This is a genomic window from Chryseobacterium vaccae (assembly GCF_009602705.1).
GTDB lineage: Bacteria > Bacteroidota > Bacteroidia > Flavobacteriales > Weeksellaceae > Chryseobacterium > Chryseobacterium vaccae.
The window spans coordinates 57,672-115,342 of record NZ_VSWH01000001.1; the positions used below are offsets into that span (position 1 = coordinate 57,672).

47 protein-coding genes and 1 pseudogene (2 of these 48 cut by a window edge) are annotated in these 57,671 nt (G+C 37.9%); 25 read left to right on the forward strand and 23 right to left on the reverse strand.

What is annotated here, in order from left to right; all coding sequences use genetic code 11:
* On the reverse strand, window positions 1–1,210 hold the 5' portion of the coding sequence (locus FW768_RS00240; RefSeq protein WP_153391294.1) for a S8 family peptidase. The gene continues 395 nt to the left of window position 1, outside the view; 1,210 of the gene's 1,605 nt are visible here — the first part of the coding sequence; its start codon is at window positions 1,208–1,210; the stop codon falls past the left edge of the window.
* An 86-nt stretch (window positions 1,211–1,296) separates the two neighbouring features.
* Here FW768_RS00240 and FW768_RS00245 point away from each other — a divergent pair, with 86 nt between their 5' ends.
* The 4 genes from FW768_RS00245 to FW768_RS00260 all read left to right on the forward strand — a co-directional run bounded on the left by FW768_RS00245 (window position 1,297) and on the right by FW768_RS00260 (window position 5,169).
* Complete coding sequence (locus tag FW768_RS00245) at window positions 1,297–2,421, forward strand: DegT/DnrJ/EryC1/StrS family aminotransferase (protein ID WP_153391296.1); 1,125 nt, start codon at window positions 1,297–1,299, stop codon at window positions 2,419–2,421.
* 482 nt (window positions 2,422–2,903) lie between these two features.
* Window positions 2,904–3,926 carry a UDP-glucose 4-epimerase GalE gene (galE, locus tag FW768_RS00250; RefSeq protein WP_153391298.1) on the forward strand — a complete coding sequence of 341 codons (1,023 nt, stop codon included), beginning with the start codon at window positions 2,904–2,906 and terminating at the stop codon, window positions 3,924–3,926.
* 14 nt (window positions 3,927–3,940) lie between these two features.
* Window positions 3,941–4,705, forward strand: coding sequence for a methyltransferase domain-containing protein (locus tag FW768_RS00255; protein ID WP_153391300.1), 765 nt, complete (start codon window positions 3,941–3,943; stop codon window positions 4,703–4,705).
* An 11-nt stretch (window positions 4,706–4,716) separates the two neighbouring features.
* Window positions 4,717–5,169 carry an adenylyltransferase/cytidyltransferase family protein gene (locus FW768_RS00260; protein ID WP_153391302.1) on the forward strand — a complete coding sequence of 151 codons (453 nt, stop codon included), beginning with the start codon at window positions 4,717–4,719 and terminating at the stop codon, window positions 5,167–5,169.
* 38 nt (window positions 5,170–5,207) lie between these two features.
* Here the strand turns inward: FW768_RS00260 and FW768_RS00265 are convergent, their stop codons facing one another.
* The 5 genes from FW768_RS00265 to pnuC all read right to left on the reverse strand — a co-directional run bounded on the left by FW768_RS00265 (window position 5,208) and on the right by pnuC (window position 11,252).
* Complete coding sequence (locus FW768_RS00265; RefSeq protein WP_153391304.1) at window positions 5,208–7,805, reverse strand: TonB-dependent receptor domain-containing protein; 2,598 nt, start codon at window positions 7,803–7,805, stop codon at window positions 5,208–5,210.
* A 169-nt stretch (window positions 7,806–7,974) separates the two neighbouring features.
* Complete coding sequence (gene mltG / locus FW768_RS00270; RefSeq protein WP_153391306.1) at window positions 7,975–9,000, reverse strand: endolytic transglycosylase MltG; 1,026 nt, start codon at window positions 8,998–9,000, stop codon at window positions 7,975–7,977.
* Window positions 9,001–9,033: 33 nt separating this feature from the next.
* Complete coding sequence (dapF, locus tag FW768_RS00275) at window positions 9,034–9,801, reverse strand: diaminopimelate epimerase (protein WP_153391308.1); 768 nt, start codon at window positions 9,799–9,801, stop codon at window positions 9,034–9,036.
* Between the two features lie 93 nt (window positions 9,802–9,894).
* Window positions 9,895–10,578 carry a hypothetical protein gene (locus FW768_RS00280; protein ID WP_153391310.1) on the reverse strand — a complete coding sequence of 228 codons (684 nt, stop codon included), beginning with the start codon at window positions 10,576–10,578 and terminating at the stop codon, window positions 9,895–9,897.
* Window positions 10,575–11,252 (reverse strand): nicotinamide riboside transporter PnuC, encoded by a 678-nt coding sequence (gene pnuC, locus FW768_RS00285; protein ID WP_153391312.1) that lies wholly within the window; start codon window positions 11,250–11,252, stop codon window positions 10,575–10,577. Before pnuC ends, FW768_RS00280 begins: the two co-directional genes overlap by 4 nt.
* A 164-nt stretch (window positions 11,253–11,416) precedes the next feature.
* Between pnuC and FW768_RS00290 the strand changes: the two genes are divergently transcribed.
* The 4 genes from FW768_RS00290 to FW768_RS00305 all read left to right on the forward strand — a co-directional run bounded on the left by FW768_RS00290 (window position 11,417) and on the right by FW768_RS00305 (window position 16,835).
* The gene (locus tag FW768_RS00290; protein WP_153391314.1) at window positions 11,417–12,934 is read left to right on the forward strand and encodes an amino acid permease; all 1,518 of its coding nucleotides are present in this window, start codon (window positions 11,417–11,419) and stop codon (window positions 12,932–12,934) included.
* 42 nt (window positions 12,935–12,976) lie between these two features.
* Window positions 12,977–13,990 (forward strand): WD40/YVTN/BNR-like repeat-containing protein, encoded by a 1,014-nt coding sequence (locus FW768_RS00295; protein WP_153391315.1) that lies wholly within the window; start codon window positions 12,977–12,979, stop codon window positions 13,988–13,990.
* Window positions 13,991–14,262: 272 nt separating this feature from the next.
* The gene (gene hemN / locus FW768_RS00300) at window positions 14,263–15,621 is read left to right on the forward strand and encodes an oxygen-independent coproporphyrinogen III oxidase (protein WP_153391317.1); all 1,359 of its coding nucleotides are present in this window, start codon (window positions 14,263–14,265) and stop codon (window positions 15,619–15,621) included.
* 5 nt (window positions 15,622–15,626) lie between these two features.
* A complete protein-coding gene (locus tag FW768_RS00305; protein WP_153391319.1) occupies window positions 15,627–16,835 on the forward strand; it encodes a hypothetical protein in 1,209 nt (402 codons plus the stop codon).
* 139 nt (window positions 16,836–16,974) lie between these two features.
* On the opposite strand, the gene FW768_RS00310 is transcribed toward FW768_RS00305, so the two are convergent.
* Entirely contained in the window at window positions 16,975–18,345 is a 1,371-nt protein-coding gene (locus FW768_RS00310) for a PQQ-dependent sugar dehydrogenase (protein WP_153391321.1), read from the reverse strand.
* Between the two features lie 218 nt (window positions 18,346–18,563).
* On the opposite strand from FW768_RS00310, the gene secD reads away from it, so the two are divergent.
* Together secD and FW768_RS00320 are read left to right on the forward strand one after the other, a co-directional pair.
* A complete protein-coding gene (gene secD, locus FW768_RS00315) occupies window positions 18,564–21,458 on the forward strand; it encodes a protein translocase subunit SecD (RefSeq protein WP_153391323.1) in 2,895 nt (964 codons plus the stop codon).
* A gap of 281 nt (window positions 21,459–21,739) precedes the next feature.
* Window positions 21,740–22,966 (forward strand): TCR/Tet family MFS transporter, encoded by a 1,227-nt coding sequence (locus FW768_RS00320; RefSeq protein WP_153391324.1) that lies wholly within the window; start codon window positions 21,740–21,742, stop codon window positions 22,964–22,966.
* 132 nt (window positions 22,967–23,098) lie between these two features.
* On the opposite strand, the gene FW768_RS00325 is transcribed toward FW768_RS00320, so the two are convergent.
* Complete coding sequence (locus FW768_RS00325) at window positions 23,099–24,043, reverse strand: hypothetical protein (protein ID WP_153391326.1); 945 nt, start codon at window positions 24,041–24,043, stop codon at window positions 23,099–23,101.
* 345 nt (window positions 24,044–24,388) lie between these two features.
* Here FW768_RS00325 and FW768_RS00330 point away from each other — a divergent pair, with 345 nt between their 5' ends.
* The 4 genes from FW768_RS00330 to FW768_RS00345 all read left to right on the forward strand — a co-directional run bounded on the left by FW768_RS00330 (window position 24,389) and on the right by FW768_RS00345 (window position 26,654).
* A complete protein-coding gene (locus FW768_RS00330) occupies window positions 24,389–24,730 on the forward strand; it encodes a Sec-independent protein translocase subunit TatA/TatB (protein ID WP_153391328.1) in 342 nt (113 codons plus the stop codon).
* 3 nt (window positions 24,731–24,733) lie between these two features.
* A complete protein-coding gene (locus FW768_RS00335; RefSeq protein ID WP_153391330.1) occupies window positions 24,734–25,300 on the forward strand; it encodes a phosphatase PAP2 family protein in 567 nt (188 codons plus the stop codon).
* Window positions 25,297–26,109, forward strand: coding sequence for a tetratricopeptide repeat protein (locus FW768_RS00340; protein WP_153391332.1), 813 nt, complete (start codon window positions 25,297–25,299; stop codon window positions 26,107–26,109). Before FW768_RS00335 ends, FW768_RS00340 begins: the two co-directional genes overlap by 4 nt.
* Before the next feature lie 92 nt (window positions 26,110–26,201).
* A complete protein-coding gene (locus FW768_RS00345; protein WP_153391334.1) occupies window positions 26,202–26,654 on the forward strand; it encodes a tRNA (cytidine(34)-2'-O)-methyltransferase in 453 nt (150 codons plus the stop codon).
* 37 nt (window positions 26,655–26,691) lie between these two features.
* Here FW768_RS00345 and FW768_RS00350 read toward each other — a convergent pair whose 3' ends face one another.
* Entirely contained in the window at window positions 26,692–27,165 is a 474-nt protein-coding gene (locus tag FW768_RS00350; RefSeq protein ID WP_153391336.1) for a 23S rRNA (pseudouridine(1915)-N(3))-methyltransferase RlmH, read from the reverse strand.
* Window positions 27,166–27,913: 748 nt separating this feature from the next.
* Here FW768_RS00350 and FW768_RS00355 point away from each other — a divergent pair.
* A complete protein-coding gene (locus tag FW768_RS00355) occupies window positions 27,914–28,927 on the forward strand; it encodes a YihY/virulence factor BrkB family protein (RefSeq protein WP_153391338.1) in 1,014 nt (337 codons plus the stop codon).
* Here FW768_RS00355 and nhaA read toward each other — a convergent pair.
* The 13 genes and pseudogenes from nhaA to FW768_RS00420 all read right to left on the reverse strand — a co-directional run bounded on the left by nhaA (window position 28,924) and on the right by FW768_RS00420 (window position 45,616).
* Window positions 28,924–30,102 (reverse strand): Na+/H+ antiporter NhaA, encoded by a 1,179-nt coding sequence (gene nhaA / locus FW768_RS00360; protein WP_153391340.1) that lies wholly within the window; start codon window positions 30,100–30,102, stop codon window positions 28,924–28,926. The genes FW768_RS00355 and nhaA overlap by 4 nt on opposite strands.
* Window positions 30,103–30,104: 2 nt before the next feature.
* Complete coding sequence (locus FW768_RS00365) at window positions 30,105–32,315, reverse strand: RelA/SpoT family protein (protein ID WP_153391342.1); 2,211 nt, start codon at window positions 32,313–32,315, stop codon at window positions 30,105–30,107.
* 110 nt (window positions 32,316–32,425) lie between these two features.
* Window positions 32,426–32,791 (reverse strand): hypothetical protein, encoded by a 366-nt coding sequence (locus tag FW768_RS00370; protein WP_153391344.1) that lies wholly within the window; start codon window positions 32,789–32,791, stop codon window positions 32,426–32,428.
* 173 nt (window positions 32,792–32,964) lie between these two features.
* Window positions 32,965–33,930, reverse strand: a complete 966-nt coding sequence (locus FW768_RS00375) for a hypothetical protein (protein ID WP_153391346.1) — start codon at window positions 33,928–33,930, stop codon at window positions 32,965–32,967.
* A gap of 561 nt (window positions 33,931–34,491) precedes the next feature.
* A pseudogene (gene acs, locus FW768_RS00380) lies at window positions 34,492–36,405 on the reverse strand (acetate--CoA ligase); the annotation flags it as partial.
* Between the two features lie 54 nt (window positions 36,406–36,459).
* A complete protein-coding gene (locus FW768_RS00385) occupies window positions 36,460–38,346 on the reverse strand; it encodes an AMP-binding protein (RefSeq protein WP_153391350.1) in 1,887 nt (628 codons plus the stop codon).
* A gap of 60 nt (window positions 38,347–38,406) precedes the next feature.
* Complete coding sequence (locus FW768_RS00390) at window positions 38,407–38,769, reverse strand: response regulator transcription factor (protein WP_153391352.1); 363 nt, start codon at window positions 38,767–38,769, stop codon at window positions 38,407–38,409.
* Window positions 38,770–38,799: 30 nt separating this feature from the next.
* A complete protein-coding gene (locus FW768_RS00395; RefSeq protein ID WP_185152037.1) occupies window positions 38,800–41,481 on the reverse strand; it encodes an ATP-binding protein in 2,682 nt (893 codons plus the stop codon).
* Complete coding sequence (locus FW768_RS00400) at window positions 41,474–41,668, reverse strand: hypothetical protein (protein ID WP_153391356.1); 195 nt, start codon at window positions 41,666–41,668, stop codon at window positions 41,474–41,476. Before FW768_RS00400 ends, FW768_RS00395 begins: the two co-directional genes overlap by 8 nt.
* 76 nt (window positions 41,669–41,744) lie before the next feature.
* Entirely contained in the window at window positions 41,745–41,972 is a 228-nt protein-coding gene (locus tag FW768_RS00405) for a DUF6814 family protein (RefSeq protein ID WP_062697234.1), read from the reverse strand.
* Window positions 41,973–42,015: 43 nt separating this feature from the next.
* Entirely contained in the window at window positions 42,016–43,596 is a 1,581-nt protein-coding gene (locus FW768_RS00410; RefSeq protein ID WP_153391358.1) for an MFS transporter, read from the reverse strand.
* Between the two features lie 53 nt (window positions 43,597–43,649).
* Window positions 43,650–45,029, reverse strand: a complete 1,380-nt coding sequence (locus FW768_RS00415; protein WP_153391360.1) for a porin — start codon at window positions 45,027–45,029, stop codon at window positions 43,650–43,652.
* Between the two features lie 170 nt (window positions 45,030–45,199).
* The gene (locus FW768_RS00420; RefSeq protein ID WP_153391361.1) at window positions 45,200–45,616 is read right to left on the reverse strand and encodes an IS1/IS1595 family N-terminal zinc-binding domain-containing protein; all 417 of its coding nucleotides are present in this window, start codon (window positions 45,614–45,616) and stop codon (window positions 45,200–45,202) included.
* 160 nt (window positions 45,617–45,776) lie between these two features.
* Between FW768_RS00420 and FW768_RS00425 the strand changes: the two genes are divergently transcribed.
* The 8 genes from FW768_RS00425 to argH all read left to right on the forward strand — a co-directional run bounded on the left by FW768_RS00425 (window position 45,777) and on the right by argH (window position 54,691).
* Window positions 45,777–46,451 carry a GNAT family N-acetyltransferase gene (locus tag FW768_RS00425; RefSeq protein WP_153391363.1) on the forward strand — a complete coding sequence of 225 codons (675 nt, stop codon included), beginning with the start codon at window positions 45,777–45,779 and terminating at the stop codon, window positions 46,449–46,451.
* Window positions 46,423–47,616: an argininosuccinate synthase gene (locus FW768_RS00430; RefSeq protein WP_153391365.1), complete on the forward strand. Its 1,194-nt coding sequence runs from the start codon at window positions 46,423–46,425 to the stop codon at window positions 47,614–47,616. Before FW768_RS00425 ends, FW768_RS00430 begins: the two co-directional genes overlap by 29 nt.
* A gap of 171 nt (window positions 47,617–47,787) precedes the next feature.
* Entirely contained in the window at window positions 47,788–48,753 is a 966-nt protein-coding gene (argC, locus tag FW768_RS00435) for an N-acetyl-gamma-glutamyl-phosphate reductase (RefSeq protein ID WP_153391367.1), read from the forward strand.
* Window positions 48,754–48,808: 55 nt separating this feature from the next.
* Window positions 48,809–49,948 (forward strand): aspartate aminotransferase family protein, encoded by a 1,140-nt coding sequence (locus tag FW768_RS00440; protein WP_153391369.1) that lies wholly within the window; start codon window positions 48,809–48,811, stop codon window positions 49,946–49,948.
* 109 nt (window positions 49,949–50,057) lie between these two features.
* On the forward strand, window positions 50,058–51,014 hold the full coding sequence (locus FW768_RS00445) for a Rossmann-fold NAD(P)-binding domain-containing protein (RefSeq protein ID WP_153391371.1): 957 nt from the start codon (window positions 50,058–50,060) through the stop codon (window positions 51,012–51,014).
* A 296-nt stretch (window positions 51,015–51,310) separates the two neighbouring features.
* Window positions 51,311–52,102 (forward strand): acetylglutamate kinase, encoded by a 792-nt coding sequence (gene argB, locus FW768_RS00450; RefSeq protein ID WP_153391373.1) that lies wholly within the window; start codon window positions 51,311–51,313, stop codon window positions 52,100–52,102.
* Window positions 52,077–53,159: a M20 family metallo-hydrolase gene (locus tag FW768_RS00455; protein ID WP_153391374.1), complete on the forward strand. Its 1,083-nt coding sequence runs from the start codon at window positions 52,077–52,079 to the stop codon at window positions 53,157–53,159. The genes argB and FW768_RS00455 overlap by 26 nt, the downstream gene beginning before the upstream one ends.
* Before the next feature lie 227 nt (window positions 53,160–53,386).
* Window positions 53,387–54,691 (forward strand): argininosuccinate lyase, encoded by a 1,305-nt coding sequence (argH, locus tag FW768_RS00460; protein WP_153391376.1) that lies wholly within the window; start codon window positions 53,387–53,389, stop codon window positions 54,689–54,691.
* Window positions 54,692–55,019: 328 nt separating this feature from the next.
* On the opposite strand, the gene FW768_RS00465 is transcribed toward argH, so the two are convergent.
* Window positions 55,020–55,481 (reverse strand): Lrp/AsnC family transcriptional regulator, encoded by a 462-nt coding sequence (locus FW768_RS00465; RefSeq protein ID WP_153391378.1) that lies wholly within the window; start codon window positions 55,479–55,481, stop codon window positions 55,020–55,022.
* Window positions 55,482–55,721: 240 nt separating this feature from the next.
* Here FW768_RS00465 and FW768_RS00470 point away from each other — a divergent pair, with 240 nt between their 5' ends.
* Both FW768_RS00470 and FW768_RS00475 read left to right on the forward strand, forming a co-directional pair.
* Window positions 55,722–56,612: an aspartate carbamoyltransferase catalytic subunit gene (locus FW768_RS00470; RefSeq protein ID WP_153391380.1), complete on the forward strand. Its 891-nt coding sequence runs from the start codon at window positions 55,722–55,724 to the stop codon at window positions 56,610–56,612.
* 118 nt (window positions 56,613–56,730) lie between these two features.
* Window positions 56,731–57,671: the 5' portion of a carbamoyl phosphate synthase small subunit gene (locus FW768_RS00475; protein WP_153391382.1), read on the forward strand. 133 nt of this gene lie beyond the right edge of the window; 941 of the gene's 1,074 nt are visible here — the first part of the coding sequence; it begins with the start codon at window positions 56,731–56,733; its stop codon lies beyond the right edge, outside the window.

Below are 57,671 nucleotides of genomic sequence, written 5' to 3' on the forward strand. Positions count from 1 at the left end.
CGGCAGCAATAGGCGTGGCGATAGAAGTCCCGTTGACGATTGCCGTTGAATTATTATTAACCGTAGTGGTTCCTGTTCCTCTTGCACTTCCATCCGGCTTCACTACACCCAGAGAATTCGGACCATAAGAAGAAAATCCAGAAGAAACTCCCGTTCCGTCTACCGCCCCGATGCTGAATACTTTAGCGTTGTCGGAAGGTGTCGTCAGATAATGCCAGGTCTGCTGCCCTGCATTCCCTGCGGCTACAAGAACAAATATTCCTTTATCTGCGGCTATTTCGGCAGCCCTTGCAATAAAAGAAGTGCTCCCGTTCATGTCTGTATATTGGTAATTATAACGCGGGTCATCAAAAACATTATATCCGAGAGAGGCTGTGATAATATCTACTCCTTTCCGGTCTGCCTGTTCAGCAGCTTCAATCCAGTATATTTCTTCCAGTGGAACTTCGCCTACTGCATTTTCACTTCGGTAAAGATAAAAATCAGCATCGGGAGCAGATCCTACGAAAGTATCCTGAATATAGCCGCCAATGGCTCCCAGAACAACAGAACCGTGATTATGGAGGGAAGTATTATAAATATCAGCGGTTTTGGTTACAAAATCATAACCTTCTTTAATCTGGTTATTGGTCCGGAGACGTTCAAAAGCCGATCCCGTATTTACATAAGGAAAACCGGTATCAATAACGGCAATGGAAATTCCCGTTCCTGTATATCCTGCAAGATGAAGAGGACGTATGTTAACCTGATCGATCTGGTCAGAACCGGAACCATAATCAAAAACAGTAAGCTCCTTCTGTGCTCCGGAAATATCATTCCATTTACTGGCCGATGCTGTTTTAGGAATGGCCGGGCTATTTCTGGCAAAACGTTCTACTGAAGATACATAAGGCTGCCCCTGAAGAAGCGTTATCTGTGATGAGGTAGCATTCACAGCCACTCCGTTCAGCCACTTGGAATAATCCGTAACCGTAAAGCCCAGGTTCTGAAGATTCTGTAGATAAGAAGCTTCAATAGGAGCATCCTGATCATTGAGCGGAATGCCCAGTGCAGTACGCCTGGTAAGGGCTTTTTGAGTAAGCTCCGAAAGAGGATTGGCATAAAATGCAGCTTTGTTAGGCTTATCGGTAAAATGAACAAAAACAAGTTCTGTTTGTGCCGTTGCATAAGAATAACCTGTTAAAAGACAAAAGAGTAAAAGTTTTTTCATGCAGTTATTTTCTATAAAGATAAAACAAAATCAATAAAATTTTTGATAGGATATTAAATTCCTTATTTTTACAGAAATATTTGTTTATGAAAAAAATTCAGATGGTTGACTTGCAAAGTCAGTATTACAAAATAAAGAATGATGTAGATAATGCGGTTTTAAATGTAATGGATTCAGCGGCTTTTATCAACGGGCCTGAGGTAAAGTCTTTCCAGAATGAATTGGAATCTTATTTAGACGTAAAACATGTGATCCCTTGTGCAAACGGGACAGATGCTTTGCAGATTGCATTGATGGCTTTGGACCTGAAAGAAGGAGACGAAGTGATCACTGCAGATTTTACTTTTGCCGCAACAGTAGAAGTTATTCATTTGCTGAAACTGAAATCAGTTTTGGTAGATGTAGATTACGATACATTCACGATTTCAACAGAGGAAATCAAAAAGGCGATCACGCCAAGAACAAAAGCAATCATTCCTGTTCATATTTTCGGGCAGTGCGCGAATATGGAAGAAATTTTAAAGATTGCTGAAGAGCATAACCTTTATGTAATTGAAGACAACGCACAGGCGATCGGTGCACAATATACTTTTTCAGATGGTACTGAAAAGTATGCAGGAACCATGGCGACTGTCGGTACAACTTCATTCTTCCCTTCTAAAAACTTAGGATGCTATGGAGACGGAGGCGCGATCTTTACCAACAACGACGAACTGGCACACCGTTTAAGAGGAATTGTAAACCATGGAATGTATGAAAGATATTACCATGATGAGGTTGGGGTGAACTCAAGATTAGACAGCATTCAGGCAGCTGTTTTAAGAAAGAAACTTCCTCATCTGGATTCTTACAACGAGGCGAGAAGAAGAGCTGCAGATTATTATGACGAAGCCTTTGCAGGACATGAAAATATTCTTACCCCGCAAAGATCAGAAAGCTCTACCCACGTATTCCATCAGTATACGTTGAGAATTCTGAACGGAAAACGTAACGAACTTCAGAAGTTTCTGACTGAAAAAGAAATCCCTGCCATGATCTACTATCCGGTAGCATTAAGAAAGCAGAAAGCGTATTATCAGGAAAGCAATGATGCCGATTTTGTAAATACAGACAAGCTTTTGGATCAGGTGATCTCTTTACCGATGCATACAGAATTAGACGAAGAGCAGCTGAAGTATATTACAGATGCGGTGCTTGAGTTTATGAAATAGTGCAATGAAATGATGAAAAGGAGGTTATTCAGATATAGAGGAGTAACAGCTACTGTAACAGTATTTAATTTTTTAATATTATTATTGTTTGGTTTCGGAACTTTTGATACTTATAACCTTTTCATAAATGAGAAAGATGATGCTTCGTCCATTGCTTATTTTGTATTGTTTTTGGGAGGATTTATTCTTTTATTAGCTTGTGCAACGATCGTAATGGTTTTAATAAAATATTCAAAAAGCGTAATGTTTCTGAACATATATTATGGCTTTCTCATTGTCATCCTTTCAATATCATTGATTTTTCAGAAATTTGGTGATGTGTATAAAAGTGTTTCATCATCAGATCATTTAATACTCCGGAATTATTGGCAGTTTTATATTTCTAATTATATTAATCAATAAATTTAAATATAAGGGTACGCAATATGAAGGTATTGATCTTATAGGACAACATAAAGAATAAAAAAAATTATTACTAAAAAATGGCGGTACTTGTTACAGGCGGACTGGGATATATTGGTTCCCACACAGTAGTAGAACTGATCAATAATGGCTTTGAGGTTGTTATTGTTGATGATCTTTCCAATTCGGAAAGGTTTATTTTAAATAATATTGAAGAAATTACAGGGAAAAAACCTGTTTTCTATCCCTTTGATTTAAGACGCAGAGAGCTTCTTACCCAGGTTTTTGATGCTCATAAAATAGATGGCTGTATCAATTTTGCTGCTTCAAAAGCAGTAGGAGAGAGCCAGCTGAAACCTGTAGATTATTATGAAAATAATTTATTCTCCCTGATTAATATTCTTCAGGAGTTTAAAGAGAGAGGGATTTCAAACTTCATTTTCAGTTCTTCATGTACGGTGTACGGACAGGCTGAAAAAATGCCGATCGATGAAAACACTCCATTAAAACTTCCTGAAAGTGTCTATGGGAAGACCAAGCAGATGGGAGAAGAAATCCTAATTGATTTTGCAAAAGCTTATCACCGAAAAATCTCGTTGCTAAGATATTTCAATCCAATTGGAGCACACCCTTCAGGCATATTAGGCGAGCTGCCTATCGGAGTTCCGAACAATCTGGTCCCTTATGTAACACAGACCGCAGCCGGAATCCGTGAAAAGCTAAGCATCTGGGGTGATGATTATGATACAGAAGACGGTACAGCGGTTCGTGATTATATTTACGTCGTTGATCTTGCAAAGGCTCACGTAAATGCACTTAAAAAGCTGATGCAAAGTGCTAATGATGAAACGTTGATTGATATTTATAATCTGGGAACAGGAAAAGGCTCTTCTGTATTGGAGATTGTGAAGGCTTTTGAAAGAGCAAACAACGTAGAAGTTCCTTACCAAATCTGTCCGAGAAGAGAAGGAGATATTACTATAGCGTATGCCAATGCAGACAAAGCTGAAAAAGATCTTCTCTGGAAGTCCGAAACTTCACTGGAAGAGTCTTTAAGAACAACCTGGGAATGGCAGAAATACCTTCAGTCCAGAAATAACTAAAAAACACCTATATCATGGCTTGGAATCCCGAAATATACGACCAATTCAAAGAAGAGCGTTCAGCCCCTTTTTTTGACCTGCTGAAGCTCGTGAAATCAAAAACAGATCTTTCTGTTATAGATCTGGGATGCGGAACAGGAGAGCTGACTTCTAAACTGTTGGACTATTTGGAAGATTCTAAAGTTGTAGGAATTGATTCTTCTGCAGAAATGCTTGAAAAAGCAGCTCATTATAAAACAAGCCGGCTTCATTTTGAGCAGAGGTCAATTGAAGACCAACTGAGTCTACCCGATACTTTCGATCTTATTATTTCCAATGCAGCCATTCAATGGTGCAGCAACCATAAAGAGCTTTTTCCAAGGATTATCAGTAAAATAAAAGCAGGAGGACAGCTTGCCGTGCAGATTCCTTCCAATCATGAATATATCGTTCATCAGCTGTTGAGAAAGGTAGCTGAAAAAGAACCCTATAAAACGGCTTATAGCTCATGGCAGAGAGAGTATACGGTTTTAAAGATTGAAGATTACGCTAAAATTTTATTCGAGAATAAAGGAAAAGAGATCACAGTTTTCGAAAAGGTGTTTCCTCATGTTCTTGAAAATGCTGATGCTGTATTTACCTGGGCCTCAGGAACAGCAATTATTCCGTATATAGAGAAACTTCCTGATGAGCTGAAAGAAGAATTTAAAAAAGAATATAAAAACGAATTACAACATATTTTCCCTGAATCACCGGTCTTTTATCCTTTTAAAAGAACGTTTATTTCAGGGCAATTTTAATTTAAAACAATATGAAGACACAAAGAATAGGCATTACTTTTTCGTCATTTGACCTGTTGCACGCAGGGCATATTAAAATGCTTGAAGAAGCCAAAACAGTATGTGATTATTTAATCGTAGGTCTCCAGATTGATCCGTCCCACGACAGACCGAATAAAAACAGACCAAGCCAGACGATCGTAGAAAGGTACATTCAGTTAAAAGCAGTGAATGCTGTTGACGAAATTATCCCTTATTACACTGAAGAAGACCTGCTGGATATCCTGAAATCTTTTGTAATTGATGTAAGAATCATTGGTGATGACTACATGGACAGAGACTTTACAGGTAAACAGTATTGTGAGGAAAAAGGAATAGAAATCTTTTACAATAAAAGAGATCACAGATTTTCCACAAGCGACCTGAGAAGAAGAATTTACGAGGCAGAAAAAGAAAAATTTGAACAGACTGAAACTGTAAAATAAAAAAATCCCGAAAATTTAATTTTCGGGATTTTTTATGATTACATAGGACCTCCTTGCTGGTCGTCGCCGGATTCATTGGCGTTGATGTCTTTTTTCTTCTTAGGCTGTTCTATTTTTTCACCTTGTTTGAAACGGTAAGTTAAAGCAATAGAGAACTGTCTCGGCTGCCATTGCATATAGTTTCGGCGGGAATAATCGCTGTTGAAGCTTAGCACCTCTCTGTTTCTGGTATTGAAAATATCCTGAATATTGAAAGAGATGGTTCCGTCGCCTTTCCAGATCGTTTTGGAAGCACCCAGATTCAGCGCATACATATCTTCTGTGTTCTGGTTGGCTGTTTTCTGAGCTCCTCTGTAAAACCCTTGAAGCTGTACACTTAATGTTTTATCAATCTTAAACGTGGTATTAAGACGGGCTCTTGTAGAGAAACCATCACCAGTGAAATTCATCGATCCTGTTTTCGTATTCCCTTCTGGATCTTTTGTATCATAATAGGCAATACCGGTTGTTTTATATCCGAACATGTCTAAACTACCCATAATTTTTAACCATGAGAAAGGATCGTAAGTGAAATTCAGATCTAAACCATAACGGTCATCATTTCCAAGGTTAATCGGCTTGGTATAGAAAACACTCTGGCTTTCATCTGGTCTGTAGACAAGCATTTTAGTATCATCCGTTGCATGTCTGTAGTAAAGGGTAGGGTTAACGGTAAATTTCTTTCTTGTAATGTTATAACCTACTTCATATGAATCTACATACGATGGATTCAGATCAATGTTTCCTTCAAAAACATTCTGACTGTTGCTGTAGTTCGGGAAAGGAACCATAAAGAACGATCTTGGCCTGTCAATTCTACGTGAATAATTCAATAAAATCTGATTGTTCTTTGAAATATCATAACTTAAAAATATACTCGGGAATAGGTTGTTGTAATTTTTAGTTTTATTCAAAGCAGGCTTGGCTGGATTCTGGTTTACATAATCAATCTTTACATTCGAAAGTTCATCTCTTAATCCTAACTGATAAGCAAACTTTTCTCCAACCTTGCTTTTAAACTGTAAATAGAAGGCATTGAACATTTCACGATAATTCGTGTTATTGTTATAATCAAGAATAAACGGATTATTGGAAGTACTGTTTACTGTATTGTCATAATCATTGTTATTCACATCTATTCTGTATCCAGCCTCAAGCTTAGACTGCTCGCCAATAGGAAGCTCATAATCTGCCTTTCCGATAATGGTTTTATTGACAGAATATCTGCGGGTAATATCCTGCTGAACGAAAGCTGCATCTTCCGTTTCAAGAATATTGGAATTGTTAACGCTTCTGTTTCGCTGTACACTTAACGATACGGATAAATTCTGTCCTTTGTCGTCAAATTTATGATCCAATCCTAGATCTCCCTGAAAAGCAAGGTTGGTACTTCTTCCTTCAGAATCTCTTTGTCCGAAAGGGTTAAGCAGGTTCCATGCTCCCTGAGTCTTATTGTACCTGTAAAAGCTGTTGTAGGTATCCAGAAGTTCACTGTTATCACTTTCAAATGTTCTTACAACTCCCGAAAAGTTAAGGGATGTTTTATCTGAAATGTCATATACAAAACCGGCACTTGCGTTATAATTTTTGTTATAGCTTTTATTTCTTGAGTTCTGAAGCTGGTAAGTCGGTACATCTCTTGGCTGCACAAACGGATTAGCTGTTGGATCTACATCAGGAAATACAATATTGTTGTAAGTGGTTTCCGTGTCGTTTTTACTCTTGTTTTCAGAATAACCGCCGCCGCCGTTCAGGAACCACGTCCAGTTATTTTTTCTCCAGCTTAAATTAGTGTTAAGCGCAGTTCTCGGAAGATAACCTAAAGTTCCGATCACGCTTCCGTTGAAACCTATTTTTTTATTCTTTTTAAGAATGATATTTAAAATACCTGAAGTTCCACTGGCTTCAAACTTAGAAGAAGGGTTGGTGATTACTTCAATTCTTTCAATCTGATCAGCAGGAATACTCTGAAGAGCATTAGCACCGTCATCAATTCCTAAAAGGGCAGAAGGCTTACCATTGATCAAAAATTTCACATTGGAACTTCCTCTCATAGAAACGGTACCATCGGTATCTACAGAAACAGAAGGGACGTTGGAAAGTACATCCTGAAGATTCCCTCCTTTACTTACGATATCCTGAGATGGGTCGTAGGTCTTCTTGTCCAGTTCTACTTTATAAGCCTTTGTAGCTGCTGCAGTGATGACAACTCCCTGGATCTCCTGTGTTTTCCCATCCAGTGTAGTCGTAGCTTCCGGCTGTATGGATAAAGCTCCGATATTTCCGGGGCCTGTAATGCTTTTGTTAACTGTGCTTTTCTTGTAATCGATAGCTTCTACTGTAATATCATAATTTCCAGGGACAAGCTCTAGTTTATACTGTCCTTTTTCATCGGTCAGTACTGCATCACTTAACGTTTTGTTAGCTTTGTTGCTGAACGTCACAGAAGCGTAAGGAACCGGCTGATTGTTTTTGTTGACAACCGTTCCTGAAACCCCTGCTTTTTCCTGTGCAAAGGCCATAGCTGCAGCCGAAAGCACAAAAGTAAGCGCTAAAGTTTTTTTGGTGAAAATACTGACAATTTCCGTCTGATTCATAAGTTAGTTTTTGTGTAAAATCGTGAAAGTATATCTCTTAATATTGTGAAATCGTTAATTGGATTTGATTTCATGATATTACGATTTGTTTATTATTTATAGTGTATAAGTATTATTTAAGTCCTAAATGTTAGTTGTTGAGTTGTTAAAATAAAGTTAAAATTATTTTCTATTTGATATTTTTTGAATTCAGCCAGTCCTGATAGGCTTTTGCGTTAACCGCATGTTCTTCAGCACTTGCTGTAAATTTGTGATATCCGAATCTTGCAGGATCTGCACACATAAAAATATAATTATTGCTTTCTGCTTCTAAAACCGCATCTACAGAGTTTTTATCCACTACGCAGATTGGTCCCGGAGGAATTCCTGCATTCGCATAGGTATTATAAGGTGATGGAGTAGATAAGTGCTTATACAGAACTCTTTTAATCGGCTCCTTGAAATTCGTCTGCTTGTTAATCGCATAAATTACAGTTGGATCAGACTGAAGTTTCATCCCTTTTCGGTAACGGTTCAGGTAAAGTCCTGCAATGGTTTTCATTTCGTCTTTTTTACCTCCGGATTCCTTATAAACAATGGATGCCAATGCATAAATCTGATCTCTTGTCAATCCGGACTGTTGCTCTTTGTTTTGTCTTTCGCTGGTCCAGAAATTCTGATATTGCTCATCAAACTTCTTGAAGAATTCTCTTGGGCTTACTGTCCAGAAAAAATTATAGGTATCAATGAAAAAATATTTCTTCAGATCTTCAGCATTTTTATAGCCTTTTTCAACAGCAATTTCATTCAGGTCATTTACAAAATGTAAAGAATCCAGTTCTGTTTTCTTCGTTACCTTTCCGATCATCTGGTACATGTCTCCGAAATCTCCGATTCTGAAACTGTTGGCCGTCTGATTTCCTGCTTTAATCATATTAACAAGGTTGGTATTTCCTGCTCCTTCCTCAAAATGATAGCGGCCGGGTTTAAAATATTTATCCAATCCTTTGTCTTTGGCTACCGTTTCAAAAGCTTCTTTATTTTTTACATACGGAGCAACAGAGTCAAGCACCTGCTTAAAACTTGCTTTATGAGGAATCAGCACATAGCCGTCTTTCACAACGTTGTTTCCATAATAGGTATTATAAAATCTCAAACCAAAATATCCTGCTGCTGCCAATATCAGCAGAACGATAATGAGAACTGTTTTTTTCATTATTATAAAATGTTGATTAAAAGTTTTTTGTTTTTAAATAAGATCTACTTTACCTCTAAAAACCTGCTTTGCGGGACCTTCCAGCCAGATATTTTGGAAAGAACTTCCATTTTTCTCAGCATGTACCTTAAGATTTCCACCCAAAGTTTTAACTTTTACAGAGATTAGATTGTTTTTCTGCAGAAAAGTTAAAGCCGAAGCCGTAACTCCTGTTCCGCAGCTGTAAGTTTCATCCTCAACGCCTCGTTCATAGGTTCTTACGAAGATTTCATTATCCGTAATTTTTTCTACAAAATTCACATTGATCCCTTTTTCTTTATAATTTTCTGAATTCCGGATACTATTTCCTTCTGCAAAAACATTGTAATTAACCAAATCCTCTACATATTTTACATAGTGAGGAGATCCTGTATTCATTACCGTATCTTCACCATCATTGGAAACTGTGTTTACATCAATCATTTTTAATTTAATGATGCCGTTGTGGATTTCAGCTTCATGTTCACCATCTATTGCAATGAACTTGCATTTATCTTCGAAAATGTCAAGAAAAAAAGCAAAGGCAACCAGACATCTTCCGCCGTTTCCACACATCGTACTTTCACCGCCGTCCGAATTATAATAAACCATCTTGAAATCATACTGATCATCATTTTCAAGGAGAATAAGTCCGTCTGCGCCAATTCCGAAACGTCGGTCACATAACTTTTCAATGATATCTTTATTTTTAGGGAATTGCAGATCACGGTTGTCTATCATCACAAAATCATTTCCGGTTCCCTGGTATTTATAAAATTCCATATTCTTTTTAATCTAAATTTAACGAGCAAAATTAATATATTTTAAACGAAAAACGGACAGTGAAAACTGCCCGTTGTGTTATTTATAATCGTTTTATCTAAATCCGCCCGACTGTCTGGTAGTACCTGTACTTGGTGGAGTTGTATTCTGAGAACCTGAACTGTTTCTGAAACCGCCACTGGAATCATTTCTGAACCCTCCATTCTGGTTTTGATTTTGATTCTGATTATTATACTGTTGCGTATTTCTGAATCCTCCGGTATTTCTGGTTCCCTGGTTGTTCTGGGAATTGTTATTATTCTGTGTACCTGAAGAGTTTCTGAATCCCCCGGTATTTCTGGTTCCCTGATTGTTCTGGTAATTATTGTTATTCTGATTACCTGAAGAATTTCTGAACCCTCCGGTGTTACTGTTTCTGATGCCGTTGTTATTACCGCTTCCGGTTGGCTCACCTCTAAACCCGTTATTCGGTCTTTGTGAAGTTACCGCGCCATTATTTCTTCTTTCCACATATACTTTTCTTCTGCTGTTGTTGTAATTGTAGTAATAATAAGGAGCTCCGTTATCATAATAATAGTTGATGTCGTTTCTGTAATAATAGCCGTCATTACCATAATAACCACCATTGCCGTAATATCCGGATGGAGCATAATAATATCCGTTGTTATAATAAGGATCTCCATATCCGTTATTGGCATACCCGTCAGAATAGGCCAGACATGATGATAAACCAACAATAATGGTAAGACTTAGTGCTATTTTAAATAAATTTTTCATGACTTTAATTGTACTTTTTCTTTTAAATTTTTTTTCCAGTTAAGGTATCCTAAGATAGCCATTATTGTAAATACCAAATATTGAACCGAAGTGATACCAAGCTCCTTAAAAATCATCATAGGGATGCAAATAAAATCTCCGATGATCCAGAAAAACCAGTTTTCAATGCGCTGTTTAGCCATAAACCACATTCCCACCAAAAATATAGAAGTTGTGATTACATCCAGCCAGTTGGCCCAGTCAAGATGATATAATCCCAGGCTGGTTCCTTCCATAGAAAAATGATTGTCAATATAAGGTTTGTAATAATAAACAAGAGTTACCAATGCCAGGCTGACGACAAAAAGAATTCCTGCAAACATTCTTTCCTTTTGTGTTGCCCAGGAAACTTCCACGTGAACGTGATCTTCGGAGTTTTTAGACCATAAAATCCAGCCGTAAATACTCATGGCGGTATAATAGACATTAATCATACAGTCTCCCAGCAATCCGAAGTTAAAAAGAATATATACGTAAATCAGTGTAGAAATAATACCGGTAGGGTATACCCAGATGTTTTTTTTGATGGAGAAATAGACGCTCAGAATACCGAAAACGGTTCCTGAAGCTTCCAGTATGATTTGTAAAGTATCATAATTTTCATAGGGCTTTACAAAGAGATCATATAAATTCATGCGGTCAAAAATAAACAAAAATTAACACTTCCTGAAATAATTTAAATAAAGTGCTAATCAGTTTTTTAAGCGGTTTTTTATAAAATAAATCATTAAAGTTTATCAATAAACGTTAAGGTTTGTAAAATTTTTATATTTTCGTAAATCCTTAATAAATAAAAAACATGTCTAAAATTTGGGTTAAGAAGCCGCTAAGTGCCTATGAGGCAGATATGCAGAAAAGTGAGCTGAAGAAAGTCCTTGGAAAATGGAGTTTAACAGCAATTGGAGTAGGTGCCATCATCGGCGGTGGAATTTTTGTTCTTACCGGAACCGGAGCTTATTACCACGCAGGGCCGGCATTGGCTATTTCTTTTATTATAGCAGGTATAGCCTGTGTTTTCGCCGCATTATGTTATGCAGAATTTGCGTCTATTATTCCTGTTGAAGGTTCTGCCTATGCGTATGCGTATGGAACGGTAGGAGAAATCTTTGCCTGGGCTATGGGATGGTGTCTCATCCTGGAATATGCCATGGCAAGTATGGCGGTCTCCGTGAGCTGGTCAGGATATTTCACCAAATTTTTGAAAATATTCGGGATACATTTACCCGCTTATCTTACTTCTGATCCTGCCAGTTATACAGGAGACGGGTTTTCAATGAATCTTCCTGCATTCATTCTTGTTTTACTGATTACCGCGTTACTGGTAAAAGGGACAAAAGAAGCAGCAGGAGCCAATAATCTGATTGTATTATTGAAAACAGCAGCTGTTATTTTCGTAATCATTGCCGGAGTTTATATCATCTTTTCAAACACAGATCTTTATACTGCAGCTGATGGAGTGAAGAACTGGAAGCCATTTATTCCCGATCAGATAAAAATCAAAAACTCTGAAGGAGATATGGTCTCAGCCTATGGTATTCAGGGAATTATTTCCGGAGCAGCGGCTATCTTTTTTGCGTATATTGGCTTTGATGCCGTTTCTACACAGGCAGGAGAGGCGATTAATCCTAAAAAAGATGTTCCTTTCGCTATTATCACTTCATTATTAATCTGTACAGCTTTATATATCTGTGTATCTCTTGTATTAACAGGAATGATGCATTATACAGACTTTAACCCTGAAGGAAAGTTTCCGGATGCGATTAAAGCACCAGTGGCTTACGCTTTTGAAATAGCAGGAAAACACTGGGCAAGTAATATCGTAACCATTGCAGCTACCGTAGGACTGATTTCTGTAGTAATGGTAATGATGATGGGACAGTCCAGAATCTTCATTGGAATGGCAAAAGACGGATTGATTCCTAGATTCTTTGGAGAGCTTCACCCAAAAACAAAAACTCCTTACAAAGGAATCATTCTGTTAGGAACTATAGTGGCGCTTATTGCAGCATTTACTCCAATTTCTACATTGGCTGATATGACAAGCTTTGGAACCCTGTTTGCGTTTACATTGGTTTGTATCGCTGTTTGGGTAATGAGAAAGAAAGAACCTAATTTAATCAGACCTTTTAAAGTACCGGCTTATCAGATCGTAGTGATTTTAGGAGTGGTTATTAACTTATTTCTGATTTCGCGTCTAAGTGCTCATGCATTGGAGCTTTCCGCCGCATGGCTGTTGTTAGGAGGGTTGATTTATTTCCTTTATGGAAAATCAAACAGTAAACTTAACAATCCTGAAAAGTATAAAAACATCGATTAATTATTCACATAAACCGCTTCGGCGGTTTTTTTATTTATGCTTATGAAAAAGATTTTTTCCATTGTATTGTCGTGTTGGGGAATATGTTCATTTGCCCAGCAGATTGAAAGTTTTAAAACAATTTTTGAAGACAAAATCAGTATAAGAGCACTTGAACTGTATGATCACAAAATCTGGTACAGCGGAACGGATTCAAAATTCGGGTATATAGATCTCAGGGATCATAAAAATCAGAAGCAGATTAAGCTTTCTGATAAAAACCTTCAGTTCAGAACACTGGCACAGGACAAAGATTCGTTTTATGCAATCAATATTGTAAGCCCGGCTTACTTCTTTAAAATTGATAAAAAAGATCTTAAATCACAGATTATCTTTACGGATACCACAAAAACGGCATTCTATGATGCTTTACATTTTGTAAATCCTCAACTGGCTTTTACTTTCAGTGATTCAGAGCCGGATAATATGCTGAAACTTGCTGAATACAGAAACGGAAAGTGGAGCATGTTCAAAAATAATGTGAAACTGAACGCTGGAGAGGCTGCCTTTGCTGCCAGTAACACCAATATCGCTTCATCCAAAAATTTCCTATGGATTGCAACAGGAGGGAAGGCTTCAAGGATTTTAAGAATAAATCTGAAAAATCAGAATGCAGAAGTTTTTGAAATCCCTTTTGTACAGGGAGAATCTGCACAGGGAATGTATTCAATCGATTTTTTTGAAGATCAGTTTGGAGTTGCTGTAGGAGGAGATTATACCAAGCAGACTGAAAATGTTAATAATATAGCGACAAGCCATGATGCCGGAAAAACCTGGAAGATTCAGGCTTCGGGGAAGAATGCAGGATATACGACCTGTGTGAAAATTAAGCCCGGATCAAAAGGAAAAGAAATCATCTCTGTTGGAGACCAGCATATCAGTTATTCATCAGACTTCGGGAAAACATGGAAGAAGATTTCCGATGAAAAAGGACTGTTTGTATGCAGCTGGGTAGATAATAATTCCATCATATTTGCCGGGAATGGCAGGATTATGCTGATGAAGTTGAAATTTTAAGCAGGGATTTAACCTGAATTCACGATGATTCTTTCTAAAGAAATTATAAATAGTAATCATAGAAAATAACTTCCTCTTTTCAGAATGATTAACCGGTTTGGTGGAATGTTTGTTATTAGCCTGCCAGAAGGGTTTTATGAGAGTATTTAGATTCATTATAAAATAGAACCTAATATAATTCATAGGTTAAAATTCATCAGTAATGGTTAATTTTGCAGGATGGAATCTGATGAAGCTGAATTTCATCTTCCAATAAAATTTTAATTTTCAAGATGAACTCTTTAATAGATAAATATAATATTCCCGGACCTCGTTACACTTCTTACCCTACCGTTCCGTATTGGGATGAAACGACATTTTCACCTGAAAAATGGAAAGAAAGTGTCATCAGGTCTTTTCATGAGAGCAATGCAGAGGAGGGAATTTCTATTTATATCCATTTACCTTTTTGTGAGGCATTGTGTACCTTCTGTGCCTGCCACAAACGTATTACCAAACAGCATAGCGTTGAAACACCCTATCTGGAAAGTGTTTTAAAAGAGTGGAAACTGTATCTTGATCTTTTTAAAGAAAGGCCAAAACTAAAAGAATTGCACCTGGGTGGGGGGACACCTACATTTTTTTCTCCTGCGAATCTGAAAATATTGCTTGAAGGAATTTTTGAAACCGTAGATATTGCCGAACATCCTGAGTTTTCTTTTGAAGGACATCCGAATAATACAACCAGAGAACATCTTCAGACCTTATATGATCTCGGATTTAGGAGGGTAAGCTTCGGGGTACAGGATTATGATCCTAAAGTACAGAAAGCGATTAATAGAATCCAGCCTTTCGAAAACGTGAAAAATGTTACGGAATGGGCTAAAGAGATCGGTTACAGAGGAATCAGCCATGATCTTGTTTTCGGACTTCCCCATCAGACCTGGGAGGCTATGGAGCATACGATCCGAAAAACAATGGAACTGAAGCCGGACCGATTGGCTTTTTATTCTTATGCTCACGTTCCATGGGTGAAAGGAGTAGGGCAGAGAGGTTTTGATGAAAATGACCTTCCAAGTGGAGAAGAAAAACGCCGTCTGTATGAAGATGGTAAAAAACTTCTTCAGGATCTGGGCTATATTGAAGTGGGAATGGACCATTTCTCCCTTGAACATGATGACCTGTACCAGTCACTGATCCATAAAAAACTTCACCGGAATTTTATGGGCTATACCTCAAGCAATACCCAGCTGATGGTAGGATTAGGAATGTCTGCCATCTCCGATTCATGGTATGCATTTGCTCAGAATGTAAAAACGGTGGAAGAATATCAGAAAACCGTGGAAGAAGGTGAAATTCCTGTGGTAAAAGGCCATATCCTTAATGAAGAAGATCTTACGGTAAGAAGGCATATCCTTAACCTGATGTGCCAGCTTGAAACTTCTTTTAATGTCGGAAACTCTTTCCCGGAATTGGATAATGCCCTGGAAATGCTGAAGGAAATGGAGAATGATGAATTGGTGGAAATCAGTAACAATCAGATAAAAATTACAGAAAAAGGAAGAGCTTTTACAAGAAATGTAGCGATGGTTTTCGATCTTAGAATGATGCGAAATAAGCCGGAGACCAGAATTTTCTCTATGACCATCTAAAATTAATGAGCAGAAATCAGAAGTTTCTTATTGTTTTTTTATATCTGTTTGCGTTGTCTTTCAGTTTTTTTAAGACGGTAAGACTTCCGAATAAATGGGCAATAGCACACTGGCTGATGGATTACCGTTTCGGATTCATCAAGAGAGGTCTGATAGGAGAGCTGTTTGGTTTCTTTTTCGAGAAGAATGAATTCAACATTCTGATTATCTCATCCGTGATATTGTTCTTGTTATATGCCTCACTATTGAGTATTGCGGTCAGAAATACCTGGAAAAATTATAGTATTGAGAAAGTTCTTTTCTATGTGATATTCTTTTTATCACAGTATATGATACTTTCGGCGCATCTTATCGGTTATTTTGATCACCTTATTTTTCTGATGACCTTACTATCAGTGTATTTGATTGGTCATAAAAAGATGATCCTGGCTTCATTGATTACAGTATTCTGTATTGTTGCCCATGAAGTTTCTTTTGTTCTGATGGTCCCGGTCTGTCTTTTTGCATTGCTGGTGAATGAAGTTCAGGATAACAAACTGACGTTCAATTCAGGTCTGTTAAAAAAGATCGGACTTTATTTACTGCTACCTGTTGCTGCAACCGTTTCAGTGTCTCTTTATCAGGAACTGTACGGGCAGGATAACCGTCAGCTTATCTTTAACTATCTGAAGAATACAGAATTAATTAAAAAAGGGGTTGCTAATTCTGTGGCAGCTGCTTATACCGAAGGTTTTGGAAGTTATCTGAAAAGTGAAGCTCCCTATTTTCTGAAGAGGGTTTTTCTTTCCATAGGAACCGTCAAATATGGAGTGCCTTTGCTTTTTATGGCGTATATGGTGTATAAGAAGTTCAGCAGAATAAACATTTATATCCTTTTACTCCTTGCCGTGGTATCGGTATCACCGTTAGTTTTGCATTCAATTGCCTGGGATACATTCAGGATATGGAGCTTTCCGTTTATTATCCTTTTTACAGGCTTCTGGATTTTATGTGGAAAATTTCAACCGGTACATGAGCATGGCAATAAATTATCTTTATTTGAAATTGTCTTTTTCTTAATCTCAATAGCTCTGGTATCCATGTTTCCCAATTTTCTTTTTGAAAATGAAACGGAAAGGTTTTCAACTCCTGTGAGAATCCTGATACTTATTCCTATTTTTTCAATGGTGTGGTATCTGTATAAAAAAGCCCCGGAAAAATATAACCGGGACTGAAATTTTACAGCTTTAAAAAATAATCAGGTAGGGGATTTTTATCTGTTGATTATGGAATTCCTGAATAATAATGCAGGAATTTATATTTCAGACTTCTTGGAACTTCCATCTCCCAGCCTCCATCTTCCCACCTAATCAATCATTCAACAATAAGTTTCTGGCTGTAAGATTTGATATCTCCGGATTTTAAGATCAGATAATAAGCCCCTGAGGGAACCCCTGTGATGTTAATACTGCCGTCGTTTTCAATTTTGGCATTCTCCAGAACTATTCTTCCTTCGGTGCTGATGAGATCTGCTGAACGTCTTTTTTCGTTGAAACCATCAACGAAAACTTTTTCAGAAGCAGGATTGGGATAAATTTTTACAGGGTTGTAATTATCAGTTTCTTCAATGGCTAAAGTTCCTGTTGTGATTTTAAAGATTTTTCCGCTGGTAACGGCCGCTACATAAAGTTCTTTCTGAAAATCCTGTCCGAAGGTGGAAAAATTATTCCCAGAACTTGCTGCGGTCCACACAATGGAGTTGTCAGTGCTCATGATACCAATCTGAGTAGAGCAGTAGTCTGCAAAGAAATATTTTCCCTGAAGTGAAGGATACTGGCTTCCTCTGTAAACATAGCCTCCGGTAATGGAACACCTTCCTCCCGAGTGATTATAAACAGCAACAGGAAAGGTCATCGTTGCCATTCCCGGACAGCCAGCTGTATTATAAGCATTATTGCCCTCGTAGCATCGCCAGCCGTAGTTCACACCTGCCTGTGTGATCGGAACCCTGTTGATTTCTTCTATAGCGCCTTGGCCTACATCGGCAATCATTACATTTCCGGAAGTGAGGTCAAAAGACCATTTCCATGCATTTCTGAGACCGTATGCCCAGATTTCATCAGCCCCGTCTACACCAGCTCCGGCAAATGGATTTCCTGCAGGAATATTATAAGGGCCGGTAGAATTCACATCAATTCTCAACATTTTTCCTAAGAGAGAGTTTTTGTTTTGGGAATTGTTGTTGGGATCTCCGCCGCTTCCTCCATCTCCGGTAACAATCCAGAGATTTCCGTCAGGGGCAAAATGAATGCTCCCGCCATTATGATTGTCGAAAGGTTTGGGAATATTCAGAAGGATCTTTTCAGAAGCGGGATCGGCAACATCAGGGTTGGTAGGGTTTACGGAATATCGGGCGACAATTATATTTCCAGCGGTATTGTTATAATAGACAAAAAAATATCCGTTTGATGAATATTGTGGATGAAAAGCAAGCCCCAGAAGACCTCTTTCCCCGCTAAAGTTAACCTTGGTGCTGATATTAAGGAAATCTGCTGTATTAGCGCTGCCGTTTGGCTGAAGGATCTTAATAATTCCATTCTGTTGTACAACGAAGAGACGGCTGTCTCCGGCGTTGGTAATTTCCACGGGACTGGTAAGCCCGGATGCAAATTCTTCCAAATTAATACTTTGAGAATTAATAATTAAAGAAGAAAAAATACCCATCGTAAAAAGTAGTTTTTTCATAATATTTTGATATTTAGTGTATTGATATAGGAATGAAAATTTTATACCAATTAAAATTTGAAAATTTCATGATGATACGGTGAAAAAATTGTTAAATCTTAAATAGAAATTAAAACACCGATATATCTGAAAATAAACCATTTCTGTTGTTAAAAAATTCATAAAATATCAATAAAATCATTATATTTGCCGACTTAATTTAACGTAGTTATAACAAAATGCAAGGAAAAGGACTTATTACAATTGTTGCTATTGTGCTAGGGCTGATATGCTTAAACGAGCTGTTGCCAACCTGGTACGCCAGCAAAATTGAATCGCAGATTGAAGCTGCGAATGGGAACGAGAAAGAGATCAAACGGATCAAGGAAGATACTCTTAATCTCGGTTATACAAAGCTTTACTATTCAAAAGCAAAGGACAAAGAAATGAAACTTGGTCTTGACCTTAAAGGGGGGATCAACGTTCTATTGGAGATCAACCAGAGAGACCTGGTGAACGATCTTACCAATTATTCTACCAATCCTGTTCTTATTGAAGCTTTGAACAAAACTGACGAGGTTCAGAAAAATTCTACAAAACCTTACATCGACAATTTCTTCGAACAGTTTGAGGTGATCAACAAGGCAAAAGGAACTAACCTTAAACTTGCTGATCCTGAACTTTTTGGAAACACCAATCTGTCTGAGATCAAATACAATACTTCTGATGATCAGGTAAAAAGCATCATTAAAAGAAGAGTTGATCTTTCTGTAGGTACAGCTTTCGAGGTAATCAGAACAAGGATTGATAAGCTTGGTGCTATCCAGCCTAACGTTCAGAGAGTACCTGGTACAGCCAGAATCTCAGTAGAAATGCCGGGTATGAAAGACATCGACAAAGTAAAGAAGATGCTTCAGACTTCAGCAAAACTTCAGTTCTGGGAAGTACAGCAGGTTGCTGAAATCGCTCCTTATTTCCAGAATTTAACAGCTATGGTGAGTGCAAAAGGAGATTCTATGGGAGTTAAAAAGAATGTTAACTTCATGAACCTTCTGCAGCTTGACAAATTAAGAAGCAATGGGGTAGCTAACGTAAAACTATCTGATACAGCTGTTGTAAACAAAATATTAAACAGCAAAGTAGCTCAGTCTTTACGTCCGGCTAACATTAAATATACACAGTTCATATGGGGTTACAAACCTGAAGCTACAAGTCCTGATGATTTGGTATTGTATGCTATCAGAAGTAACATCAATCAAAAAGCTCCGGTAGACGGTGCGGTAGAGACTGCCAGCATCAGTTATGACGAACTTGGAAGAGTAGTGGTAGACATGCAGATGGATTCCAAAGGAGCTAAAGAATGGAAAACTTTAACAGAGAAAAACGTAGGGAAGCCTGTAGCGGTAACTCTTGATAACAGAGTATATACAGCTCCGAATGTTGTAGGGGCTATTCCAAACGGAAGAACTCAGATCTCTGGTAACTTCTCTCAGGAAGAAGCTAAAGAATTGGTAGACGTTTTAGGAGCAGGTAAATTACCGGCTGGTGCAAAAGTGGTTCAAGCTACGCAGGTAGGTCCGTCTTTAGGACAGGAATCTATTAATGCAGGGATGATCTCATTTGCTATTGCATTCCTTATCATTATCGTTTATATCATTTTCTATTACGGTGGTGCCGGAGTATATGCGGTGATTGCAATGATCATCAACTTATTCTATATCTTCGGAATTATGGATTCCGGTGACTTTACGCTTACCCTTCCTGGTATTGCAGGTATCGTTCTTACGATGGCCATGGCGGTAGATACCAACGTAATTATCTATGAAAGAACTAAAGAAGAACTATTTGCAGGAAAGAGCATCTTAGAAGCCTATAAAGATGGTTTCAAACACGCTTTAAATGCGATTATTGATGGTCACACGACTACATTATTGACTGCCGTTGTGTTATTCTTCTTCGGAACAGGACCTATCAAAGGTTTTGCATTAACATTGATGATTGGTATTGTAATGACATTGTTCACATCAGTACTTCTTTCCAGAGTAATGATCTTCAGCAGACTGGATAAAGGAAAAGGTCTTTCTGTTTGGACTGCTCCTACAAAGAACCTGTTCAGAAATACCTGGATCGATTTCATTGGAAAAAGAAAATACGCTTATATTATTTCTGCTGTTTTAACGGTTATTTGTGTTGTTTCAATTGTAACTCACGGATTTAAATTCGGTATCGATTTCACTGGTGGTAGAAACTATGTAGTGAAGTTTGATAAAACAGTTAACGCTAATGATATTGAAGAAAACCTGGTAAAAATCTTCAAAACTGAGGACGGAAAAAATTCTTCCGTAGAAGCTAAAACTTTCGGAAATGATAAGCAGTTAAAGATCTCTACAGATTACCTTATCGAAGATGAATCTTTAAAAGCTGACCAGATTGTTGAACAAAAATTATATGAAGGACTGAAATCAAACCTTCCTGCTGGAATTACCCTGACAGATTTCAAATCTGCAGATAAAGATCATGCCGGAATTATTTCTTCTGAAAAAGTAGGACCTACAGTAGCAGACGATATCAAAACACACGGTATCCTTGCAGTTGTAGCTGCTCTAGCCGGAATCTTCATCTACATTCTTGTACGATTTAGAAAATGGCAGTTCTCTCTTGGGGCGGTGGCAGCATTGTTCCACGATGCGGTAATTATTCTGGGTGCTTACTCGCTTCTTCACAAATATATGCCGTTTAACATGGAGATCAACCAGGATTTCATTGCAGCAATCCTTACCGTATTAGGGTACTCAATTAACGATACCGTGATCATCTTTGACAGAATCAGGGAATATTTAAGAGAGAAGAAATCTTTAACATTGGCAGGATTATTTGATGACTCTATCTCGAGTACGTTAGGTAGAACATTTAACACCTCATTTACAACCATCCTTGTGATCTTGGCGATCTTCATCTTCGGTGGTGATAACCTGAGAGGATTTATGTTCGCAATGCTTATCGGTATCGGATTTGGTACATATTCATCCATCTTCATTGCATCTGCAATCGCTTATGATTTCCTTAAGACAGGAAAAGAAGAAGATGTACATGGAAAGTCAACATCCAACAAAGAAGTACTTGCTTCAAAGTAATATAGACTACAATAAATAAGTAAAGGCCGTTTCGAAAGAAGCGGCCTTTTTTATGGTTGAAAAGTAAACATCAGAAGTGTTAATATCAGATTTTGAATAATATCAGTTCAGAATTTTAAAGCGGTTTTAATTATATGGCATTGTTACCAAGTACAACTGAAAGTAACTTCCAGCTTCTTTCTTCCAGCTTCAAGCCAATTACTCAGGCTGAATATTAAATTTTCAGTTATACAACTAATTTAGAACCATTATTTTTCATGTTTTGATTAATTTTGCAAATTATGGAAAATTCAAAGAAAAAAGCGGCCATTGGCTTTATATTTATAACCTTACTGATTGATATTACAGGATGGGGAATTATTATTCCTGTAGTTCCAAAGCTGATTGAGGAGCTTATTCATGCCAATATCAGTGAAGCTGCAAAATATAGTGGCTGGCTTGGTTTTGCCTATGCTTTTACCCAGTTTGTATTTTCCCCAATTGTGGGTAACCTTAGTGATAAATACGGGCGAAGACCTGTTATTCTGATCTCACTTTTCGGATTTGCTGTAGATTATATTTTCCTGGCACTTGCTCCAACCATCTGGTGGCTGTTTGTGGGACGTGTCATCGCAGGAATTACGGGAGCCAGTATTACCACGGCCAGTGCTTATATTGCAGATGTTTCTACTGATGAGGACAGGGCTAAGAATTTTGGACTGATTGGAGCTGCCTTTGGACTGGGGTTTATTATAGGGCCTGTATTGGGAGGCTTTTTAGGACATTACGGAGCGAGGGTTCCTTTTTATGCAGCAGCAGTTCTCTGCCTTCTGAACTTCCTGTACGGATACTTTATCCTACCTGAAAGTTTGGATAAAGACAAAAGACGAGAATTCGACTGGAAAAGAGCTAATCCAATAGGTTCATTTAAATTTTTAAGAAAACACCCGGAAATTTCAGGATTGATTGTAGCGCTTATTTTAATTTATATCGCAGGGCATGCCGTACAGAGCAACTGGAATTTCTTTACCATGTTCCAGTTCAAATGGGATACCAGAATGGTAGGAATTTCATTAGGAGTAGTAGGCCTTCTGGTTGGTTTGGTTCAGGGGCTTCTTATACGATGGACAACGCCAAGGCTGGGAGAACAGAAAAGTATTTATTACGGGTTGATACTCTATGCTATAGGAATGTTTTTATTTGCCTTTGCCACTCAGGGCTGGATGATGTTTGTGATTCTTGTCCCTTACTGTTTGGGAGGAATTTGCGGGCCCGCACTTCAATCGATGATTTCAAAAAGTGTCTCTTCCCACGAACAAGGGGAACTTCAGGGAGCTTTAACAAGTCTGATGAGTGCAACATCTATTATAGGACCTGTCCTAATGACCAGTCTCTTCCATTATTTTACAAGAGATGATGCACAGATTAAATTCGCGGGAGCACCGTTTCTGTTGGCTTTTGTTTTAATGGCAATAAGTGTGGTTATTACGTATTATGCTTTTAAGAAAAAACCAAAGATTAAGCTGTAAAACGGAGCTGGTTAAAGAGTGTAAATAAAAGATTTTTTAATATAGTGATCTTATTAAAATCCTGATATAAAAACGGGGAAGTTCAATTGAGCATCCCCGTCTTTAATGAAAATATAATAATGAATTGATAAACTATGGATAAAGTGATTTTGTTCCGTTATGAACTAAGTTGCTTCCCAATCCTGAGAATGATACCGAAAAATTACTGGCATTAAAACTTAAAGAACCTGTAGGAGTACATAGTCCAAGAGCAAATCTGCACTGCCCGTATGTCCCAGTTCTTTTTGTTACTTTACTTTCGCTTTTTGCTTTTCCTAAGCTGATATAGCCCCAGTCTGTCACATCAACATTAGAAACAGTTGAGCCGGAATAATAAATGGTGATCTGGTATCCTGTTTCTCCTCTTTTAGAGCCCCAAAGCCAGCTTGCCGTCCACCATTCTTTATACCATTTGGACGCTACTTTCGCCTGATTATCTGATGGGGAAATTTCTGTAGTTCCCCTTTTATCCATGATGATAAGGCCGGCAAATACATTGTCCCAGATGATGCCGGATTCGTTATAAAAGCATAATGAATTGAATGTTTCGCCTTTATAATTCCAGGAAACTTCAATAACTTCAGTTCCTATTTTAATCTGTTCTGCTGCTGTTTCCTTTAATCCTTTCTGAGCTTCAGTCAGATTGTCCCCGGAATACAGACTTCCAATTTTTCCTATCTTCATGGTCTCGGGATAAAGAATATTTCCTTCAGCAGTAAACTGATCCTTATCTGAAATTAAATTCTGAGAAATTTCGAGACCTTTTTGTGTTGAGAGTTTTCCTAAAACAGTTGTTCCGGTGATCTGAAGATCATTGTTTAAGTATTTTTCAAGGCTTTTCTTCGAATCATTCAATTGTACCTGAACATTTTCAGAAATGGTTTGAGATCCCGTACTCATTTCTTTTTTCAGATCTGCTGTGGTTACTTTTACAGCCGGATTTTCCTGTACTATTTCGCTGCTTTCGTTCTGACAGCCTGTAAGGACCATTACCAATACTATGGTAAAAACCCTGAAGGGAATAAGTAGTTTTTTCATAAATTATATATTTGATTTTGTGTGTAATAAAGATAATGAAAAAACTATTTAATTCTCTACATTTTGAATTAATTTTCATTAATATAACTTTAGTTCAGGATAAGAATTTCTAAGATAATTTTGAAGCTGGGAGATGGAAGAAGGAAGTTATGAAAGTCATCAATAATAAGTGTTGATCTGTTTTTATATTTTTAAGATAATGAAATTACATAACGACTGTTGATACTAATAACTTAAACCAACTTCCAGTTTCCTTTTTACATCTTCCAGCTTTTCAAATCTTAAAATTTTTTTAAAATTATGGTTTACCGTAAATAAGTGTATAAACTTTCGTAATTTTACAGCATGGAATTAAGCATTGGAGAAATGGCATTGATCGCGGTGGCGATTGTTGTATTATTCGGCCCGGATAAACTTCCTCAGATAGCACGTGACTTGGGAGCAGGTGTAAGAAAAATGCGTGGTGCAGTGGAAGACATCAAAACTGAGATCATGAAAGAAACAGATAATCCTGTTTCTGAGATTAAGCGTGAAATTGAGAAGGTAAAAGACGCTGCCAAAGATTTCAATCCCATGAAAGATATTGAAAAGGATATTCTTACAGAACCGTCTTCTACATCTAATAATGAACCTCCAAAACCAAAGCCTGCCGATGATGAAACCTACGAAGGGCCGGTAAGCAGATAATGTATGGAGGAGATCATTCAGGAAGATAAAAAGGTTTTCTTATTCCTTAACAATTTGGGAGATCCTTCTTTTGATCAGCTTTGGATGCTGATTTCAAGTACCTGGATCTGGGTACCGCTCTACATTATATTTCTTTATTTTTTATATAAAAACTACAAGCTAAAATCTTTAGTTTTTGTTCTGATATTCATCGCATTGGGCGCTACCGTTTCTGATCAGCTTGCCAGTGTTTTCAAATATGGGGTAGCAAGACTTAGGCCGTGTCATGATCCTTCTCTGGAACATTATATGAGGATTGTGAAATGCGGAGGACAGTACGGGTTTTACTCAGCCCATGCTTCCAATACCTTCTTTTTGGCATCTTATTTAAGTATTTTATTAAAAAAGAAACTCAATTGGTTTCCATATGCTATATTTGTATGGGCTATAGTAGTTTCCTACAGCCGGATTTATTTAGGAGTGCATTTCCCGATAGATATTTTGGTGGGGGCGTTTGTTGGATCTTTATTGGGAGTGATATTTGGTGCACTCGCCAAAAAAGTGATTAACAAACAAACGATATCCGAATGAAAAAATCTTTATTACTTGCTGCACTGATGTGCACCTCATTCTATCTTTACGGACAGGATAAAAAAACAGCTGAGGAATGTTTTAAAAAAGCAGATTATAAATGTGCTGAAGAACAATATTCCAAACTTGCAGAAAAAGAACAGATCCAGAAATTTCAGTCTGAATACTACAACAATCTGGGAACAGCGCAGAGAAGACAGGGGAAAATAACAGCTGCTTTCAGGTCTTATGAATCTGCATTGAAAGCCAATCCGATGTCTGGATCTGTATATGCCAACCTCGCTTCACTGCACAGCCAGAAAGGCAGTAAAGCCAAAGCATTGGAATATATTGCTACAGGACTTAAAATAGAGCCTGAAAATCCTGAGTTTTATCTCACCCGTTCCAAAATCTATGACAGTCAGGGTAAAAAAGATCTTGCACTTAATGATCTTAAACAGATTTTAACCTTTGCTCCTGATAATATTTTTGCAAAAACAGGACTGGCCAATCTTAAAAAAAACAATGGTGATCTTGAAGGTGCTTTGAAAGATTACAACCAGTTGATCTCCGAGAAACCTGAATCCCTTTTGTATAATGGCAGGGCAGATACTTATTTCAAGATGAAAAAGTATAAAGAAAGTCTGGCAGATGCTAATAAAGCCATTTCTATAGATCCGAAATTTGCCCAGTCTTATGTAAGCAAAGCACTTGTCTTATTTGATACTTCAAAACCTAAAGAGGCTTGTGATAATCTGGATAAAGCAGTCAGCCTAGGATATGAAAAAGCTGTTTTGGCAGAGTATTATACTAAATGCGCAAAGAAATAAAGATCATATCCAAACTATTATTAATAACCCTTAAATAGAAGAGACTTTTTAGCCGCTAAAGCTAAATAGAGCAGTCAATAAAAAAAGATTAAATGTTAAATATTGTTCTTGTAGAACCGGAAATTCCTAATAATACAGGGAATATCGGAAGATTATGTGTAGGTACTGAAAGCAGATTACATTTAATTCATCCTTTTGGATTTGTGATTAATGATAAAAACCTGAAGCGCTCCGGCTTGGATTACTGGGTTCATCTTGATGTAACTGAGTATTCAGATATTGAAGAATGGGTAAAAAATGTTCCGGACCTTTCACGGGTTTTCCTCATGAGTTCACACGCAGAAAAATCTTATCTTGAAAATGACTTTCAGGATGGTGACTGGCTGGTTTTTGGAAAGGAAAGCGTTGGGCTAAGCAAAGAAATTCTGGACCGTTTTGACAATCACTTAACGATCCCGATGTCAAAATTAATCAGAAGTTTTAATATTGCCAATTCTGTTGCTTTTGTAGTGGGAGAAGCAAAAAGACAGATTAATTTGAAATGATACTGAGCTTTAACAAATACAATTAAAAAGGATCATTTTAGTCATTGTGATAAGGTTTCCCCTGCAGAATCTGATCTGCACGGTAAATCTGCTCTACAATAAAAAGCCGGATCATCTGATGGGTAAAGGTCATTTTAGACAAAGACATCTTTTCATTAGCTCTGTTGTACATTTCGTCTGAAAAGCCATAGGCACCTCCAATAAGAATATGTACTTTTTTAACGGAAGAATTCATCCAGGTATCAATTTTCTGGGCGAATTCACGGCTCGTAAACTGTTTTCCCTTTTCATCAAGCATAATAACCAGATCGGTCTTATCAATATGATTGAGAAAAAGTTTAGTTTCTTCTTTTTTCAGAAGATCGGGAGACAGGTTTTTGGCATTTTTAACATCAGGAATCTCAGTAATCTCGAAATTCCAGTGTTTGGGAAGGCGGGTAAGATAATAGCTGATCAGAGAAGTGATTTCCTTATCGTCTGTTTTTCCGATACAAAGTAAGCCGATTCGCATATAAAAGGTTTCAAAATGCAAAGATACCATTTTTTAAAACTGAAAAAAAGACGGCTTCTTTTAATCGCGAAAACTCTCCCGGTTCTAAGAATCTTTTAATTTTTGAATCTTTAAATAATCTGAATTTTAAATATAAAAGGTTGAAAGATGGAAGAAGGAGGCTGGAAGTTACTTTTAGTTATAGATACTGTGAAACCCCTGTAAAATCAAATTAGCTAAAAAAGATGGTAATCTATTATTGATGACCTTCATAACCGCCCTCTTCCAGCTCCCAGCTTCTCAGCTCTATAAATCAAAAATTCTTATCCTGAACTGAGGTTAAATGGCATTCACACAATATATTCTCCCTTAGAATCGTTTGAGTGTATCTATTCTTAAAAATAAATACAGATTGGTCAATCCCAACCGGGAATAAAGGACGGAGAAAATGTTTATATTTGTGGGAAGACTTATTGAAAATCTTTAAAATAATATCCGCTTATTCTGTTGAAACCCGGATTTTTATTGATTAAGTCTGTTTTAACTTAACCACAAAGGCACAAAAGCTATTTGCACGGATATTAGATATGATAAAAGTTCTCAAGAGAATAAAAATCAAAGATTTTTAAAGGCTTATGTGAACTTCTATACGCAAAGGTATTTAAACTTAAAAATTACTAAAGTGTTTAAAATAAAACTTTTGTGACTTTTATGGTTTAATAAAAAAGTTTAAACAGCTTTATTGTAAAGTGAACCTTAAAACAAATAGATGAGTATAAAAGTTCCAAGATTTGTCCTGAAGATTCAGGAATTTTTTGACAATATACATATTCCTGTTCTGGGAATATCGTTGTGGCAGATGTTCCAGATTTATATTTCGGGGATTTTTAAAGGAAAGATCGGAAGAAAAGCCGCTGCGATTTCCTGGAGTTTTACCATCAGTTTATTTCCGTTTATTCTCTTCCTACTGTCTGTATTACCCTATATGCCGCATTATGACAAGCTGCAGTTCTATATTTTTGAAGTACTCATGCATAATGTGTTTCCATCCAATATGGAAGGAGATATACGCGGATATATTGAGAAAAATATTATTCCGAATATGAAAGGAATCAGCAACCTTACCATTGTGCTGGCTCTGCTCTTTGCAACGAACGGAACTTTTTCCCTCATCAACGGGTTCAATGAAAATACAGAGGAAAAACTCAGTGATGTAAAAGAATTTATTCTTTCGTTTTTTATCACGATCGGCTTTATTGTTATTGTATTTCTGGCTCTTTTCGGGGTGTATTATGCGGAAGTCGTTATAAAACCTTTCACTCCTGCTTATGATATCTCGTGGCTGGTGAATAACCTTACCAAAATTATAGGATTTGTTTCTTTTCCGCTGTTTTACTTTATCCTGTTGACCTTGTTTTACTGGCTGGGAACCGTTAAAATTGCAAGATTCAGGCAGGCTGTTCCCGGAGCTATTTTAACCACCGTTTTGTTTGTCCTGACCACTTATATCTTTGCCATCTATGTAAAAGATATTGCCCGGTATAACGTACTTTACGGCTCCATCGGAAGTATGATTCTGCTAATGGTCTGGGTAAATGTCAACGTGTATCTGCTTCTGTTCGGGAATGAATTGAATATGGCCCTCAGAAGATTGAGAATAGAAAAACTGCTCTCCGATGAAATTCAGAAAGAAGCTGTTCATTATCATGCTGCTGTTACTGAACCCAACCTGGAAAGTGACGAGGAACACCGCAGAAAACTGGAAGAGAAGAAAGAATATTAATCTTCTATGGCTTCCGGATCTTTTTTAGAACTCATGCTCAGAATCACAAAGCCGGTTACAGCTGCTAAGAAAGATGCAATCAAAATGGCGAATTTGGCTTCATCCTGAATCGCAATATCGTCTTTAAAGGAAAGAAGGGCAATGAAAATCGACATGGTAAATCCAATTCCTGCCAGCAAACCTACTCCAATCATTTGTAACCAGTTACTGTTTTGTGGCAGTGAACTCAGTTTTAATTTGATGGCGATAAGGGAAAAGAGGTTAATTCCAAGTAATTTTCCTAATACGAGTCCACAAATGATTCCCAGACCTAATGTACTTGTAACTCCTTCCACCATTTCTTTTGAGAAAGCAATATTGGTATTGGTTAAAGCAAAGATTGGCATAATCAGGAAGCTTACCGGAAAATGAAGTTTATGCTCAAGTTTTTCCAATGGTGATATTTCTACATTCGAGGCGTTTGTTGGAATAGAAAACGCCAGCAGAACACCCGCTATCGTCGCATGAATTCCTGAATGATGAAGGAAATACCACAGAAAAAGCCCCGGGATGATATAAAAAACAAGACGGGTAACTTTCAGGAAATTAAGAACAAACAGAAGGGCTGCCGTTCCGAAAGATAATAAAAGGTAGGTCCAGTGAATCTGTTCTGTATAAAATATAGCAATCACCAGAATAGCCCCTAAATCATCTACAATGGCTAATGCTGCCAGAAATATTTTAATAGAGTTCGGGATCTTTTTCCCCAACATGGAAATAATGGCCAGAGAGAAAGCAATATCTGTTGCCATAGGGATTCCCCAGCCGCTTCCATATTCTGTTCCGCTGTTGAAAAGACTGTAGATCACTGCAGGAACCAGCATTCCGCCCACCGCTGCAAAAATAGGAAGCGACGCATTTTTAAAGGAGGAAAGTTCACCTTCTACCAGTTCTCTCTTAATTTCAAGCCCTACCAGAAGGAAAAAGACAGCCATAAGTCCGTCATTGATCCAGATGCTGACAGGGTAGGTCAGATGGAAAAGGTGAGTGCCGACTTCCTTATCCAGGAAATGCTGAAAGGCTTCTCCTGCAGATGAATTGGCAATAAGTAGTGAAATGAGCACACAGAAAATAAGGATGATTCCTGATGACTGGTTGCTGCTGAAAAATTTTTTAAAATAGAGAGTTAAATTCATGTCTAAGATTGTAGTCGTCTCACTCTTGAAACTCCGTCGATGTCTTTAAGTTTTTTAAATGTTTCCTCGAGCTGTCCTTTGTTCTTCACCTCAAGGTTAATATTTCCGGTGAAAACACCGTTGTTGGATTCTATAGACATACTCTTCATGTCCATTCCCATACTTCCGCTGATTACGGCGGTAATATCATTAATCATACCCATTCTGTCAAGACCTTCAATTTCGATCTTAACCCTGTTTTTAAAGCTTTCCGCATTCACCCATTTGGCAGGGATCACCCGGTAATCATATTGGGCTCTCAGGTTGATGGCATTCGGGCAGTTATCACTGTGAACCTTGATCCCGTCGGAGATTGTAATAAATCCGAAGATCTTATCTCCCGGAATTACAGTACAACATTTAGCATAGCTATAGTTCAGCTTCTCTTCATCTTTCCCGAAAACGATCATGTCAAGATTCTGTTCTTTCGGTTCTTCGAAATGTAGATTTTTGGACGGTGATTTTCTGAATCTTGAAAGTAAATTATTGAATACATTTTTACTTTCAATATATTTTCTTAAACTGCTTGCATCCAGCTCGTTGCTCTGGAATTTAAGGAACAGTTCCTGAGATGATTTTAAATTGAAAAACTTCTGAAGTTTATTGATCTCTTCATCGTTGAAGTTAATTTTAGCGTGACGAAGTTTTCGTTGAAGTATTTCTTTTCCGTCCTCTACCAACTGGTTTTTCTGGGAATTCAGGTAGCTTTTGATCTTCGACTTAGCCTTCGAAGTGACTACAAATTCCAGCCAGTCAGATTTAGGCTTCTGGTTCTGGGAAGAAAGGATATCTACCTGATCTCCGTTTTGAAGGGTGTATGAAATAGGGACCAGCTTTCCATTGATCTTGGCTCCCAGGCATTTCATTCCAAGGTCGGAATGGACTGCAAATGCAAAATCCAGCGCTGTTGCATTGGTCGGAAGGATTTTGATCTCACCTTTTGGGGTAAATACAAATACTTCCTTCGCATATAAATTAAGTTTAATATTATCTAAAAGTTCAGATGTGGAAAGGTTCTGCTGCTGTTCAAGAACTTCACGGATTTCGGTCACCCATTTTTCGAAATTCCGGTCGTCTGTGCTTTGTTTATAGCCTTCTTTGTATTTATAATGGGCGGCAACACCTTTTTCAGCAATTTCGTCCATTCTTTCAGAACGTATCTGAACCTCGATCCATTTTTTGTCCGGCCCGAGAACTGTTAAATGGAGACTTTCATATCCTGTAGAGCGTGGCTGTGTAATCCAGTCCCGCATCCTTGAAGGATTACTGTGGTAGACATCTGTTACAATAGAGTAAATTTTCCAGGCCAGGAACTTTTCATTTTTCGCATCCGATTTATAGATGATCCTTATGGCATAGTTATCAAAGACTTCCTCAAAAGAAACGCCTTGTTTCAGCATTTTCCTGTAAATGGAGGAAATGGCTTTTGCACGGCCTTTAATCGTAAAGTTTAATCCTTCTTCTTTTAATCTTTCTGAAACTTCCGTTTTAAATTCTTCAATATAGCGTTCACGGCTTTCTTTGGCAAGTTCTAGTTTTTCGGTGATCTCATTGTAAACCTCAGGACTGTTATACTTTAAAGAAAGATCTTCCAGCTCAGATTTTATGTTGTACAATCCAAGGCGGTGTGCCATCGGAGCGTAAATATAAACCGTTTCGGAAGCAATTTTTTTCTGCTTGTCCGGAGCCATACTTTCCAGCGTACGCATATTGTGAAGGCGGTCTGCAATTTTGATCAGGATCACTCTGAAATCCTCAGACAACGTCAGAAGCAGCTTTCTGTAATTTTCAGACTGTACAGAAATATTCTGATGATTCATAATGGAGATCTTCGTGAGCCCGTTCACAATGTTGGCGATCTTTTCTCCAAAAATTTTTTTCAGATCTTCATAGGTGTAGTCTGAATCTTCAATAACGTCATGCAAAAGGGCACAGGCAATGGAAGTAGCTCCAAGACCGATCTCAGTCGCTACAATTTTAGCAACCGCAATAGGATGGTAGATATAAGGTTCCCCGGATTTTCTCCTTTGGTCCTTGTGGGCATCCAGCGCAATATCGAATGCCTTCCGGATGAGCTTATTATTTTCTTCATCCAGTGTTCTGTATGTGTTAGAAATCAGATCCTTATAACGGGCAAGGATCTCTTTGTTTTCCTGTTCTAAATCGTAACTCATTTGTGTTAATGCCTATATTTAAACGAAAATACGAAATTTTTTAAACTTTTCAAACATAAAAAATCCGCAGAACGCTCTGCGGATTACGGTTATTAGGTTTTATGTTTGTGTCAGAATTTCACTTCTGAGTCCATGCCGCTGCTTGATGCCTTTATCTTCACATCAGGGCTGTTATGGATTTCGGCTCTGCTTCTGGCGTCAATGAATCTTTTAATATGATCATAGTTAGCCTGCTCAATACTCATATTCTCGAGCAAATAAGTTTTCATTACTGAATTTTCGCTGAAAACATTTCGGGCATTATCAGTTTGGTTATTATCTTTTACCGCAACACTCGCCAGATATTGAGCGTGTTCAGAACCGCTGTTTAAGTATATGATGTAATCTGAATCTCCAAATCCTGAATTCTCCAGATCGGCTTCAAGCTTTTTGTAATCGCTGTGATGTGCAAATACCCCAGCTAATATATTTGACATAAGCAATAGTTTTTAAATTGTACTTAAAGGTAATAAATATTTTCCGATATTGTTGTTTAAATTTCAATAAAATTTGAAATTTATTGTTTTATCTATAAAATAGTGTTAAAATATTTGATAATGTCTATTGAACAGGTGTTTAAATTGTAGTCTTCCAGATGAAATATTTTCTTTTAATCATTCATATATTCGTATTCCGTCCATCCAAACTGATAGATATAGAGTATAATCTGGTCATAAAAGTTCATCGTTCTCAGTCCTCCGTTTTTGCCATAGTTCCAGATCTCTTTATTCTGGTTCTGGTCGTAGTTGATATCAAGGAAATAGTTTCCAACGTTTTTAACCGGAGTGTTTTCTGAATTGTCAATATTGGTAAAATCCATATCATTCAGAAGCATCAGAAGCTGTTCTTCATCTTCTTTTGACATTTTTTTGAAGTAGGTTTTTTCTGCATCCAGTTTATTGAGTCGGGTATGGTCCAGGTACATTTTTTTCTCTTTAAAATCCAGCGTCATGAGAAATTGTCCGTGAAGCTCTATTTTAACCTCATTAATGGTATGTTTTTGAGGTGTTTTGATATATTCCGTAGTAACATTGTTTTTAACTGTTAAAATATCCGTTTCATAGAATTCTTTATAATCAACATTTCTTGATGGGGTATATTTAACCCTTAAAACATGTATGAACTTTCCGTCCGGAGAAATCTTTGCGGCAATAGGTTCTTCATTCATCTCCTTGTAAGGATTGAATATTCTGTACTTTCCTGATTTTTGACTCAGAGCTATGGCGATATTTCCCATTCCGTCACAACGATTAAGAGGGAAAACATTAATCGCTATTTCCTTGCCTCTATATTCCTTTTTCTGTTGAATATTAACCACATAATCATCTATCCCGTCATGATTAAGGTCTGCAGTATAAAATGGCTTCAGGTTCTCTTTTTCTATTTTCTCTCTGAAGGCTGTTGTATTCAGATAGGATATTTTAGGAGGAAGACTGTCATTGATCATCATCTGCTTATAGCAATAATCAGCTTCAAAGATCTTTGTAATTTTCTTCGCAGTTTGTTTCTCTTTATTGCAGGAAAGTAGGAATGTCAGAGCGGCAGCAGTAGTCAGGGTATATTTCATGGTTGTCAAAAATAATATTTTTAACGAATCGTTTGGATTTTATTTACAAATTCAATTTATTTTTTTAAATATTGTTGAAAAGTTAGTTTAATATCAATGCTTTACAGATTTTAAAGTGTAAAAATTCTCTCGCAGATGAGCAGGTGTTTGCGTAATAAATTCAAACGTTGTTGGTTTTCAAGACCTATACCATTTTTTCAATCAACTAATACGCTGAATTAAAAAAATCTGTGTAATCAGTGGGAAACTGAAATGAATGTTGGAAAACGCTAAAGGACGCAAGGGTTTTGGTCTGTTATGCTGCTTTTAAGGCGCAAGAAAATCGAAGATTTTCAGCAAGCTATACGGTATTGCATTTTATCGGAGATAAAATCTTGCGACCTAATATCCATGAAGCAGGTAAAAAATAGCGCCTTTGCGCAAACTCCAACAAAAAATACATCAATCAAAAGATCTGCTCAATCTGCGAGCGATAAAAAATAAATCAATCATAAAAAAGTAGTCTGTGGGAAATGGTAAAAAACAAAAAAACGGACCGGAGCCCGTTTTCATTCAATATCATTTTAAAAATTAAATTCTTTCGTTTTTAATCTCTTCCACAATCTCAGGATTTAATAAAGTGGTAATATCCCCGAAGTTGCTGAAATCTCCTTCCGCAATTTTTCTCAGGATTCTACGCATAATCTTACCTGAACGCGTTTTCGGAAGTCCGGAAACAAACTGTATTTTATCCAGCTTGGCAATAGGCCCGATCTGATCAGAGATTAACAGGTTGATCTCCTTCTTAAGGTTCTCCTTATCACGGCCTTCTCCGCTTTCTTTTAAGATCACAAAACCGTACAGGGCATTTCCTTTAATATCGTGAGGATACCCTACAATTGCAGATTCTGCAACAGCCGGATGCTCATTGATGCTGTCTTCAATAGGAGCGGTTCCCAGATTATGCCCAGAAACAATGATCACGTCATCTACACGTCCGGTAATTCTATAGTATCCGACTTCATCTCTTAAAGCACCGTCACCTGTGAAATACTTGCCCGGAAATGCGGTAAAATAGGTTTCCTTATATCTTTGGTGATCGCCCCAGATGGTTCTGGCAATTCCCGGCCATGGAAAACGGATGCATAGATTTCCGGTAACCTGATTTCCAGTAATTTCATTGCGTTTGTCATCCATCAGTACCGGCTGAATTCCCGGAAGTGGAAGGGTGGCGTAAGTTGGTTTTGTAGGAGTGACAAATGGGAGAGGAGAGATCATGATTCCTCCGGTTTCCGTCTGCCACCAGGTATCTACTACAGGACACTTTTTCTTTCCGACATGATCGTTGAACCAGTGCCAGGCTTCTTCATTAATAGGCTCTCCAACTGATCCTATAACTTTCAGGGTGCTCAGGTCGTGCTTGTCTACCCATTCTGTGCTTTCTTTGGCTAAAGAACGGATGGCGGTAGGAGCAGTGTAGAACTGGGTGACTTTATGTTTTTCAATAACTTCCCAAAAACGATCCGGTTCCGGGTAAGTAGGTACTCCTTCAAAAATTACAGTGGTAGCACCGTTAAGAAGTGGTCCGTAAAGGATATAGGAGTGTCCCGTGATCCATCCAATGTCTGCCGTACACCAATAGATGTCATTTTCTTTATAATTAAATACATTTTTAAAGGTATAAGCAGTGTACACCATATAGCCGGCACAGGTGTGAAGCATTCCTTTTGGCTTTCCGGTAGACCCAGAGGTGTAAAGGATGAAAAGAGGGTCTTCGGCATCCATGATTACGGTTACAAAATCAGAGGAGGCTTTTTCATACAGGTCGGTGAAGCAGTAATCGCGGCCTTCTTTCATTTTGATTTCGTTGTGGGTTCTTTTCACCACAAGAACAGATTCTACGCTCGGTGTTTTTTCCAGGGCTTCATCTACAATGCTTTTCAGGTCCAGAACTTTATTTCCTCTGTAGCTTCCGTCTGATGTGATCACCATTTTGGCACCGCAGTCATTCACTCTGGATGATACGGCTGAAGCGGAAAATCCTGCAAAAATCACTGAATGTACAGCTCCTAATTTTGCGCAGGCCAACATGGTAATGGCCAATTCCGGGATCATAGGAAGGTAAATGCATACTCTGTCTCCTTTTTCAATTCCCATTTCACGTAAAACATTCGCGGTTTTGTTCACACGGGTGTATAATTCGTTGTAAGAGATATGTTGAGCTTCCTCTTTCGGATCATTAGGCTCCCAGATGATAGCGGTTTTTTCACCTCTTATGGAAAGATGCCTGTCCAGACAGTTCTTGGTAATATTTAATTTTGCATTTTTAAACCATGTGATTTTAGCTTCGTTCATATCGTACTTAACGACCTTACTCCATCTCTGGTACCACACGAAATTCTGGTCTGCAACTTTGTCCCAGAATTTTTTAGGATTTTTGATAGACTTTTTGTACTCTTCAAAATAGTGAGGCAGATCTTCTATTAAGTAATTTCTCATATCCTTTCGTTTTTTGAAATTTGAATTTTATTACTATTAAATGTATGTTTAATTTTTCGTTTAACCCCTATATTCCTTGATTTTTTCCTGAATTTCCTCGATGATTTTTTCATCATCAATCGTTGACGGAATCTGGAATTCTTTTCCGTCCAGCAGGGTTCTGATCAGTTTTCTCAGGATCTTTCCGGAACGGGTTTTGGGTAATCGTTTGACAACCATTGCATTTTTTAAAAATGCTACAGCCCCAATCTTTTCACGGACCATCTGAATGATGTCTTTTTCTACCTGTTCTTCGGAAACCTTTGATCCATTTTTCAAAACAACCGTGGCGAAAGGGATCTGTCCCTTAAGATCGTCATCTATTCCTACTACAGCGCATTCTGCTACATCAGGATGTGATGAAACGATTTCCTCCATTTCTGAGGTTGAAAGACGGTGTCCGGCCACATTAATCACGTCATCGACTCTTCCGGTGATGAAAATATAGCCGTCTTCATCCCGGATCGCTCCGTCACCTGAAAAATAATAACCATTGTACTGTGATAGATAGCTATTCTGAAAGCGTTCATAATCATTCCAGATTCCCAGCATGGCGCCAGGAGGAAGCGGAAGTTTAATCACGAGATAACCTTCATGGTGAGGATCAAGTTCAAATCCGGTATCGTCAAAGATCTTGATGTCATATCCGGGAATCGGCTTTCCGGCAGAAGCTCTTTTGATTTTGTACTGATCATCAAAAGTCATTAAGCCAAGCATTGGCCATCCGGATTCTGTCTGCCACCAGTGATCGATAGCAGGTACACCGATATGTTTTGCAAACCAATCGAGGGTAGCGACATCACATCGTTCTCCGGCTAAAAACTGTTTTTTTAAGCAGGACAGATCGTACTTTTTAACCAGTTCACCTTCCGGGTCTTCCTTTTTAATAGCTCTGATAGCGGTAGGAGCGGTAAACATGGCTGATACTTTATATTCCGAGATAATTCTCCAGAAAGTTCCGGCATCAGGTGTCATGATAGGTTTTCCTTCAAAAATAATGGTAGTATTTCTATTGATAAGAGGTCCGTAAATGCTGAAGCTATGTCCAACTGCCCATCCGAAATCGGAAGCTGCCCAATAGGTTTCTCCGGGTTCCACACCGTAGATGTATTTCATAGAGAATTTCAAGGCAGTGGCATATCCTCCGGTATCTCGGACAATTCCTTTAGGTTTGCCGGTAGTTCCAGAAGTATAAAGAAGATATAAAGGGTGAGTGGATTCTACCGGTACACAGTCTGCGGGAGCTGATTGGTGAACGAGTTCCTCATAATCAATTAATCCTTCAAACATTTCATGCCGGTTATCCACTAATTTTCTGTTGTAAACAATAATGTGATCCACCTTATCCTGCGCCAGTTCAATTGCTTTCTCTACTAAGGGAAGATAAGGGATTCTTTTGGCGATTTCTACTCCTGCGGTAGCGGTAATTAATGCTTTGGGCTTGCAGTCGTCTATTCTTACTACAAGCTCGTGCGGGGCAAATCCTCCGAAAACGACATTGTGAATCACTCCGATTCTTGCACAAGCCAGCATGGCAAATAGCGTCTGCGGAATCATTGGCATATAGATCACGGCAGTATCTCCCTTCTGCAATCCTAAAGAAGCCAGTCCTCCGGCAAATTTGGAGATTTCCTCTTTGGCCTGGCTGAATGTATAGGTTTTCTTCTGGCCGGTTACCGGAGAGTCATATACAATGGCGGTTTGCTCTCCAAAACCGTCTTCAATATGCTGGTCAATACACAGGTGGCACATGTTGAGTTTTCCGTCTGCGAACCACTGCGGGTAATTGTTTTTATCCTGAGAAAGAATCTGTGATGGGAACTCAGTCCATTGGATCTCCCGGGCCTGTTCTTTCCAGAAATTCTCTTTATCGTCTATGCTTTGTTTAAATAAATGATCTGCATTCATGCCAATTCTGTGTTTCGTTTTTTCCTGATTATTCTGAATTTTCGTTTTTGAATCTTATTTTTATTCAAACATTTCTTCGATCTGCTGTATAAGCTTCTTGATAGAATAAGGCTTGGTGACATAAGCATCGGCTCCCATTTCAATGCCTTTCTCAATATCTTTCGGATTATTTTTGGCGCTGAGGAAAAGGACTTTGGTGTTTTTAAGTCTTTCGTCCTGTTTGATGATTTCCAGGGTACTGTATCCATCCAGATTCGGCATCATGATATCGAGGAGGATAACATCCGGGATCATGGTTTTTAAAAAATCCAGAACTTCGGTTCCGTCTCTGGCAATATAAACGTCATATCCGTTCTTTTTAAAACTGTATTCCAGCGACATTAATATTTTGTGCTCATCATCTGCAATGATTATCTTTTTCATAGGAGATTTTTATAGGGGTTCAACTTCATTTTAACTGTCCTGGGGTATTCTTTCAGGTATATTGATGGTGAAAGTAACGCCCAGTCCGCTGTTTTCAGCTTTTATGGTTCCTTTGTGGGCCTGTACTATCTTTTTGGAAATAGCCAATCCAAGTCCGCTTCCGGTAGGTTTAATAATATTTTGGTTTTTAGACTGGTAAAATTTATCAAAAATCATTTCCAGATCTTCTTCGGGAATATGTCTTCCGGTATTAAAAAATTTGATGATCAGTTCATTATCTTTGTCTGATAACTTTGTCTGTATCGTTCCCTGATCATCTGTGAATTTCAGAGCATTTCCTAAAATATTCTGGAAAAGTTGGATCATTCTTGCTTCGTCATACTCAAATATATGCTGATTCAGGAGATTGACCTCACTTAAATGGATATTTTTCTGCTGAATAAGATGGAGCAGGGGATTAACTGCTTTTTTATAGGTTTCAAGAATGTTGTTTTCCTTGATGTTTAATGCAATTTCACCATGTTCAAGTTTATCCAGATAAAGAATGTCGTTGATGATCTCGCTCAGCCTGTCTGATTCTGTTATAATATTATTTAAAAACTCTTTTTTGATCTCCAGCGGAATATCATCATCATCAGCTAAAATCTCCCCTGCAGAACGGATAGCGGTGATCGGTGTTCTCAGTTCATGCGCTACGGAATCCAGAAAATCATCTTTCTGACGGTCTTTGATGATCAGGCTTTCGTTGGCATTTCTGAGGTCATCAGATAGTTTCTGCAATTCTGTAGACTGTTCCGTAAGTTTTTTATTGAGGGTGATATTTTCTTTGGATTCCTCTAAAATATTTAAAACCTCTTTTAACGAAATTTTATCTTCTTTGGTTACTCCTTCAATCAGGATCTTGGCAGAAGCGGTTCCTATTCTTCCGGCTAAAAGGTTTTCTGAAAATTTGATAAACCTTGAATCTGCGGTTTCAGCCTGAGAATCAATATTATATTTTAAATTGAAGATTCTTAATGCCTGTTCAGTTTTATTCTTGCCTAAAAATCTTTCGAGAATATTCTTGATATCAGAAACATAAGCAGTTCCGCGCCAGATAAAGGCATTTTCATGGTTCTGAATATATTTGTCGATGTCTACATACAGTTCTGCAAAATTTCTTTCACGGTAATTTCCTTTAACACTCACGGAAATAATGGTAAACAGAGCGGTATTGACCAGTAAAGACCAGAAGAAAATCTGAGAAATTCTGCTCAGGTAAGGAATGCTGAAAAATCCAAAGGCATCATACATCTCTCTCAAAACACCTTTAAATTCCTGATTGTAAGAAAAATAATACTGCGGAATGATCAATCCGAAGTAACATACGGCAAGTCCGGCAAGCAATCCTATGACAGCCCCTTTGTAGCTTCCTCTTCTCCAGAAAATAGCTCCAAAAAATGCAGGAGCAAGCTGGGCGATCACTACAAAAGAAATCAGACCTACAGAATCCAGTGATGTTCTCAGGATGAAATATTTATAGAAAACAAAAGCCATAATGATTAGTGCGAAAATACTGAACTTCCTGATATTGGTAATATTTCGGGTATTCTGAATCTCATTTTCAGACTTGAATTTTCCAAGCAGCCCGTAAGGAATGATGAGGTTGTTGGAAAGCATAATCGAAAGGGTGATCGCAGAAATAATGATCATGGAGATACACGAACTCAGCCCTCCCAGGAATACAAAAACCGTAATCAGGGTATTGTCAAAATGCTGGGGAATCAGAATAGAGTAGAACTCCGGATTTACTTTCTGGCCGTCAAAAATAAGCCTTCCGCCCCAAGCGATCGGGAATATAAATACAGTGAAGATTAAAAGGTAAAGAGGAAAAAACCAGATAGCGGTTTTAATATGTTTTTCCTGTCTGTTCTCTACAATGGCAGTGTGAAATTGTCTCGGTAAAATACAGATGGCTGTTGCAGAGATCATACACAATACCATCCAGTTCATAGCGTCTTCAATACCGTTGAGGGTGTTTTTTTCTTTGAAATCTTCAAATTGGCTAGCCTTTTGGTAAATGTCAGAAAATCCGTCAAATACAAAATAGATAACAAAAATACCTAAGATAATAATGAAGAAAAGTTTTAAAAAACTCTCCAGGGCAATCGCTGAAATAATTCCTAGCCGTTTTTCCGATGCATCCACATATTTTGTTCCGTAATAAGAAGAAAATAAGGCGATGAGAACGACTACAAATGTTGCGTTGTCTGTAAGAATGTTATTGGACATCGATGTTTCGGTAACCAGGTGAAAGGTTTCTGAAATGGCTTTGATCTGAAGCCCTATGTAAGGAACAATAGCGAGCAGGCAGACTATTGTAATAATAGCACTGAAGCTTCTGCTGTTGCCATATCTCAAAGAAATAAAATCTGCAAGGCTGCTTATTTTGTTGATTCTTGCGATGCGTACGATCCGGGTATTGATGTAGATCCATGCCGGAATGACCATAATAGGACCAATATAAATCGGAAGATAATTAAGTCCGCTGGTAGCCGCAACACCAATGCTTCCGTAGTACGTCCATGCCGTGCAGTACACCGCAAGAGACAGCGCATAAATGTAAGGATTGTTGATCCAAAGCTTGCTCTTCTTCTTCTCTGCCAGGTGGGCAACTAAGAACAAAAGAGCGAGGTAAAACAAAACCACAAAAAATAATGCGAAACTACTCATCATACCTTTTTACAATTACAAAAGAAATAATGATGGAAATCATCCAGACTGTGAACAGGTAAATAAGGATCATCGGATACCCGAAAACCTCCCTCTCACTGTTGAATAGCAGAGAAAAGGGAATGCTGAAAGCAATCATCAGCCCGATGCTTAGGATAACCAGTTTTTGTTCGTGTCTTTTTTTCATAATGATCATGAATAAAGATAATTGATGAACGGATGTCTAATGCTTATCATTCATCAATTATCATTTATTTTTATAATTAAAGTTTCTCGTCAGAATATTCTCCGGTCAGGGCATAATAGCCGAAAACAGCCAGTCCGCCGGAAATAATCGGCATCAGGACGAATAAAATGATGATACCGAATACCAGATCTTCCTGCTTGCCCGAAGTGATCTTGGGAATTCCTAAAACCGTGGTTCCGAAATATCCCACCACCAGTGCAATCGCGATCCAGAGTATGCCTAATATTTTTTTTAGTCCGTTCATTTTAGTAGATTTAAAATTAATAAAAATTTGAGTGATTCAGTACCTAATCGTGAATATTGTTGTTCTTATTTTTAAGATAAAATAATCCGATGATCAGGCAGACGGCGGCAACCCCTATCGGATACCATAACCCTTGAAGATACCACGTCGGATGGCCTGCGTCTTTGCCTACAGTTACCAAATAAGTGGCGACAGCAGGAAGAAGTCCTCCGAATACCCCGTTTCCTATATGGTAAGGCAGTGACATAGAAGTGTAGCGTATTCTTATCGGGAACATCTCTACAAGAAAAGCAGCGATTGGACCGTAAACCATCGTTACAAATATCACCTGGATAAATACAAGGAAGATCAGATACCATTTTGTATTATCGGCCAATGTCAGAGACTGTGATACTTTAGGTTCTTCCGCTTTTCCGTCTTTCATTACAGGACCTGTCGGCGACCAGTGAACCACACTGTCTTTTTTAATTAAAGTTCCATCTGTGTAAAGGGTTTCCTTATGGAAGGTCACGAGACTGTCTGTGGTAATTTTATCGTGAATTTTAGCTGTTCTTTTTTCTGTGATGCCGTTAGCGGCAACCGTTTTACTTTCAAGCTTTACACTGTTGAACATACTGTCGTAAATTGGGCGGTAGGCTAATATGGCCACCAGCATTCCCGTCATCATTACTGCTTTTCTTCCTATTTTATCAGAAAGCCATCCGAAGAAGACAAAGAAGGGGGTTCCCAGGAATAATGCTGTTGCCATCAATGAGTCAACCTGTGCAGATTCCACATTCATTACTTTCTGCAGGAAACTCATCGCATAAAACTGCCCGGTGTACCAGATTACCCCTTGTCCCATAGCAGCTCCAAATAGGGCAAGAAGAACGAATTTGAAATTATACTTGTTTCCGAAACTCTCTTTTAAAGGATTTTTCGATGTTTTTCCTTCGCTTTTAGCCTTCGCAAAAAGCGGAGATTCTTTCATGTTTTTTCTGATGATATAAGAAACCCCAACCATAAGAATTGAAATCCAGAAAGGAACCCTCCATCCCCAGTGATCAAATTCTTCTGCCGAAAGCGAGGTTTTGGTAACCAGAATCACAATCAGGGAAATGAAAAGTCCTGCCGTTGCAGTAGTCTGTATCCAGGAAGTCCAGTAGCCTCTTCTGTGGGGTTGTGCATATTCGGCAACATAAGTCGCGGCACCACCATATTCACCGCCAAGGGCAAGTCCCTGAAGAAGTCTTAAAATTAAAACAAGAACAGGTGCTAAAAACCCGATAGTCTCATAACTTGGAATACACCCGATCAGGAAAGTTGAAAATCCCATGATCAGCAATGTCACCAGGAAAGTATATTTTCGTCCGATAATATCTCCCAATCTTCCGAAGAACAAAGCTCCGAAAGGTCTTACCACAAATCCTGCTGCAAAAGTTGCCAGAGTAGATAAAAATGCTGCGGTAGGATTATCTGCAGGGAAGAATTTTGTTGCCAGAACAATGGCTAAGCTTCCAAAAATATAGAAATCATACCATTCTATCAGAGTGCCGAGAGAAGAGGCTGTAATAACGCTCCAGATGGTGCGGTTTTTTTGCCTTTCGGTCATATTCTCGTAGTTTTCGTGATGGTTTTCGCTCATATTGCTTGATTTTTTGATGTTATTAAATAAATGATATCGGGATAGCTTGAGTGTTACAGGTAAATTTGAAACTGAACAATGAACTCTCCCTTAGAAGAAGGGCTTTCAGTAGGGCTTGTGTAAACCGGTCTTGTAGAATATTGGGTGGTGATTTTTGCATGATGCCCGTCAATAAACCAGTTGGCACCAATATCGAATTGTGAAGATGATTTGTCAAAAGCTTCAAAGCTTTTATGGGTATATGCTGCAAAAGGCTGTATTCTGACTTTAGGTTTTTCTGCCTGATTGGGTAAAAGTAAGCCGGCCTGTGCGTAGATAATAGTACCTGTTCCGATTGTTGGCTGTAAATTTCCGGGTCCTGCAATGGCTTTGTTTCCGATGAAATTCGGATCTGTTGCCGCAATATTCATGATTCCTAGATTTCTGATATAATTCGGGCCGAAATTATAATTGTAATATCCGGCATACGCAGAAACGGCCATTTTGTTTTTGGCTTCTCCCAGCGGAATATCAGCAAATGCATCTACTGCGAAAAGAGTAATGTCATGTTTTTCTATATTTGAATTTACAGAAGTTCTAGTGCCGTCTGCCTGGTGATAAAATCCTGCTCCTACATTGAAGACTTTCTTGGTTCCCAGGTAAGAGCCAACTTTGAAAGGAAGAGTGTTGGATTCTTCATCAAGGAACTGGTATTCAACATAACCTGCCTTTGAAAAGCTTGGATTTCCGTTATTATCTACAGCTGCAGCTTTCGACGGATCAGTTACATTTACCGGTACAAGATCGGTGGCAAAAGGCTTGTTTAAACTGAAACGGTATTCCAGTTTTCCGTATTTTCCCTTAGCAAACATTCCGAGCTGTCTTGCAAACTGATCTGAATTGTCAATCAGAGGCCATGAGAAAATAGGAGAATCTACGGTTAGGAAATTAAGCGTTGAAGCCATGGTCATACGGGAAAGTCCCATGTAGTAATGAAGTCCTGCCCCTAAAGATAAACTGAATTTTCCTGCTTCTCCAGGTAAAATAACAGCATATTCATTCCAGGCATCATGGAAAAACATCTGAGGTTTTTTTCCGTTTCCATACCCTCCAGTCCCTGAAGTCCCTGATCCTCCGCCATTGATAAAGGTCTGGTTGTTGATTCCGAAATGGGCCAGAATCATATATCTTTTAGAGATCTGAGCATAAGCTAGAGCACGTAATCTTCTGTTTCCCAGGCTCCATGAATTGTCTGCAGGTTCACCGGCAACCATACTTCCTGGATTCATCTGGGTATTCCTGAGCCAGAACTGATCCCATAAAATAAATCTGATATACTTATCTCCGTCCTGGTTGAGGTTTAATTTTAATCCGCTGCCATAATCCGGAGAGCCCTGCGAGTATAAAGAGCTACTCATTACGGCTAATCCTATGAATGTAAGAATTTTATTCATAAATTATCAATTTTTGGCGTTTTTTTTTATTGATGCCAAATTGTAATTAATAATTTATTTACGAAAATTTAATATATATTTATGGTAATAGTATAGTTATTAAGATACAATCCGTAAAATACAAGGTTTAAAGTCTATCATCCATTATCCATTCATCTTTTGTCTAATATCTACTTCTTAAACCTTTCCCACTTAATCAACATATATTTGTCCGCAAACTGGGTAATAATAATCCCTGAGTTTTTGATATTTTCCTCCTGGGCTATATATTCTATCAGCTCATTTTGCTTCAGTATTTTATAAACGGGGTGGAATTCTGAATGAGGAGGTCTTGTAATATTGTATTTTTTAATCCAGGAGCTTATCGTTACATGAGAAACCCCTATGATTCTTTCTATTTCACGATAACTTAGGCCTTCAAGATAGAGCTGTAGTGCTTTTGTAACATAATAATCGTCGATTTGTTTTCCCAGTTTTTTAACAGTAAAGTAATATCCGCAATCCTTACAATGGAAGCGTTGTTTTTCCTTAATGATACCACTTTTTACGATTTTGGAACTATTGCATTTCGGACATGTATTTTCCATAACTATAATTTTTTAGCAAATGTATAATAATTTAGCAAATATATAATTTTTAATAAAGATAATTTTACCTGTTTATTTTCTAAAAATAAAAAAAATATCTTTTTAATTTGGATTTAGAAGAAATTATATTTTAAATTTGCCAAAAAAATTAGATAAATAAATGGAAATAGAAATTTCCTCATGCGCACATCTAATGTATGTGAGTGAAATACAGCAGGAAATGTACGATTCTGCACAGCGTAGAGGAACAGGGATTGCAAAGCGCTCCCTTGAATATTTGAGTAAGAAAATTTCAGAAGGCAATGCTGTTGTAGCTACTGAAAATGGAGAGTGGGTTGGTTTCTGCTACATAGAAACCTGGTCACACGGGAAATTTGTAGCCAATTCTGGACTTATCGTTTCGCCAAAATTCAGGAACGGAGGAGTTGCTACTCAAATCAAACAAAAAGTTTTCCAGCTATCTAGGGATAAATATCCGGATGCAAAAGTATTCGGGCTGACAACAGGGCTTGCAGTAATGAAGATTAACAGCGATCTGGGTTACAAGCCGGTGATTTATTCAGAGCTTACTCAGGATGAAGAGTTCTGGAGCGGATGTAAGAGCTGTGTGAATTATGAAATATTAATGATGAAGGAACGTAAAAACTGTCTTTGTACAGCCATGCTTTTTGTTCCTGAAAACAAAATAAAGGAAGCTGCAGATGATCAGCCTGAAGATAAATATCATCATGAAATCCATCAGGCGGGTGTTGAAGATCCTCTTGATGAGTTCCATCTGACCATTAAAAATAATAAAAAGAATCCAGATGAAAAAGAAAGTCATCTTAGCGTTTAGCGGAGGTTTAGATACCTCTTACTGTGCAAAATATCTTAGTGAAACACTGGGATATGATGTGTATGCAGTTACTGTAAATACCGGAGGTTTTTCTAAAGAAGAAGAGAAAGAATTGGAGAAGAAAGCCCTGAATCTTGGGGTAAAGGAGTACAGGTGCGTAGATGCTCAGGAGGATTATTATAATTCTTGTGTAAAATATCTGATCTTTGGTAATGTGTTGAAAAATAACACGTATCCTTTGTCTGTGAGTGCTGAACGTACCATTCAGGCACAGGAGATTGCAAAATATGCGATTAAAATAAATGCTGATGCTATTGCTCATGGAAGTACAGGAGCCGGTAATGACCAGGTTCGTTTTGATCTGATCTTTCAGGTGATGTGTCCGAAGGTGGAAATCATTACACCAATCCGTGATATGTCTTTGTCCCGTGAAGAAGAAATTGAATTTTTAAAAAGTCACGGCTATGAAATGGAATTTCATAAAGCACAATATTCTGTGAATAAAGGGCTTTGGGGGACTTCAGTGGGAGGAAAAGAAACATTAACTTCCAGAAATTATCTTCCTGAAGAAGCATTTCCTTCGCAGATCACAGAAACTCAGCCTTCAGATCTTGAAATTGAATTTAAAAACGGAGAAGTGGTTGCTGTGAATGGAGAAACTTTTAAACATTCTGTTTATGCAATTCAGAAAATAGAAGAACTGGCTTCTGTGTATGGAATTGGCCGGGATATTCATGTAGGAGATACGATTGTGGGTATTAAAGGAAGAGTAGGTTTTGAAGCAGCAGCGGCATCTGTAATTATCAAAGCCCATCATTTATTGGAAAAACATACCCTTTCAAAATATCAGCAGATGATGAAATCCCAGCTTTCAGATTGGTATGGGAACTGGCTTCATGAAGCGCTTTTCTTAGATCCTGTGATGAGGAATATCGAAGCTTTTTTAGCGGATTCCCAAAAAATGGTAACCGGAAAAGTATTTGTAACCCTTCATCCTTACAGGTTTATTTTAAATGGAATTGAGTCCGGTCATGACCTGATGTCTGATAAATTCGGAAGTTATGGAGAAGCCAACAGAGCCTGGAGTGGTGAAGATGTAAAAGGATACACCAAAATTGTAAGCAATTCCCTGAATATATACCACCAGGTCAATTCAACATTATAATAATAGGAGTTCCGAAGGAACGACTTAACGAAGGATAGGATGAAGTCCTATCAACCCATAAATTAACAATAAAAATCAACCCATCAGGAACGCCCGTTAAAAGAGTTCCGAAGGAATGATTTAATAAAGGATAGGACGAAGTCCTATCAGCTATCAACAACATCATTAAACATGAAAAAAACAGTAGGTATTGTAGGCGCCAACGGCTACACAGGAAGCGAATTGGTACGTCTGCTGGCTTTTCATCCTCATGTGTCATTGAGTTTTTTATATAGCCGTTCCAATCCGGGAATAAAGATTTCAGATTTGTACCCGGATTTAACGGCAGTTTGCGAGGATATTCTGACGGATCAGCCGGAGGAAACAGATATTCTTTTTCTGTGTCTTCCTCACAAGGAAAGTCAGAATTGGCTGGAGCAGAATCCGGTTAATGAAGAAACTTTGGTTATTGATCTGGGCAACGATTTCCGTTTGGATGGAGAATGTGGAAACAGAACTTTTATCTACGGACTTCCTGAAATCAATAAAAAAAATCTTCAAGGAGTCAAAAGTATTTCGAATCCTGGATGTTTTGCTACGGCAATTCAGTTGGCATTACTGCCTTTGGCTGAAAAAGGATTGCTGGATGAGGTTTTTACAACGGGAATTACGGGTTCCACAGGTGCCGGACAGTCTTTGCAGGCAACAACCCATTTTACGTGGAGGAATGATAATATTTCAGCATATAAAACACTCACACATCAACATGTGGATGAGGTTTTAAAACAGTTGATCTCATTTAATCATAAAGAGGTTAACCTGAATTTTGTTCCGTGGAGAGGAGATTTTACGAGAGGGATTTTTACAAGTTCTACAGTGAAAACAGATTTAGTACTTTCAGATATCAGTCAGTTGTATAGGGACTTTTATGCAGAGGAGCCTTTTGTAAAGGTAAGTGAAAAAGCAATTGATTTAAAGCAGGTTGTCAACACCAATCGCTGTGTGATCCAGATTGAGAAAAGTGGAAATGTAGCCGTTATTCACACAGCGATTGACAATTTGTTAAAAGGGGCTTCCGGACAGGCAGTTCAGAATATGAATATTGCGATGGGCTGGGAAGAAAATCTGGGGCTGGATTTGAAGCCGATCGCGTTTTAAAGTGAATGGGCAACAGGCTAATGATGAATTTTAAAACCTTAATTAAAAAACAAAAATGAATTTATTCAACGTATATCCATTATTTAATATAAATCCGGTAAAAGCCCAGGGATCTTTTCTTTGGGATGATAAAGGAGAAAAATATCTTGACTTCTATGGTGGGCATGCTGTAATCTCGATTGGGCATAACCATCCCCATTATCAAAATAAACTAAAAGACCAGCTGGGGAAAATTTCATTTTATTCCAACTCTGTACAGAATAACTTGCAGAATGAACTGGCTGAAAAATTGGGAGAACTTTCAGAGTATGAAAATTATAATTTATTCCTGTGTAATTCAGGCGCTGAAGCTAATGAAAATGCCTTAAAACTGGCCTCTTTTCATAATGGGAAAGATAAAGTGCTTTATTTTTCAGGATCGTTTCATGGAAGAACTTCTGCTGCGGTTTCAGTAACGGATAATCCAAAAATTGTGGCTCCGGTCAACTTTTCAGAAAAATTTATCAAATCAGAATGGAATGATATAAAGCAGCTTGAAGAAGCTTTTGAAATACACGGAAATGAAATTTCTTCCGTGATTATTGAAGGCATTCAGGGAGTAGGAGGAATCATGATTCCAACAGCAGAATTTCTGTTTAAAATTAAAGAGCTGTGTAATAAATACAATGCTGCTCTTATTCTTGATGAAGTACAGTCAGGATATGGAAGAAGCGGATACTTCTTTGCCCATCAGGAATTTGGAGTTGAACCGGATATGATTACAACAGCAAAAGGAATGGGGAATGGCTTCCCGATTGGAGGAGTGTTGATTCATCCTAAATTTGAAGCAAGTAACGGTCTTTTGGGGACAACATTTGGTGGAAATCATCTGGCCTGTGCTGCAGCAATTGCTGTTCTGGAGGTCATGAAAGACGAAGATCTTATTAAAAATGCTCAGCAAATAGGTGAGTATATTGAAAATGAAATTAAAGATTTACCACATATTCAATCTATCAGGAGGAAAGGTCTGATGATAGGAATAGAGCTCGATAGAGACTGTTCAGAAGTGAGGAAAAACCTGCTGTATGACCATCATATTTTTACAGGAAACTCCAATGATAAAAATGTATTGAGGATTCTTCCTGCACTTAATATAAGGAAAGAAGAAACGGATCTCTTCATCAATGCTTTGAAAATGGTATTAGAGCAAATTTAAACCACAATAGTTTATATTAAAACTCATGTGCCGGATCAACAATTAATGTGTAAACAAAATCTTTAAAATGGATATTCCATTTATCCATTAAAAAAACAGAAACTAACAAATGAAAAAATTCACCTCTGTGAGTGATGTAGAAAGCTTACAGGATATTATAAAAAAAGCTTTAGAAATTAAAGAAAATCCTCTTTCGGAAACTGAAAAAGGAAAAGGAAAAACAATTGGATTGGTATTTTTGAACTCAAGTTTGAGAACCCGTTTAAGCAGCCAGATAGCGGCTCAGAATTTAGGACTAAATGTATTGACTTTAAACGCAGCCCAGGAAGCCTGGAATCTTGAATTTGCCGATGGAGCCGTAATGAACGGAGATACGGTAGAACATATCAAAGATGCTATTGAGGTTTTAAATCAATATTGTGACATCATCGCGGTACGTTGTTTTGCGGGAATGAAAGTTAAGGAAGATGATGTTAACGAAAGTATTTTGAGTCAGTTTGAGCAGCACGCAAAAGTACCCGTTATTTCTCTGGAATCAGCAACCCGTCACCCTTTACAAAGCCTTGCAGATTGTATTACAATTACTGAAAGCTGGAAAGAAGAACGCAAACCAAAAGTGGTTCTCACCTGGGCACCTCACATCAAACCGATTGCCCACGCAGTAGGAAACTCTTTTGCAGAATGGATGCAGGAAATGGATGTGGATTTTGTGATCACCAATCCGGAAGGTTATGATTTGGATAAAAATTTTACAAAAGATGTAAAAGTAATTCATGATCAGAACGAAGCTCTGAAAGATGCAGACTTTATTTATGTGAAAAACTGGTCGTCTTTTGAAGATTATGCAGCAATGCCTGAGGTAAAAGAAAACTGGATGCTGACCAATGAAAAATTGGAAAATACCAACGATGCAAAGGTAATGCATTGCCTTCCCGTCCGCAGAAATGTAGAACTCAGCGACGAGGTCATGGATGGTAAAAACTCCATTATCTATCAACAGGCAAAAAACCGGATATTCTCTGCTCAGACCATCTTCAGCGAAATGTTGGACAACATAAAATCATAATATCCAAAAGAGTTCCAAAAGAATGATTCAACAAAGGACAGGATAGAATCCTGTCAAATTGAAATATAAAATCCGGATTAAAGTCCCGAAGGGACGATTCAACAAAGAATAGGATGCAATCCTATTAAACAAAACAAAGATAACATACCCAAAAAGAAAGAATCCCAACGGGATGATTTACCCAAGAATAGGATGCAATCCTATTAAATAAAATATAAAATCATTTAACAAAGAATAGGGTAAAATCCTATTAAATAAAATTATCAAACAAATATCAAAAAACACCACAATCTGTAATGAACAAGCTGTACATCATAAAAATAGGAGGCGCTCTGATTGACGATGAAAAATTGTTAAATCATTTCCTGGAGCAGTTTTCCGAAATTAAAGAAAAGAAAATTCTTGTTCATGGAGGAGGTAAGCTGGCGACAACGCTGGCAGATAAGCTTGGTGTAGAACAGAAGATGGTTAATGGAAGAAGGATTACAGATAAAGAGACGTTGGATATTGTAACGATGGTGTATGCGGGCGGAATCAATAAGAATATTGTTGAAAAATTGCAGCAGAAAAAATGTAACGCCATAGGGTTTTCGGGGGCAGACGGAAACTTAATTAAAGCCAAAAAAAGAGAACATCCTGAAATTGATTTCGGATATGTTGGAGATATTAATAAGAAGAGTGTGAACAGGAAGCTGGTTTCAAAACTAATTAAGCTTGATCTTGTTCCTGTATTTTCTGCGATTACCCATGATAAAAAAGGAAATCTTTTCAATACCAATGCAGATACCATTGCTTCTGTAATGGCGCAGGCTTTATCGGAGAAATATGAAGTTGAATTGTTGTATTGTTTTGATAAAGAAGGGGTTTTGGAAGATGTTAATAATCCGGATTCCGTTATCAGAAATGTTTCTGAGGAGAAGTTTTTGACATTGAAAGAACAGGGGAAACTTCATAAAGGAATTCTTCCCAAACTGGAAAATGCTTTGGGAGCTATAAAAAACAATGTAAATAAAGTATTTCTGATCAAAGAAACCGAACTTAAAAATCATATAGAAAATCATCATGCAGGAACTGAAATCTGTTTATAATAAAGAAGAATTATTGAGTAATGCTATAGGGCTGCTTAAAAAACTGATTGAAATTCCTTCATTCAGTAAAGATGAATTCAATACATCGGTAGAAATTGAAAACTTCTTCAGAAAACATCAGATCCCTACAAAACGTTTTAAAAACAATATCTGGGCGGTGAATAAGAATTTTGATGTATTCAAACCATCTGTTCTGCTCAATACGCATCATGATACGGTAAAACCCAACAAAGCATATGCGCTGGACCCGTTTCTGCCAATAGAAAAAGACGGAAAGCTGTATGGACTGGGGAGCAATGATGCGGGGGCCTCTTTGGTTTCTATGGCTCAGGTTTTTTTACATTTTTATGAAAAAGAAGATTTAAAATATAATTTAGTTATTGCTTTGACAGCAGAGGAGGAGATTTCAGGATTTGATGGAATTGAAGCCCTGTTTCCGCAGCTTCCCAATGTGGAATTCGCTATTGTAGGTGAACCCACGCAGATGAATCTGGCGATCGCGGAAAAAGGACTTTTGGTTATTGACGGGGAAATGAAAGGAACTCCTTCTCATGCTGCTCATCCAAACGATGATAATTCCATTGTAAAATGCATGGAAGATCTTCAGCATATCTTAAACTTCAGGTTTCCTAAAATTTCAGACTATCTGGGTGAAGTAAAAATAACGTTGTCAGGAATTCATGCCGGCGTACAGCATAACGTGGTTCCGGAATCATGTTCTTTCACGCTGGATGTAAGGGGTACCGATGAATATTCCAATAAAGAGGCATTTGAAATCATTCAGTCACAGATGAAGTCAGAACTCAGGGCAAGGTCATTCAGGCTTAACTCGTCAAAGATTGAAATGGATCACCCGTTTGTACAGGCCGGATTGGAAATAGGAAGGACCACGTACGGTTCACCTACCTCTTCGGATCAGGCGATCATTCCTTGTACATCGGTAAAAATAGGACCTGGAGACAGCAGGCGCTCCCATACAGCAGATGAGTACATCCATATAGGAGAAATAGAAGAAGGAATTGAAATCTATATCCGGATTCTGGAAAAAGTTTTATAAAAAAGAAGAAGTGATAGTTTAGGTTTAAAGCTTCTCATCAACAATACATGTTTTAGCTACGCTCGGCAGGAAATTAAAGTGGAGTTTTTAATAAGGATTTATGCAAAAAGAAAAATTAAAAACAAAAGCTTTTGAATGTGGAGATGTTTTTTTAATAGTTTTTTTACTGGTAACAGTATAGTTAAGGATTCCTGTCGGGCTGCTGAAACAATATTAAATAATTATCTATGAAAAAAATATGGCAAAAGGATAACCTTGCTACCAATATATTAGTCAACAATTTTACAGTCGGAAAAGATCTTGACTTTGATGAACGTCTGGCAAAATACGACGTTAAAGGTTCAATGGCACATTGTAAAATGCTGGCAGAAACCGGAATTATCTCCGGTGAAGAATCAAAACAGATGCTTTCCGTTCTGGAAACCATTCTGAATGATATTGAGAACAATTATTTTGAGATCGATAAACAAGCTGAAGATATTCATTCTCAGATCGAAGCGATACTCATTGAAAAATTAGGCGATACCGGAAAGAAGATCCATACCGCAAGATCACGTAATGATCAGGTTTTGACAGACATCAAACTCTATCTTTTAGACGAGATTCGTGAGATTACCGTATTAACAGATGAGTTTTTTCAGATCCTTACGGGACTTGCAGATCAGCATAAAAATGTATTGCTTCCCGGATACACACATTTGCAGATTGCAATGCCGTCTTCTTTCGGGTTGTGGTTCGGGGCTTATGCTGAAGCGTTGCTGGATGATGTTGAACTGCTGTTTTCAGTGAAAAATATCATCAACAAAAATCCTTTGGGTTCAGCAGCAGGATATGGCTCTTCATTTCCGATCGACCGTGAAAGCACTACCTATAATCTGGGATTTCAGTCAATGAATTATAATTCAGTATATGCCCAGATGACGCGTGGAAAATCTGAGAAATTACTGGCCATGTCCATGGCAGCCTTAGCTGGAACGCTTTCGAAATTTGCGTATGATGTATGTCTGTATCTTAATCAGAACTTCAATTTCATCAGCTTTCCGAAAGAATTTACCACAGGAAGCAGCATTATGCCGCATAAAAAAAATCCGGACATTTTTGAGCTGGTTCGTGCCCGTTGCAACAGAATCCAGTCGCTTCCGAATGAACTGATTATACTTACCAACAATCTTCCGTCGGGCTACCACAGAGATGTACAGCTTACAAAAGAGATTCTTTTTCCAGCTATTGATTCATTAAAAGAATGTCTGGAAATTTTAAATTATACCCTTCCGAATATTCAGGTAAAAGATGGAATTCTGGAAGACGAAAAATATAAATATCTTTTCAGTGTAGAGAAAATCAATGAAGAAGTGAAAAACGGAAGTTCGTTCCGGGATGCTTACATCAAAGTAGGACAGGAGATTGAAAACAATGAATTTGATTTTGAAGCAGGAGAGTTGAATCATACCCACCAGGGAAGTATCGGAAATCTCAGCCTCGATAAAATAGAATACCAGTTCAATAAGCTGAAAAATAAATTATTGGGTTGATCTAAGACAACATTTGTTAAAGATCTTATCAAAGCTTCGATTTCGCTCAGTTGATACTTCTGATTACGAACGACGTTCTGCAGGGCTGTCATGCTGAGCGGAATCGAAGCATCTTTAAAATTGTGAGAATAGATTTGAATTAAATAAATGTTGTAGATCTGTAAAAAGGATAAGAATGGAAATTAGATTGAGTGCAGGCGAACTGAGATAAAAACAAAAGGTATAAAGTTCAACAAAGTAAAAAAACTTTCTTTATTTTAAAAACGCTCAGCAATATTTCTCCTTGTGTATTCTTACGATTATTAATAAATTATCAAATGAAGACAAACTATTCCAGATCAATCTTAAACTTTGTAGATTTTTTCACCTCGTGAAGCACAATAGAGCTGTGGTATTGTCCGATATTGGGGATATTCGAAATAACATTAACTGCGAAATCATTATATGAGTTAATATCCTTAGCGATAATTTTAAGCATATAATCGTACTCGCCGGAAAGACTGATGATCTCCTGTACTTCGTCATGTTTGCCAATGTTCTTCTCAAAAGTTTCCAGAACTTTCTGGGATTGTTCCTTTAAACGGACATTACAATACACCACAATATTAAGCCCCAGCTTTTCACGGTTTAAAAGACCTACATATTTCTCAATGATGCCCTGCTTCTCCAATTGTTTGATTCGTTCATAAGTAGGAGTGAAGGTAAGACCGATCCTTTCTGATATTTCCTTAACAGATAAAGTAGAGTCTTCCTGGATGATGCTGAGAATCATTTTGTCTTTTAAATCCATAAAATAAATTTGAGTTGAAACAAAAATAGTATTTATAAATGAAAATAAGGAAAGAACCACCGGTTTAATTTTTTTGGAAAAATGGTTTTGTAGATTCGTGAACTTTTTATATCTTTGCACCTAATGAATAAAAAAGTATTTATATCATTAGAATTACCGGGCGAGAGCGCCCTTTACGATATTTATTGTTATTAAGCGAAGATTTGTCTTCGCTTTTTTTATGTTCAAAAATTAAGAAATATGTTTACGATTACAGAACTTAGCACCGAGAGAATCAACAGTATACTGGCCGAAGCAATGGCTTTTGCCAATGGAAAAACTGCTAAAATTGAAGGAGAAGTTTTTTGCTCAAATCTTTTCTTTGAAGACAGTACAAGAACAAAGACAAGCTTTGATATGGCAGAAAGAAAACTGGGACTGCAGGTAGTTCCCTTTGATGCTTCCAACAGTTCTGTAAATAAAGGGGAAAGTCTTTATGATACCGTAAAGACTATAGAAAGTATCGGAGTGAATCTGGTGGTGATCAGAGATAAAAAAGACCGTTATTTTGACGAACTGAAAAACATCAGCATTCCGGTAATCAATGGAGGAGACGGAACAGGAAACCATCCTTCGCAGTGTATGCTGGATCTGCTGACGATTTATCAGGAATTCGGAAAGTTTGAAGGACTGAAAGTAGGGATCGTAGGGGATGTAAAGCACAGTCGTGTAGCCAACTCCAATGCCGAAGCCTTAAGAAGATTAGGCGCAAAAGTATACTTCTCAGGACCGGAACAATGGTTTGATGAAGGAGCCTTAATCAACGGAACCTATCTGGCGGTAGATGAGCTGATTACTGAAGTAGATGTTGTCATGCTTTTAAGAATACAGCACGAAAGACACGATGCCAAAATGAGTTTCTCCGCTTCCGAATATCACAGAAGATACGGCTTAACCAAAGAAAGAGAAAAATCAATGAAAGATAGTGCAATCATCATGCATCCGGCACCCATCAACAGAGGTGTTGAAATAGATACCGATCTTGTGGAATGTAAACGTTCAAGAATCTTCAGACAGATGCAAAACGGAGTTTTTGCAAGAATGGCAATCCTAAAAGAAGCTCTGGAGCAAAAAGGATATACATTTAAATAAAAGAAAGAGCCCCAAAGGGGCGACTTATCATAGCCATGGGTGAAACCCTTGGAAAATAATAAGAATAAGCCCCGTAGGGGCGGCCTGTTAATAAAAAAAGAAAATCTAAATAAAAAAAATGAAGAAAAAATTAATACTGGAGTCCGGTGAAGTGTTTCATGGAGAAGGTTTCGGAGCAGATTTGGAAACTGCCGGAGAAGTAGTTTTCAATACCGGAATGACAGGGTATCAGGAACTGATTTCTGACCCGTCTTACTGCGGTCAGATTGTTTGTATGACCTATCCGCTTATCGGGAATTATGGTATTAACCGTGATGATTATGAGAGTATTGAGCCGGCTATTAAAGGACTTATCGTAAAAGAACTTTGTGATCTTCCTTCTAATTTCCGTACTCAGATTACTTTAGATGAATTATTTAAGAAGAAAAACCTTTCAGGAATTTCAGGAATCGACACAAGAAGGTTAACCAGAATTCTTCGTAATCATGGAGTAGTAAAAGGAAAAATTGTGAATGCTGATGCAGATGAAAATGCAGTAGCTTCAGAATTGAAATCAACTACTTTCCCAATCAATCAGGTGGAAGAGGTTTCTACAAAAACACCTTATGCCAATCCAAACAGAGGTTTCAAAGTTGTTTTGGTGGATTTCGGAGCAAAACTGGGAATTATCAGAGAATTATCTCAGAGAAACTGTGATATTATCGTAGTTTCCCAGGATACTACTGCTGAAGAGATCCTGTTGATGAACCCTGACGGAATCATGCTTTCAAATGGTCCTGGTGACCCGGAAGATGTACCACATGCTCTGGATATGATCCGCGGATTATTAGGAAAAGTTCCCATCTTCGGAATCTGTTTAGGACACCAGCTGATCGGATTGGCCTGCGGAGCAAAAACTTTCAAACTGAAATTCGGACACAGAGGAGGAAACCACCCGGTACTGGATTTAGAGAAAAACAAAGTAGCAATTACTTCCCAGAACCATGGCTATGCAGTAGACCAGGAAAGTTTGAAAGGAACAGACCTTATCGAAACGCACATCGCATTGAACGACAGAAC

Coding starts and splice junctions, on each gene's coding strand:
- FW768_RS00415 (WP_153391360.1), bottom strand. CDS start 45,029: ATGAATAAAATTCTTACATTCATAGGATTAGCCGTAATGAGTAGCTCT.
- FW768_RS00465 (WP_153391378.1), bottom strand. CDS start 55,481: ATGGATTTAAAAGACAAAATGATTCTCAGCATCATCCAGGAAGACTCT.
- argB (WP_153391373.1), top strand. CDS start 51,311: ATGAACAAGCTGTACATCATAAAAATAGGAGGCGCTCTGATTGACGAT.
- FW768_RS00345 (WP_153391334.1), top strand. CDS start 26,202: ATGTTAAATATTGTTCTTGTAGAACCGGAAATTCCTAATAATACAGGG.
- secD (WP_153391323.1), top strand. CDS start 18,564: ATGCAAGGAAAAGGACTTATTACAATTGTTGCTATTGTGCTAGGGCTG.
- FW768_RS00295 (WP_153391315.1), top strand. CDS start 12,977: ATGAAAAAGATTTTTTCCATTGTATTGTCGTGTTGGGGAATATGTTCA.
- FW768_RS00355 (WP_153391338.1), top strand. CDS start 27,914: ATGAGTATAAAAGTTCCAAGATTTGTCCTGAAGATTCAGGAATTTTTT.
- FW768_RS00280 (WP_153391310.1), bottom strand. CDS start 10,578: ATGAAAAATTTATTTAAAATAGCACTAAGTCTTACCATTATTGTTGGT.
- FW768_RS00305 (WP_153391319.1), top strand. CDS start 15,627: ATGAGCAGAAATCAGAAGTTTCTTATTGTTTTTTTATATCTGTTTGCG.
- argH (WP_153391376.1), top strand. CDS start 53,387: ATGAAAAAAATATGGCAAAAGGATAACCTTGCTACCAATATATTAGTC.
- FW768_RS00400 (WP_153391356.1), bottom strand. CDS start 41,668: ATGAAAAAAAGACACGAACAAAAACTGGTTATCCTAAGCATCGGGCTG.
- FW768_RS00365 (WP_153391342.1), bottom strand. CDS start 32,315: ATGAGTTACGATTTAGAACAGGAAAACAAAGAGATCCTTGCCCGTTAT.
- FW768_RS00385 (WP_153391350.1), bottom strand. CDS start 38,346: ATGAATGCAGATCATTTATTTAAACAAAGCATAGACGATAAAGAGAAT.
- FW768_RS00445 (WP_153391371.1), top strand. CDS start 50,058: ATGAAAAAATTCACCTCTGTGAGTGATGTAGAAAGCTTACAGGATATT.
- mltG (WP_153391306.1), bottom strand. CDS start 9,000: ATGAAAAAAACAGTTCTCATTATCGTTCTGCTGATATTGGCAGCAGCA.
- FW768_RS00245 (WP_153391296.1), top strand. CDS start 1,297: ATGAAAAAAATTCAGATGGTTGACTTGCAAAGTCAGTATTACAAAATA.
- FW768_RS00390 (WP_153391352.1), bottom strand. CDS start 38,769: ATGAAAAAGATAATCATTGCAGATGATGAGCACAAAATATTAATGTCG.
- FW768_RS00320 (WP_153391324.1), top strand. CDS start 21,740: ATGGAAAATTCAAAGAAAAAAGCGGCCATTGGCTTTATATTTATAACC.
- FW768_RS00310 (WP_153391321.1), bottom strand. CDS start 18,345: ATGAAAAAACTACTTTTTACGATGGGTATTTTTTCTTCTTTAATTATT.
- pnuC (WP_153391312.1), bottom strand. CDS start 11,252: ATGAATTTATATGATCTCTTTGTAAAGCCCTATGAAAATTATGATACT.
- FW768_RS00470 (WP_153391380.1), top strand. CDS start 55,722: ATGTTTACGATTACAGAACTTAGCACCGAGAGAATCAACAGTATACTG.
- FW768_RS00420 (WP_153391361.1), bottom strand. CDS start 45,616: ATGGAAAATACATGTCCGAAATGCAATAGTTCCAAAATCGTAAAAAGT.
- FW768_RS00405 (WP_062697234.1), bottom strand. CDS start 41,972: ATGAACGGACTAAAAAAAATATTAGGCATACTCTGGATCGCGATTGCA.
- FW768_RS00395 (WP_185152037.1), bottom strand. CDS start 41,481: ATGAGTAGTTTCGCATTATTTTTTGTGGTTTTGTTTTACCTCGCTCTT.
- FW768_RS00265 (WP_153391304.1), bottom strand. CDS start 7,805: ATGAATCAGACGGAAATTGTCAGTATTTTCACCAAAAAAACTTTAGCG.
- FW768_RS00260 (WP_153391302.1), top strand. CDS start 4,717: ATGAAGACACAAAGAATAGGCATTACTTTTTCGTCATTTGACCTGTTG.
- FW768_RS00410 (WP_153391358.1), bottom strand. CDS start 43,596: ATGAGCGAAAACCATCACGAAAACTACGAGAATATGACCGAAAGGCAA.
- FW768_RS00340 (WP_153391332.1), top strand. CDS start 25,297: ATGAAAAAATCTTTATTACTTGCTGCACTGATGTGCACCTCATTCTAT.
- FW768_RS00255 (WP_153391300.1), top strand. CDS start 3,941: ATGGCTTGGAATCCCGAAATATACGACCAATTCAAAGAAGAGCGTTCA.
- hemN (WP_153391317.1), top strand. CDS start 14,263: ATGAACTCTTTAATAGATAAATATAATATTCCCGGACCTCGTTACACT.
- FW768_RS00350 (WP_153391336.1), bottom strand. CDS start 27,165: ATGCGAATCGGCTTACTTTGTATCGGAAAAACAGACGATAAGGAAATC.
- FW768_RS00325 (WP_153391326.1), bottom strand. CDS start 24,043: ATGAAAAAACTACTTATTCCCTTCAGGGTTTTTACCATAGTATTGGTA.
- FW768_RS00290 (WP_153391314.1), top strand. CDS start 11,417: ATGTCTAAAATTTGGGTTAAGAAGCCGCTAAGTGCCTATGAGGCAGAT.
- FW768_RS00330 (WP_153391328.1), top strand. CDS start 24,389: ATGGAATTAAGCATTGGAGAAATGGCATTGATCGCGGTGGCGATTGTT.
- FW768_RS00430 (WP_153391365.1), top strand. CDS start 46,423: ATGAAAAAGAAAGTCATCTTAGCGTTTAGCGGAGGTTTAGATACCTCT.
- FW768_RS00455 (WP_153391374.1), top strand. CDS start 52,077: ATGCAGGAACTGAAATCTGTTTATAATAAAGAAGAATTATTGAGTAAT.
- FW768_RS00370 (WP_153391344.1), bottom strand. CDS start 32,791: ATGTCAAATATATTAGCTGGGGTATTTGCACATCACAGCGATTACAAA.
- galE (WP_153391298.1), top strand. CDS start 2,904: ATGGCGGTACTTGTTACAGGCGGACTGGGATATATTGGTTCCCACACA.
- argC (WP_153391367.1), top strand. CDS start 47,788: ATGAAAAAAACAGTAGGTATTGTAGGCGCCAACGGCTACACAGGAAGC.
- FW768_RS00335 (WP_153391330.1), top strand. CDS start 24,734: ATGGAGGAGATCATTCAGGAAGATAAAAAGGTTTTCTTATTCCTTAAC.
- nhaA (WP_153391340.1), bottom strand. CDS start 30,102: ATGAATTTAACTCTCTATTTTAAAAAATTTTTCAGCAGCAACCAGTCA.
- dapF (WP_153391308.1), bottom strand. CDS start 9,801: ATGGAATTTTATAAATACCAGGGAACCGGAAATGATTTTGTGATGATA.
- FW768_RS00425 (WP_153391363.1), top strand. CDS start 45,777: ATGGAAATAGAAATTTCCTCATGCGCACATCTAATGTATGTGAGTGAA.
- FW768_RS00440 (WP_153391369.1), top strand. CDS start 48,809: ATGAATTTATTCAACGTATATCCATTATTTAATATAAATCCGGTAAAA.